Annotated in this window: 52 protein-coding genes (1 of these 52 running past the window's edge); 22 read left to right on the top strand and 30 right to left on the bottom strand. The window is 72.3% G+C overall.

What is annotated here, in order from left to right:
* Positions 1–767, top strand: partial view of an FAD-dependent oxidoreductase gene (locus AB4880_RS11425; protein ID WP_367919362.1) — the 3' portion only. It extends 757 nt beyond the left edge of the window; only the last 767 of its 1524 coding nucleotides appear in the window; the start codon falls outside the window, past its left edge; it ends in the stop codon at positions 765–767.
* Positions 768–776: 9 nt separating this feature from the next.
* Here AB4880_RS11425 and AB4880_RS11420 read toward each other — a convergent pair whose 3' ends face one another.
* On the bottom strand, positions 777–1244 hold the full coding sequence (locus tag AB4880_RS11420; protein WP_367919361.1) for a MarR family winged helix-turn-helix transcriptional regulator: 468 nt from the start codon (positions 1242–1244) through the stop codon (positions 777–779).
* 59 nt (positions 1245–1303) lie between these two features.
* Between AB4880_RS11420 and AB4880_RS11415 the strand changes: the two genes are divergently transcribed.
* Positions 1304–1801 (top strand): VOC family protein, encoded by a 498-nt coding sequence (locus AB4880_RS11415; RefSeq protein ID WP_367919360.1) that lies wholly within the window; start codon positions 1304–1306, stop codon positions 1799–1801.
* A gap of 82 nt (positions 1802–1883) precedes the next feature.
* Here AB4880_RS11415 and corA read toward each other — a convergent pair whose 3' ends face one another.
* Entirely contained in the window at positions 1884–3032 is a 1149-nt protein-coding gene (corA, locus tag AB4880_RS11410) for a magnesium/cobalt transporter CorA (RefSeq protein WP_367919359.1), read from the bottom strand.
* Positions 3033–3346: 314 nt separating this feature from the next.
* Between corA and AB4880_RS11405 the strand changes: the two genes are divergently transcribed.
* From AB4880_RS11405 to AB4880_RS11390, 4 genes are all read left to right on the top strand, one after another.
* On the top strand, positions 3347–4786 hold the full coding sequence (locus AB4880_RS11405; protein WP_367919358.1) for a glyceraldehyde-3-phosphate dehydrogenase: 1440 nt from the start codon (positions 3347–3349) through the stop codon (positions 4784–4786).
* A 162-nt stretch (positions 4787–4948) separates the two neighbouring features.
* Positions 4949–5638 carry a hypothetical protein gene (locus AB4880_RS11400; RefSeq protein ID WP_367919357.1) on the top strand — a complete coding sequence of 230 codons (690 nt, stop codon included), beginning with the start codon at positions 4949–4951 and terminating at the stop codon, positions 5636–5638.
* A gap of 326 nt (positions 5639–5964) precedes the next feature.
* On the top strand, positions 5965–6489 hold the full coding sequence (locus AB4880_RS11395; RefSeq protein WP_367919356.1) for a C40 family peptidase: 525 nt from the start codon (positions 5965–5967) through the stop codon (positions 6487–6489).
* 91 nt (positions 6490–6580) lie between these two features.
* Positions 6581–6877, top strand: a complete 297-nt coding sequence (locus AB4880_RS11390; RefSeq protein ID WP_367919355.1) for a DUF4031 domain-containing protein — start codon at positions 6581–6583, stop codon at positions 6875–6877.
* 16 nt (positions 6878–6893) lie between these two features.
* On the opposite strand, the gene AB4880_RS11385 is transcribed toward AB4880_RS11390, so the two are convergent.
* The gene (locus tag AB4880_RS11385) at positions 6894–7709 is read right to left on the bottom strand and encodes a crotonase/enoyl-CoA hydratase family protein (RefSeq protein WP_367919354.1); all 816 of its coding nucleotides are present in this window, start codon (positions 7707–7709) and stop codon (positions 6894–6896) included.
* Positions 7706–8761: an LLM class F420-dependent oxidoreductase gene (locus AB4880_RS11380; RefSeq protein WP_367919353.1), complete on the bottom strand. Its 1056-nt coding sequence runs from the start codon at positions 8759–8761 to the stop codon at positions 7706–7708. Before AB4880_RS11380 ends, AB4880_RS11385 begins: the two co-directional genes overlap by 4 nt.
* 91 nt (positions 8762–8852) lie before the next feature.
* Between AB4880_RS11380 and AB4880_RS11375 the strand changes: the two genes are divergently transcribed.
* A complete protein-coding gene (locus tag AB4880_RS11375) occupies positions 8853–11681 on the top strand; it encodes an FAD-binding and (Fe-S)-binding domain-containing protein (RefSeq protein ID WP_367919352.1) in 2829 nt (942 codons plus the stop codon).
* Here AB4880_RS11375 and AB4880_RS11370 read toward each other — a convergent pair.
* The 3 genes from AB4880_RS11370 to AB4880_RS11360 all read right to left on the bottom strand — a co-directional run bounded on the left by AB4880_RS11370 (position 11668) and on the right by AB4880_RS11360 (position 14319).
* On the bottom strand, positions 11668–12465 hold the full coding sequence (locus tag AB4880_RS11370; protein WP_367919351.1) for an SDR family NAD(P)-dependent oxidoreductase: 798 nt from the start codon (positions 12463–12465) through the stop codon (positions 11668–11670). The two genes, AB4880_RS11375 and AB4880_RS11370, sit on opposite strands and share 14 nt — an antisense overlap.
* Positions 12462–13193 (bottom strand): SDR family NAD(P)-dependent oxidoreductase, encoded by a 732-nt coding sequence (locus AB4880_RS11365; protein WP_367919350.1) that lies wholly within the window; start codon positions 13191–13193, stop codon positions 12462–12464. Before AB4880_RS11365 ends, AB4880_RS11370 begins: the two co-directional genes overlap by 4 nt.
* A gap of 334 nt (positions 13194–13527) precedes the next feature.
* Complete coding sequence (locus AB4880_RS11360; RefSeq protein WP_367919349.1) at positions 13528–14319, bottom strand: hypothetical protein; 792 nt, start codon at positions 14317–14319, stop codon at positions 13528–13530.
* A gap of 88 nt (positions 14320–14407) precedes the next feature.
* On the opposite strand from AB4880_RS11360, the gene AB4880_RS11355 reads away from it, so the two are divergent.
* On the top strand, positions 14408–15262 hold the full coding sequence (locus AB4880_RS11355; RefSeq protein ID WP_367919348.1) for an LLM class F420-dependent oxidoreductase: 855 nt from the start codon (positions 14408–14410) through the stop codon (positions 15260–15262).
* Here the strand turns inward: AB4880_RS11355 and AB4880_RS11350 are convergent.
* A complete protein-coding gene (locus AB4880_RS11350) occupies positions 15246–16424 on the bottom strand; it encodes a DUF5005 domain-containing protein (protein ID WP_367919347.1) in 1179 nt (392 codons plus the stop codon). The genes AB4880_RS11355 and AB4880_RS11350 overlap by 17 nt on opposite strands.
* Before the next feature lie 42 nt (positions 16425–16466).
* On the opposite strand from AB4880_RS11350, the gene AB4880_RS11345 reads away from it, so the two are divergent.
* Both AB4880_RS11345 and AB4880_RS11340 read left to right on the top strand, forming a co-directional pair.
* Positions 16467–16766 carry a hypothetical protein gene (locus tag AB4880_RS11345; RefSeq protein ID WP_367919346.1) on the top strand — a complete coding sequence of 100 codons (300 nt, stop codon included), beginning with the start codon at positions 16467–16469 and terminating at the stop codon, positions 16764–16766.
* Positions 16763–16909, top strand: coding sequence for a hypothetical protein (locus tag AB4880_RS11340; protein WP_367919345.1), 147 nt, complete (start codon positions 16763–16765; stop codon positions 16907–16909). The genes AB4880_RS11345 and AB4880_RS11340 overlap by 4 nt, the downstream gene beginning before the upstream one ends.
* Positions 16910–17019: 110 nt before the next feature.
* Here AB4880_RS11340 and AB4880_RS11335 read toward each other — a convergent pair whose 3' ends face one another.
* Both AB4880_RS11335 and AB4880_RS11330 read right to left on the bottom strand, forming a co-directional pair.
* The gene (locus AB4880_RS11335; RefSeq protein ID WP_367919344.1) at positions 17020–17637 is read right to left on the bottom strand and encodes a GTP pyrophosphokinase; all 618 of its coding nucleotides are present in this window, start codon (positions 17635–17637) and stop codon (positions 17020–17022) included.
* 78 nt (positions 17638–17715) lie between these two features.
* Positions 17716–19248, bottom strand: coding sequence for a S8 family peptidase (locus tag AB4880_RS11330; RefSeq protein WP_367919343.1), 1533 nt, complete (start codon positions 19246–19248; stop codon positions 17716–17718).
* A 242-nt stretch (positions 19249–19490) separates the two neighbouring features.
* Between AB4880_RS11330 and AB4880_RS11325 the strand changes: the two genes are divergently transcribed.
* The 5 genes from AB4880_RS11325 to AB4880_RS11305 all read left to right on the top strand — a co-directional run bounded on the left by AB4880_RS11325 (position 19491) and on the right by AB4880_RS11305 (position 26168).
* A complete protein-coding gene (locus AB4880_RS11325; RefSeq protein WP_367919342.1) occupies positions 19491–20033 on the top strand; it encodes a gamma carbonic anhydrase family protein in 543 nt (180 codons plus the stop codon).
* A 65-nt stretch (positions 20034–20098) separates the two neighbouring features.
* Entirely contained in the window at positions 20099–20761 is a 663-nt protein-coding gene (locus tag AB4880_RS11320) for a type 1 glutamine amidotransferase family protein (protein WP_367919341.1), read from the top strand.
* Between the two features lie 50 nt (positions 20762–20811).
* The gene (gene lysX, locus AB4880_RS11315) at positions 20812–24096 is read left to right on the top strand and encodes a bifunctional lysylphosphatidylglycerol synthetase/lysine--tRNA ligase LysX (protein WP_367919340.1); all 3285 of its coding nucleotides are present in this window, start codon (positions 20812–20814) and stop codon (positions 24094–24096) included.
* Positions 24093–24839, top strand: coding sequence for a DUF998 domain-containing protein (locus tag AB4880_RS11310; RefSeq protein ID WP_367919339.1), 747 nt, complete (start codon positions 24093–24095; stop codon positions 24837–24839). Before lysX ends, AB4880_RS11310 begins: the two co-directional genes overlap by 4 nt.
* 54 nt (positions 24840–24893) lie before the next feature.
* Positions 24894–26168 carry an NAD(P)/FAD-dependent oxidoreductase gene (locus tag AB4880_RS11305; RefSeq protein WP_367919338.1) on the top strand — a complete coding sequence of 425 codons (1275 nt, stop codon included), beginning with the start codon at positions 24894–24896 and terminating at the stop codon, positions 26166–26168.
* Between the two features lie 267 nt (positions 26169–26435).
* Here the strand turns inward: AB4880_RS11305 and AB4880_RS11300 are convergent, their stop codons facing one another.
* The 15 genes from AB4880_RS11300 to AB4880_RS11230 all read right to left on the bottom strand — a co-directional run bounded on the left by AB4880_RS11300 (position 26436) and on the right by AB4880_RS11230 (position 43704).
* Entirely contained in the window at positions 26436–27983 is a 1548-nt protein-coding gene (locus tag AB4880_RS11300) for a PucR family transcriptional regulator (protein ID WP_367919337.1), read from the bottom strand.
* Positions 27980–28765 carry a crotonase/enoyl-CoA hydratase family protein gene (locus tag AB4880_RS11295; RefSeq protein ID WP_367919336.1) on the bottom strand — a complete coding sequence of 262 codons (786 nt, stop codon included), beginning with the start codon at positions 28763–28765 and terminating at the stop codon, positions 27980–27982. The genes AB4880_RS11300 and AB4880_RS11295 overlap by 4 nt, the downstream gene beginning before the upstream one ends.
* A gap of 40 nt (positions 28766–28805) precedes the next feature.
* Entirely contained in the window at positions 28806–30014 is a 1209-nt protein-coding gene (locus AB4880_RS11290) for an acyl-CoA dehydrogenase family protein (RefSeq protein ID WP_367919335.1), read from the bottom strand.
* Positions 30015–30034: 20 nt separating this feature from the next.
* Positions 30035–30625, bottom strand: a complete 591-nt coding sequence (locus AB4880_RS11285) for a flavin reductase family protein (RefSeq protein WP_367919334.1) — start codon at positions 30623–30625, stop codon at positions 30035–30037.
* 67 nt (positions 30626–30692) lie between these two features.
* Positions 30693–32294 (bottom strand): DHA2 family efflux MFS transporter permease subunit, encoded by a 1602-nt coding sequence (locus AB4880_RS11280; RefSeq protein ID WP_367919333.1) that lies wholly within the window; start codon positions 32292–32294, stop codon positions 30693–30695.
* Between the two features lie 158 nt (positions 32295–32452).
* On the bottom strand, positions 32453–34018 hold the full coding sequence (locus AB4880_RS11275; protein ID WP_367919332.1) for an ABC transporter substrate-binding protein: 1566 nt from the start codon (positions 34016–34018) through the stop codon (positions 32453–32455).
* Between the two features lie 33 nt (positions 34019–34051).
* Positions 34052–35290, bottom strand: coding sequence for an amidohydrolase (locus tag AB4880_RS11270; protein WP_367919331.1), 1239 nt, complete (start codon positions 35288–35290; stop codon positions 34052–34054).
* Positions 35290–36510, bottom strand: a complete 1221-nt coding sequence (locus AB4880_RS11265; RefSeq protein WP_367919330.1) for a M24 family metallopeptidase — start codon at positions 36508–36510, stop codon at positions 35290–35292. The genes AB4880_RS11270 and AB4880_RS11265 overlap by 1 nt, the downstream gene beginning before the upstream one ends.
* Positions 36507–37580: a sugar phosphate isomerase/epimerase family protein gene (locus AB4880_RS11260; RefSeq protein WP_367919329.1), complete on the bottom strand. Its 1074-nt coding sequence runs from the start codon at positions 37578–37580 to the stop codon at positions 36507–36509. The genes AB4880_RS11265 and AB4880_RS11260 overlap by 4 nt, the downstream gene beginning before the upstream one ends.
* A gap of 5 nt (positions 37581–37585) precedes the next feature.
* Positions 37586–39028, bottom strand: coding sequence for an FAD-binding oxidoreductase (locus AB4880_RS11255; RefSeq protein WP_367919328.1), 1443 nt, complete (start codon positions 39026–39028; stop codon positions 37586–37588).
* A gap of 7 nt (positions 39029–39035) precedes the next feature.
* Positions 39036–40103: a TIM barrel protein gene (locus AB4880_RS11250; protein WP_367919327.1), complete on the bottom strand. Its 1068-nt coding sequence runs from the start codon at positions 40101–40103 to the stop codon at positions 39036–39038.
* Complete coding sequence (locus AB4880_RS11245; RefSeq protein WP_367919326.1) at positions 40100–40918, bottom strand: ATP-binding cassette domain-containing protein; 819 nt, start codon at positions 40916–40918, stop codon at positions 40100–40102. Before AB4880_RS11245 ends, AB4880_RS11250 begins: the two co-directional genes overlap by 4 nt.
* A complete protein-coding gene (locus AB4880_RS11240; RefSeq protein WP_367919325.1) occupies positions 40911–41786 on the bottom strand; it encodes an ATP-binding cassette domain-containing protein in 876 nt (291 codons plus the stop codon). Before AB4880_RS11240 ends, AB4880_RS11245 begins: the two co-directional genes overlap by 8 nt.
* The gene (locus AB4880_RS11235) at positions 41786–42688 is read right to left on the bottom strand and encodes an ABC transporter permease (RefSeq protein ID WP_367919324.1); all 903 of its coding nucleotides are present in this window, start codon (positions 42686–42688) and stop codon (positions 41786–41788) included. Before AB4880_RS11235 ends, AB4880_RS11240 begins: the two co-directional genes overlap by 1 nt.
* On the bottom strand, positions 42685–43704 hold the full coding sequence (locus tag AB4880_RS11230; protein WP_367919323.1) for an ABC transporter permease: 1020 nt from the start codon (positions 43702–43704) through the stop codon (positions 42685–42687). Before AB4880_RS11230 ends, AB4880_RS11235 begins: the two co-directional genes overlap by 4 nt.
* A gap of 206 nt (positions 43705–43910) precedes the next feature.
* Between AB4880_RS11230 and AB4880_RS11225 the strand changes: the two genes are divergently transcribed.
* The 3 genes from AB4880_RS11225 (at position 43911) to AB4880_RS11215 (ending at position 46695) form a co-directional block, all read left to right on the top strand.
* Complete coding sequence (locus AB4880_RS11225; RefSeq protein WP_367919322.1) at positions 43911–45119, top strand: PucR family transcriptional regulator; 1209 nt, start codon at positions 43911–43913, stop codon at positions 45117–45119.
* A gap of 116 nt (positions 45120–45235) precedes the next feature.
* Positions 45236–46408: a 3-ketosteroid-9-alpha-monooxygenase, oxygenase component gene (locus tag AB4880_RS11220; protein WP_367919321.1), complete on the top strand. Its 1173-nt coding sequence runs from the start codon at positions 45236–45238 to the stop codon at positions 46406–46408.
* Positions 46405–46695 carry a ferredoxin gene (locus AB4880_RS11215; RefSeq protein ID WP_367919320.1) on the top strand — a complete coding sequence of 97 codons (291 nt, stop codon included), beginning with the start codon at positions 46405–46407 and terminating at the stop codon, positions 46693–46695. The genes AB4880_RS11220 and AB4880_RS11215 overlap by 4 nt, the downstream gene beginning before the upstream one ends.
* Positions 46696–46906: 211 nt before the next feature.
* On the opposite strand, the gene AB4880_RS11210 is transcribed toward AB4880_RS11215, so the two are convergent.
* Entirely contained in the window at positions 46907–47941 is a 1035-nt protein-coding gene (locus AB4880_RS11210) for a 2Fe-2S iron-sulfur cluster-binding protein (protein WP_367919319.1), read from the bottom strand.
* A complete protein-coding gene (locus AB4880_RS11205; RefSeq protein ID WP_367919318.1) occupies positions 47938–48816 on the bottom strand; it encodes an alpha/beta fold hydrolase in 879 nt (292 codons plus the stop codon). The genes AB4880_RS11210 and AB4880_RS11205 overlap by 4 nt, the downstream gene beginning before the upstream one ends.
* Before the next feature lie 127 nt (positions 48817–48943).
* On the opposite strand from AB4880_RS11205, the gene AB4880_RS11200 reads away from it, so the two are divergent.
* Entirely contained in the window at positions 48944–49492 is a 549-nt protein-coding gene (locus AB4880_RS11200) for a flavin reductase family protein (RefSeq protein WP_367919317.1), read from the top strand.
* 121 nt (positions 49493–49613) lie between these two features.
* Here the strand turns inward: AB4880_RS11200 and AB4880_RS11195 are convergent, their stop codons facing one another.
* Both AB4880_RS11195 and AB4880_RS11190 read right to left on the bottom strand, forming a co-directional pair.
* A complete protein-coding gene (locus tag AB4880_RS11195; RefSeq protein WP_367919316.1) occupies positions 49614–50543 on the bottom strand; it encodes a VOC family protein in 930 nt (309 codons plus the stop codon).
* A gap of 18 nt (positions 50544–50561) precedes the next feature.
* Complete coding sequence (locus AB4880_RS11190) at positions 50562–51746, bottom strand: acyl-CoA dehydrogenase family protein (RefSeq protein WP_367919315.1); 1185 nt, start codon at positions 51744–51746, stop codon at positions 50562–50564.
* A gap of 173 nt (positions 51747–51919) precedes the next feature.
* Between AB4880_RS11190 and AB4880_RS11185 the strand changes: the two genes are divergently transcribed.
* The 3 genes from AB4880_RS11185 (at position 51920) to AB4880_RS11175 (ending at position 55527) form a co-directional block, all read left to right on the top strand.
* Positions 51920–52933, top strand: a complete 1014-nt coding sequence (locus AB4880_RS11185) for a MarR family transcriptional regulator (protein WP_367919314.1) — start codon at positions 51920–51922, stop codon at positions 52931–52933.
* Between the two features lie 168 nt (positions 52934–53101).
* Entirely contained in the window at positions 53102–53899 is a 798-nt protein-coding gene (locus AB4880_RS11180; protein WP_367919313.1) for an IclR family transcriptional regulator, read from the top strand.
* 89 nt (positions 53900–53988) lie between these two features.
* Positions 53989–55527: an FAD-binding protein gene (locus AB4880_RS11175; protein ID WP_367919312.1), complete on the top strand. Its 1539-nt coding sequence runs from the start codon at positions 53989–53991 to the stop codon at positions 55525–55527.
* Positions 55528–55552: 25 nt separating this feature from the next.
* Here the strand turns inward: AB4880_RS11175 and AB4880_RS11170 are convergent, their stop codons facing one another.
* Positions 55553–56467, bottom strand: a complete 915-nt coding sequence (locus AB4880_RS11170) for a helix-turn-helix domain-containing protein (protein WP_367919311.1) — start codon at positions 56465–56467, stop codon at positions 55553–55555.
* Positions 56468–56587 lie beyond the last annotated feature (120 nt).

Genomic DNA, 56587 nt, shown 5'->3' with positions numbered 1-56587 from the left:
TGGCGCCCCGCGGCACCAACACCGGCGAGGTCATCGACGCCGCCGCGGCGATCGGCGCGGCGACGGACTTCTCCGGCGAGGGCTGGTTCTGCCCCGGCCTGCTGCAGCCCGACGGCAGCGGTGCGTTCACCCTCGGCTTCCGCGGCGGACTGGTCGTCGACCAGGCCGCACGGCGCTACGGCAACGAGTGCCTGCCCTACGACCGGTTCGGCCGGGTGATGGCCGAGGCGGCCGACCGGACGCCGTCCTGGTTCGTGTTCGACGCGCGCGAGGAGGGCCGGCTGCCCGCGATCGCGATGCCCGAGGGCGACCGCGCCGAGCACCTCGCCGCCGGCACCTGGGTCGAGGCCGACACGATCGAGAAGCTCGCCGCGAAGGCGGGCCTCGACCCGGCCGCGCTGCGCGCGAGCGTCGACCGCTTCAACGAGCTCGCGGTCAACGGCAAGGACGAGGACTTCGGTCGCGGCGAGGACGAGTACGACACCTTCTTCGCCTCCGCCGGCGACCCCAACAAGGCCCTGGTCCCGGTCGACCGGGCGCCGTACACGGCGGCGCAGCTGGTGCTCTCCGACCTCGGCACCAAGGGCGGGCTGGTCACCGATGCCGCGGCGCGCGTCCTCGACGCCGCCGGTACGCCGATCCCCGGGCTCTACGCGTCGAGCAACTCGACGGCGTCTGTGTTCGGCTCGGCGTACCCGGGACCGGGCGCGCCACTCGGCGCCGCGATGACCTTCGCCTCGCTCGCGATCGAGGACCTGCTCGGCTAGGGGACGCCCCTAGGAGCCGTCGGCGAGGCGGGCGAGCACCCCGGTGGCGAACTTCCCGAGGCTGCGGACCTGCTCGCCGTCGAGACCCTCGAAGAACAGCTCGCGCACCAGCGCGACATGGCTGGGCGCCGCGGCGTCGATGGCGGCCTGGCCGGCCTCGGTCAGGTCGACGAAGGCGCCACGGCGGTCGTCGGCGCAGTGTCGGCGCTCGAGCAGGCCGCGGGCCTCCATGCGCGAGACCTGCTTGGAGACCCGGCTCTTCTCCCACTGGAGGCGCTCGCCGAGCTCGAACATGCGCAGCGAGTGGTCGGGGACGTCGTCGTCGGTGAGCGCCACGAGGATCTCGTAGTCGGACAGCGACAGTCCGCTGGCCGCCTGCAGCTCGCGGTTGAGCCGGGCGGACAGCTGCGCGTTGAGGTCGACCCAGGCCCGCCAGGCCAGGGCTTCCTCGGCATCGAGCCAGCGTGTCGTGGTCATCGCGGCCATTCTAGCGGAGAATGTTGACATATCCACGATCTCGGAGGAGAGTAGTTGACATGGCAACCATCGACCTCGACGCGATCACCAAGGACCGCGAGCGCATCAAGAAGCAGTACCTCGCTCCCGAGGGCGAGCGGCCGGAGAGCAGCGCCCGCGGCATCCATCACGCCGCCCTGCTCTCCTCCGACGTCCGCCGGACGATCGACTTCTACCAGGGGCTTCTGGAGTTCCCGCTGACCGAGATCTTCGAGAACCGCGACTACGCCGGCTCCGACCACTTCTTCTTCGACGTGGGCGCCGGCAACCTGCTCGCCTTCTTCACCCTGCCCGGCCTCGACCTCGGTCCGTACGCCGAGGTGCTCGGCGGCCACCACCACATCGCGATCTCGGTGACCCGCGAGAAGTGGGACTACCTGCGCGCCAAGCTCGACGACGCCGGCGTGGCCTACCACCTCGAGTCGAAGGTCTCGATCTACTTCCCCGGCCCCGACGGCGAGCGCCTGGAGCTGCTCGCCGACCCGCTCGGCGAGATGTACGGCACGAAGGTCCTCTGAGTCGTTCGGACCGAGCGCGTCTTCGGCGCAGAGGGGGCAGCACGCTGCCAGACGACGCCTCCCGCCCCGCTGCCGGGCGTCTTTAGATCCACCCGCGGCGGCGGAACACGGCGTACAGCCCGACGCTCACCATCGCCATCAGCACCACCGCGAACGGATAGCCGAGCTGCCAGTGCAGCTCGGGCATGTGATCGAAGTTCATGCCGTAGACGGTGCCGATCAGCGTCGGCGCGAACAGGATGGCCGCCCACGCGGAGATCCGCTTGACCTCCTCGTTCTGGTCGAGGCTGGCCTCGGTGAGCGCCTTCATCTCCTCGTTCTGCTGCTGCGCGACGAGGGTGGCGTTGACGGTGAGGATGTCGCGCAGCAGCTGCCGGAAGCCGTCGACCTGCTCGATCACCTGGGTGAGGTGGTCGTCGACGTCGCGCAGATAACGCTGCAGCTCGTCGTCGGTGCCGTACTTGGCGAAGCCCAGGGTCAGCTGCCGCAGCACCAGCGCGAGCGGCCGGGTCGCGCGCTGGAACTCGATCACCTCGCGGGTCAGCTCGTAGATGCGCCGCGACACCGCCGGGTCGCCGCGGAAGACCTCGGTCTCGATCTCGTCGATGTCGTTCTCGAGGCCCGCGACGACGGGCAGGTAGCCGTCGACCACCCGGTCGAGGATCGCGTAGAGGATCGCCTCGGGCCCGAGCCGGAGCAGGTCGGGGTTGCTCTCGAGGCGACGACGTACGGCGGCGATGTCGGGCGCCTCGGCATGGCGCAGGGTGACCACGAAGTCGGGACCGACGAAGAGGTGCACCTCGCCGAACTCCACCTGCTCCTCGTCGTCGACGTAGCGCGCGGCGCGCAGCACGACGAACAGCGTGTCGTCGTAGCGCTCCAGCTTGGGGCGCTGGTGCGCGACGATCGCGTCCTCGACGGCGAGCTCGTGCAGGCCGAACTCGTCGGCCAGCGAGGCCAGGTCGTGCTGGTCGGGGCGGTAGAGGCCGATCCACGCGACCGCACGGTCGTTGTCGCGCAGCGCGCGGTAGCTGTCGGCCAGCGTGGTGGGCGAGTCGACCCGGTCACCGTCGACGTAGACGGCGCTGTCGACCAGGCTGGCGCGGGACGCGCGCTCGGCCGGCCGCTCGGGCGGGGTGGCGGCGGGAGCCGCGGGCGGGAGGCGTCGTACCCGTCCGGTCAGGGTGCGGATGGGCGTGCGAATGACCTTGTTGGACCGGTTGTCGGACATGCGTGATCCTTGGCGGTGAGGGCGGGAACGGGACTGGGAGGTTGGCCTTCCATCGCCGATCACCTCCTCGCGCTCAGCACTCCTGCGGACCGCGCCGAGCATAGGCCGGTACGACGCGCGGCCGGTAGCCGCCGCAGCCCGCCCGACCAGCCGCTCGACCAGCCGCTCGACCAGCCGCTCAACCAGCCGCTCAACCAAGCGCACGACCGGGTGTGACCGACGGCACCCGTCCCACCGGACGGCCCGATTAGCCCCCGCCCTGGGCGGGGGGCCTACGATCAAGCGGCTTTTGTCTACTGCTAATAGGGGAAGCGTTGAGCACCACCGAAGACAAGTTCACTCGCTGGAAGCATCACGAAGAGATCGCCGAGTCGATGATCCCGATCGTCGGCAAGCTCCACCGCGAGAAGGATGTGACGATCCTTCTGCACAGCCGCTCGCTGGTGAACAAGTCGGTCATCGACATCCTCAAGACCCACCGCTACGCGCGCCAGATCGATGGCGTCGAGCTGTCGGTGCGCGACACGCTCCCCTTCCTCGAGGCGATCGCCGCGCTCGACCTGGGTGCCGCGAAGGTCGACCTCGCCCTGCTGATCCGGGCCTACCGCGCCTCCGGCGACGGCCGGTCGATCCCCGACTTCACCGCCGCCGCGCTCGCCGGCGCCACCGGTGACAACAAGCTTCCGGCGCCGTCCGCGCAGGACGTCGTCCTCTACGGCTTCGGCCGCATCGGCCGCCTGGTCGCGCGCCTGCTCGTCGAGAAGTCCGGCTCCGGCAACGGCCTGCGGCTGCGCGCCGTCGTCGTCCGCAAGGGCAAGGGCGACGACCTCAAGAAGCGCGCCTCGCTGCTGCGTCGCGACTCGATCCACGGTGCCTTCAACGGGTCGATCACCGTCGACGAGGAGAAGAACCAGATCATCGCCAACGGGAACGTGATCCAGGTGATCTACTCGAACTCGCCCGACGAGATCGACTACACCGACTACGGCATCTCCGACGCCATCCTGATCGACAACACCGGCATCTGGCGCGACCGCGAGGGCCTGTCGACCCACCTGCGCCCCGGCATCGCCAAGGTGCTGCTGACCGCGCCGGGCAAGGGCGACGTCCCGAATATCGTCCACGGCGTCAACCACCTCGACGTCGACCTCGACGAGAAGGTGCTGTCGTGCGCGTCCTGCACGACCAACGCGATCGTGCCGCCGCTGAAGGCGATGGAGGACGAGTTCGGCATCGTCCGCGGTCACGTCGAGACGGTGCACTCGTTCACCAACGACCAGAACCTGCTCGACAACTACCACAAGGCCGACCGCCGCGGCCGTTCCGCTCCGCTCAACCTGGTCATCACCGAGACCGGCGCCGCGTCGGCCGTCGCGAAGGTCCTGCCCGACCTCGACGCCCGGATCACCGGCAACTCGATCCGCGTCCCCACGCCCGACGTCTCGATCGCGATCCTCTCGCTGCAGCTCAAGCGCGAGACCACCCGCGACGAGGTCAACGACCACCTGCGCAAGGCGTCGCTGACCGGCCCGCTGGCCCGCAACCTCGACTACACGACCGCCTCGGACGCCGTGTCCACCGACTTCATCGGCGCCCGCGCGGCCTCGATCGTCGACGGCGGCGCCTCGATCGTCGACGGCGACTCGGCCATCCTCTACGTCTGGTACGACAACGAGTTCGGCTACTCCTGCCAGGTGCTGCGCACGGTGCAGTACATCTCCGGCGTCGAGTACGCGACCTTCCCGCAGGCCTGACACGTCTCACCCGGCACATCTGTCGCATTTCCGCAGGAATCCCGACAGAAGTGCCGGGTGACACCGGTGCGCCGGTCCCGCCCTTGTTCGAGGGTCGGGACCGGCGCACACTGGCTTTTGAGGGGGCCCGTCGCTCGGAGGGCTGCTGAAGGGACCAGAACCATGAACGATCGCCGTATCGGCGCCGACACCCTGGTCGACACCGTCACCCAGACCCACGCGGTCCTCTACGCGCGGATGCGCAGCGCGGCAGCCTGCCGGCCGACCCGCGAGAGCCCCCGGGCCCGCTACACCGCCACCGACCCGTTCCTGGCGAGCACCAGCCGGCACCTCGGGGCGGCCAACGCCGTCCTCTCGCCGGCCGCGAAGCGCTACCTCGACGGCGGCCCGCAGCGCGCGCAGGAGTTCGCCCAGCAGTGCAAGCGGCTCGAGATCGCGCTGAGCCAGGTCAAGGCCAAGCTCTACGGCTCGACGTTCGTCGTACGCCGACCCTGGAACTCGATCTGGGAGGAGGTCGACCGCGAGCTGTCGGAGACCCGGCGCCTCGAGGACGGCCTGGTGGCCGATCTGGGCGCCGCCCAGCCCGACGACTGCGAGGAGCTCGCCGAGCGGCTCTACCGGACCGAGCGACGGGTCCCCACCCGCCCGCACCCCTACCTCCCTCACCTGGGCCTCCCCGGGCGGGTGGCGCGGCGGGTGGCGGTCCAGGTCGACCGCTTCTGGGACACCGCCGAGGGCCGGATGATCCCCGAGCCCGTGCACCCGCACCGCAGCCGCGACGGACGTCTCGCGATGTACCTGCTGGCCGACCCCCACGTGACCGACGAGGACGCCGCGGAGGGCCTCTCCTGAGGGCTCGAGAGGCCGCGTTACACCATATTGGAGTGAGCAGCGACACGCCCGTTACGTGATCTTGGCCACAGCGCTAGCGGCAGCTAGCAGGGTGCAATCGATGGCCGAGTCCTCCTCGATCCCCGAGGAGGCCGCCCATCTCGCGCCGAGGCCCGCGCTCGACGATGGGGAGCCATCGACACCGATGAAGGAAGCGCGGGCACGGGAGACCCGAGCAGTACGCCGGACCGCGGTCCGGCTCGGGGCGAAGGAACAGTGGTTCCTGGGCACCAGCAGCCCAAGCCCGACAGGTCATCTCTCGCAGGCGCCGCTGAGGAAAGACCTCCATGTCCAGCACCCTGTCGCGCGCTGCCGCGCGCCTGCTCGTCGTCCCCGTGGCCGCGTCGGCCTTCCTGCTCCCGTCGCAGGCGCACGCCGCGCCCACGGCGCCGATCTCGACGCAGACCGCCACCGCCGCCGAGCACGTCACCGCCACCAGCACCCCCACCACCACGCGCCGCGTCCTCCCGCGGGGCGAGCGGGTCATCCGCAAGGCGCGCTCGCGCGCCGGCGACCCCTACCGGTACGGCGCCGCCGGCCCCAACGCCTTCGACTGCTCCGGCCTGGTGCAGTGGGTCTACCGCCAGATCGGCAAGCGTCTGCCGCGCACCTCGTCGTCCCAGGCCGGCGCCACCCGCCGGATCCGGTACCCGCACCGCGGCGACCTGGTGTTCTTCACCAGCGGCGGACACGTCTACCACGTCGGCATCTACGCCGGCGACCACATGATCTGGCACGCCTCGCGCCCCGGCCAGCCGGTCAAGCGCGAGCGGATCTGGACCCGGTCGGTCTTCTACGGCCACGTCCGCTGACGCCCCTGCGGGGTCGTGTGCCAGAGAACCCGTCCAGGCGGGTTCTCAGGCACACGACTCCCCGCGAAGCGGGTGCGGGTAGCGTCCACCCGTGACCATCTACATCGACGACATGCGCCGACCCGCCGTGGTCGGCCCGGTCGACGGCGTCTGGTCGCACCTGCTCTCCGACCTCCCCGGCGCCGCGGGCCAGCGCGAGCTGCTGGCGTTCGCCGAGCGGCTCGGCATCGAGGCCCGCTGGATCCAGAACGCCGGCACCGCCACCGAGCACTTCGACGTCACCGAGCCCACCCGACAGCGCGCGCTGGCGCTGGGCGCGGTGCCGATCCGCTACGGGCGGGCGGTCGCGGCCATCACCATGGCCAAGCGCGAGGCCGCGGCCGGCTGACCCGGCTGACCCGCGGTCAGCGTCCGGTGAAGTCGGGCCGACGACGCTCCACGAACGCCGTCATCGCCTCGTCCAGGTCGTCGCTGAGCAGGAACGCCGAGTTCCACACCGCCGTGTAGCGCAGCCCGGCCTCCACGCGCGGAGCCCGCTCGGCGTCGAGGACGTCCTTGATGCCGCGCAGCACCAGCGGCGAGTTGGCCGCCATCCGCGCGGCGAGCGTGGCGGCGGCCTCCCGGGCCTCGTCCGGCGAGGGCAGCATGTGGTTGACCAGACCGATCGCGGCGGCCCGGTCGGCGTCGATGTCGTCGCCGGTCAGCGCCAGCTCGCGGAGGTGGCCGTCGCCGATGACGCCGACCAGGCGCTGGAGGCTGCCGAGGTCGGCGACGATCCCGACCTTGGCCTCGCGGACGCTGAAGGTGGCGTCGGCCGACGCGATCCGGACGTCACACGCGACGGCGAGGTCGACGCCGCCGCCGATGCACCAGCCGGTCACCGCGGCGACGGTCGGCTTGCGCAGGCTCGCGACGACGTCCAGCGTCCCCTGCCAGCGGCGGATCAGCGCGAGCAGCTCCTGGCGCGCGCCGGCATGGGTCGCCGCACGCAGCGGCGCGAAGGTCTGCGCGGCCGCGGCCAGGTCGAGGCCGAAGGAGAAGTGCGGTCCGGCGCCGGCGACGACGACCGCGCGGACGGCGTCGTCGGCGTCGAGCTCGGTGAAGGTCGCGGCGAGCTCGGCGAAGAAGGCGTCGTCCATGACCGCCTTGCCGCCCGGCCCGGCCAGGCCGACGGTGGCGACCGCGCCGTCGCGGGTGACGGTGAAGCGCGGCTCGCTCACGCGGTCACCTCCGTGACGATCTCCGACAGCCGGCGGACCTGCGCGACCCGGTCCTCGTCGGTGGCGGCGAGCGGGTTGAGCAGGAAGGTCCGGACGCCGGCGGCGTGGAACTCGGCCACCTGCCGGCGGATCGCGTCCTCGTCGCCGAGCAGGGTCACCGCCTCCACCAGGTCGTCCGGTACGGCGGCCGCGGCCTCCGCCTTCCGACCCGACAGGTAGAGGTCCTGGATCTCCTTGGCCTCCGCCTCGTAGCCGTAGCGGCAGGCCAGCTGGTTGTAGAAGTTCTTGTCGCGCGCGCCCATGCCGCCGACGTACAGCGCGAGCTGGTTGCGGATCGCCTGCAGCGCCTCCGGCGAGGGCTCGCCGAGGTGGAACGCGATCTGGAGCTGGATGTCGAGCTCGCCGAGCGCGGCGTCGCGCTTCGCGAAGCCCTCCTCCAGCGGCGCGCCCCAGGCGCGGTCGACCTTGCCGGGGTGGAAGAACAGCGGCTGCCAGCCGTCGGCCAGCTCGGCGACGAGGGCGACGTTCTTGGGGCCGAGTGCGGCGACCGAGATCGGGATCTCGGAGCGGACCGGGTGGTTGATGATCTTGAGCGGCTTGCCGAGGCCCGAGCCGCCCTTGTCCTTGGTGAGCGGGACGTCGTAGTACCGGCCCTCGAACTCGACCGGCTGGCGCTTCCACACCTGCCGGCAGATCTCGATCACCTCGCGGGTGCGGCCGAGCGGGGCGTCGTACTTGACGCCGTGGAAGCCCTCGATCACCTGCGGGCCGCTCGCGCCGAGGCCGAGGGTGAACCGGCCGTCGGAGACGAAGTCGAGGCCGGCGGCGGTCATCGCGGTCAGCGACGGGGTGCGCGTGTAGATCTGGAAGATCGCCGACATCAGCTCGAGCCGCTCGGTCTTCGCCGCGATGTAGCCGAGCTGGCTGACCGCGTCGAAGGAGTACGCCTCGGGCATGGCCACCAGGTCGAGGCCGTTGCGCTCGTACTCCTGCAGCAGCTCCACGGTCTCGGCGAAGCCGCCGGAGTAGTCGATGATCATGCCGAGTCGCATGGCGCCTCCTGGGCTGTCGCGGGCTGTCGTGTGGTCCTCGTGACCTGGGACGGGAGCGTAGCCGCCACTCGTGACCGACTAGATTGCGCACGTGTCCGGCATCGCTCAGCAGCTCCAGCGCCACGGAGCGGGCGACGTCACCGATGACGCCGCCTTCCTCGGCGCCTACTCCTCCGACGCCTCCCTCTACCGAGTCCCGCCCGCCGCCGTCGCCTTCCCGCGCTCGAGCGACGAGGTGCGCGCCCTGCTGCTCGGGGCGCGCGAGCTGGGGCTGACGGTGACCGCGCGCGGCGCCGGTACGTCGGTCGCGGGCAATGCGATCGGGCCGGGCGTCGTCGTCGACTTCAGCCGGCACCTCAACCAGATCGTCTCGGTGGACGCCGAGGCCGAGACGGCCGTCGTCCAGCCGGGCGTGGTGCAGGCGCAGCTGCAGAAGGCGGTCGCTCCGCACGGACTGAAGTTCGGGCCGGACCCGTCGACGAGCACCCGCTGCACCATCGGCGGCATGATCGGCAACGACGCCTGCGGCGCGCGCTCGCTGGCCTACGGCCGCACCGCCCACAACGTCCGCGGCGTCCGTGCGCTGCTGGCCGACGGCACCGAGCTCGTGACCGGCTACGACGCCTCGGGCGCGCCGGTCGCGACGGCCACCGGCTCCGACGTCCTCGACCGGGTGCGCGGCGTGATCGCCGGCGACCTGGCCACCGCGCGCACCGAGTTCGGCACCTTCGGCCGGCATGTCTCCGGCATCGCGCTCGACCAGCTGGTCCCCGAGCGCGGCTTCGACCTGACCCGTGCGCTGGTGGGCTCCGAGGGCACGCTCGCGGTGCTCACCGAGGCCACGGTGCGCCTGGTCCGCGCGCCGAAGGCGGCGCTGATGGTGGTGCTCGGCTTCCCCGACTTCCCGACCGCGGGCCACGCGACCACGGACGTGCTCGCCTTCGAGCCGTCGGCCTGCGAGGGCCTCGACCGGCGGATCGTCGACGTCATCCGCGAGCGCCGCGGGCCGGACGCCGTACCGGCACTGCCGGCGGGCGACGCCTGGATGTTCGTCGAGCTCTCCGGCGACGACCCCGACGACGTACGGCGGCGCGCGGAGCTGCTCGCCGCGGCCGGCCTGGGCGTCTCCGCGCTGGTCGTCGACGACCCGCGGACAGCCGACCGGCTCTGGAAGATCCGCGCCGACGGCGCCGGGCTGGCCGGGCGGGCGCCGTCCGGGAAGCCGGCGTGGGCGGGCTGGGAGGACTCGGCCGTTCCGCCGGAGCGGCTCGGCGAGTACCTCACCGCGTTCGAGGGCCTGCTCGCCACGCACGAGCTGACCGCGATGCCGTTCGGGCACTTCGGCGAGGGCTGCCTGCACGTGCGGATGGACTTCCCGTTCGCGCGCCCTGACGGCGCCGACCGGTTCCGGGCCTTCCTCGAGGAGGCCGCCGACCTGGTGACCTCGCTCGGCGGCTCGCTGTCCGGCGAGCACGGCGACGGCCGGGCGCGCAGCGACCTGCTGCCGCGGATGTACTCCCCCGCCGCGCTGTCGCTGATGGCGTCGGTGAAGCGGGCCTTCGACCCGACCGGACTGCTCAACCCGGGCGTCCTGGTCGAGCCGGCGTCGAGCACCGCCGACCTGCGCTACTCCTCGACCGCGCGGCTGACGAAGGGCCTCGCGTTCGCCTACGCCGACGACGGCGGCGACTTCGGCCAGGCCGTGCACCGCTGCACCGGCGTCGGCAAGTGCCGCGCCGACAACAGCGGCTCGGGCGGCGTGATGTGCCCGTCGTACCAGGCGACCAAGGAGGAGATCCACTCCACCCGCGGCCGCGCGCGACTGCTGCAGGAGATCGTCAACGGCGACAGCGCCGTGTCGTGGGACTCCCCCGCCGTGCACGACGCGCTCGACCTGTGCCTGGCGTGCAAGGGCTGCGCGTCGGACTGCCCGACGGGCACCGACATGGCGTCCTACAAGGCCGAGGTGCTGCACCAGACCTACCAGGGCAGACTGCGGCCGCGCTCGCACTACTCGGTCGGCTGGCTGCCGCGGTGGGCGAAGGTCGGCTCGGCGATGCCGCGGTTCGCGAACCGGTCGATGGACGTCGGGCCGCTGCGCAAGGTCGCGCTGAAGGCGGCGGGCGTCGACACCCGGCGGCGGATGCCGTCGTTCGCGCGGCGTACCTTCCGGCGTACCTTCGGGGGCTCTGCCGGCACGGGGACGCCGGTGGTGCTCTTCGTCGACTCGTTCACCAACCATTTCGCGCCGCAGGTCGCCGACGCGGCGGTGGAGGTGCTGCGGGCGGCGGGCTACGACCCGCGGATCACCCGGCAGCAGGAGTGCTGCGGCCTGCCGTGGATCAGCACCGGCCAGCTCGACGGCGCGGCGAAGCGGCTGCGCGGGATGGTCGACGCGCTGGCGGACGACGCGAAGGCGGGCGTGCCGATCGTGGGCATCGAGCCGTCGTGCACCGCCGTCCTGCGGCACGAGCTGCGCGAGCTGGTGCCGGGCGCCGATGCCGCGGCCGTCGCGGCCGCCACGCTGACCCTCGCCGAGGCGCTGGCGCTGCGGCCCGAGTGGACGCCGCCCGATCTGATCGGCGTCCGCGTCGTCGCCCAGCCGCACTGCCACCACCACGCGGTGATGGGCTGGTCGGCCGACCAGGCGCTGCTGGAGAAGGCGGGCGCGAGCGTCGAGCCGGTGGCCGGATGCTGCGGCATGGCGGGCAACTTCGGCGTCGAGCAGGGGCACTACGAGGTGTCCCTCGCGGTGGCCGAGCAGAACCTGCTGCCCGCGCTGCGCGCCTCGGCCGGCGAGGCCCGGCGCGTGGTGCTGGCCGACGGCTTCTCCTGCCGGACGCAGCTCGCCGAGCTCGCCGAGGACGAGACGCCGCTGCACCTCGCCCAGCTGCTCGCCCAGGGCGTCAGCGCGCGCTGAGCCACTCCTCGGTCGCCTGCAGCAGCGCGCTGCGGGCGGTCAGGTCCGCGGCGGCCGGCGCCGGCTCGGTGGGGCGGCTCTTGCGGTAGTAGCCCGACCCGGCGTCGGGGTCGGTCGCGATCTGCACCAGGTGGCGCGCCGAGTCGGCGGGCGTCATCAGGCTGCGCCGCTCGAGGGGCAGCGCCAGGTTGCGCAGCCGCCGCAGCACGGGCCGGGTCTCGAGGCCGCGGTTGGCGATATTGGTCGACACCGCGCCGGGATGGACGGCCAGCGCGCGGAGCCCGCGGTCGCCGTACTGCTGGGCGAGGTGGGCCGCGTGATGGACCAGCCCGAGCTTGGACGTGCCGTACGCCGCCCACGAGTCGTAGGGCGTCGGGCGCCCCAGGAGCGCGTCGGTGGTGCCGCGCTCGTGGAGCTGGGAGACGACGTGGAGGACTGTCGGCGAGGGCGCGTTGAGGAGCGCGGGGAGCAGCGCCGTGGTGAGGTCGACGGTGCCGAGGTAGTTGGTCCGCCAGTGCACCTCGTGGCCGTCGACGAGCTGCGGCTCCTTCCACCGCGACCCGAGGTCGAGGTGGATGCCGGCACTGTTGACGAGCAGGTCGAGGCGCTCCGAACGGGCGGCGTAGCGCTCGGCGAAGGCCGCGACCGACCTCCGGTCGGTGAGGTCGAGGGTCGCGCGGGTCGTCGTGACGACGTCCCAGCCCCGGGCCGTGAGCAGGTCCGCGACCGCACGCCCGATCGACGACGGCCCGGCGCCGGTGACGACCGCTCGTCGTACGGTCACCAGACGACGCCGCGGTCGACGACGAGGTTGGCGCCGGTGACGGACGCGGCCTGGTCGGAGGCGAGGTAGAGCAGGGCCTCGGCGACGTCGCTCGGCGGCATGAAGCCGGGGATGACGGACGTGCTGCGCGCGATCAGGTCCCAGTTGGCGTCGGCCGGCAGCCCCGCGGCCGCGGACTCGACCATCGGCGTCGCGATGCCGCCCGGCGACACGCAGTTGACCCGCACGCCCTTCAGCGCCAGCTCGACGCCGAGCGAACGCATGCCGAGCAGCAGCGCGGCCTTCGAGGAGTTGTACGGCGCGTTGTACGGCTGCGCCATCTGCGCCGAGATGGACGCCACCGTGACGACATTCCCCTGGCTCTCGACGAGCGCCTCGGCGAACGCCTGGGTGAGCATGATCGGGGCGAGCGCGTTGACGTCGAAGTGCTTGCGCAGCAGGTCGGCCGTGAGCGTGCTCATCTCGGCGAACTTCTGGATCCCGGCGACATTGCACAGCACGTCCAGCCCACCCAGCTCGGCGAGCGCATCCTTGACGAAGACGTCGCGCGCGCCGTCGTCCGCGAGGTCGCAGGTGACGACGCCGTCGGTCGCGACGACGTCCGTGGCCACCACCCGCGCCCCCTCCGCCCGGAACAGCTCGGCCACCACCTTGCCGAGACCACCGGCCGCACCGGTGACGACCACGCGGCGGTCGGTGAAGCGCTGGGCGCGGGGCTGCTCGGTCATGCGGTTCCTCCTGGGCTCGGTACGCCGCGCGGCGGGTGGCGGCGGCCGGGCCAGAATAGAACGTGTTCTAGATCGGGGGGAAGGACCTGGCCGGCGGGGACTGGCGGGGACTGGCGGGGCCGGCGGGCGCGGGTGGGCTGCGGGGGCCTGCTTGGCGCGGATCCGGTGAACCTGGTTGATGCGATCCGCGCCGATGATCGACCCGGCAGAAGTTTCCGCCGGGTCGGCGCATTTCGCTAGCCAGTTTCCGCCGGGTCGGCGCATTTCGCGGGCCAGTTTGTGCCGGGTCGGCGCATTTCGCGGGCCAGTTTGTGCCGGGTCGGCTAAGCGAGGCTCACCAGTCCTGCCACGGCACGATCGTGCGCAGCGGCGTGCTCAGCAGCACCTCCTCCGACGCCGCCGCCTCCGGCGACAGCCCCACCTCGCGGTCGCCCGCCAGCTCGGCGGTCCGCTTGAGGATCGCCGCGGAGACGTCCAGCGGCTCGTCCTCCAGGTAGACCAGCCGGATCCGCAGCGACTCCGCCGCGTCCGGCGTCTCGGTCGCCAGCGGCAGCGACGGGTGCGACTGGTGGTAGGCGAACGAGAACGTCCACGCCCCCGCGACCCCGTCGAGGTCGAGGAGGCCGGGGATGAGGGTCCGGTCCTGCCACGCGTAGTGCTCGTGGGTCGCGCCGGAGTGCGGCTCGGCGTGGCGGGAGAGGGTGAGGTGCAGGCCGCGGTTGGGGCGGTAGGGGAGGACGTCGGGCGAGACCAGGGCGGACGGCGCGGCGTACCCCTTGACCGGACGGAAGAACGACAGCAGCTTGCGCTGGACGCCGGGGATGAGCGGCCCGCGGCCCCACTGGAAGGAGTCGGAGCCGAGGTCCGACCATTCGCGCAGCGACTGCTCGATCGGGTCCTTGAACCAGTACATCGCGACATAGTCCGTCGCGGCGTGCTCCGCGGAGGCGACGCCGTCGCGGTAGTCGGCGGGGCGCGCCCAGCGGTCGCCCCAGAGGACGCCGGGGAGGGCGAGGTTCTCCGGGCGGTGGTCGAGCTGGTGCCACTCGTTGTAGGCGCGGTGCTCCGCGGGGCCGGCGCCCTCGAGGGTCACGAACGAGAAGAACACGAGCGGTGGGACGGTCAACGCTGCCTCCGGGGGATTCGGGCTAGGCTTCTTCTTACCAAGCAAGCACTTGGTCTATCAGAGTGCTGCGACCGAGGGAAGAGGCAACATGAAGATCGGGATCAACAGCCCCGTCGTGGTCCAGCTGCCGGGAGCGTTCTCCCCCTGGGAGGCCGACGCCGGCATCGCCGAGCTCGGCACCATCGCCGAGGCCGCCGACACCCTCGGCTTCGACTTCCTCACCTGCAGCGAGCACGTCATGGTCCCCACCGAGATCGCGAAGCAGCGCGGCGGCACCTACTGGGACCCGCTGGCCACCTTCGGCTACCTCGCCGCCCGAACGACGCGCATCCGCCTCGCCACGCAGGTCCTGGTCCTCGGCTACCACCACCCGCTCGCCATCGCGAAGCGCTACGGCACCCTCGACCTGGTCAGCGGCGGCCGACTCGTCCTCGGCCTCGGCGTGGGCTCGCTCGAGGAGGAGTTCGCGCTCCTCGGCGCGCAGTTCGAGGGCCGCGGCGCCATCGCCGACGACGCGCTCAAGGCGCTGCGGGCCGCGCTGTCCCAGTCCGAGCCCGAGTACGACGGCCCGCACTTCTCCTTCCGCGACGTGATGGTCGAGCCGCACGCCGTCCAGGACCAGGTCCCGCTCTGGATGGGCGGACGCACCCTGCGCTCGCTGCGCCGGGCGGTCGAGCTCGCCGACGGCTGGGTGCCGTTCGGGCTGTCGCCGGCCGAGCTGAAGGACATGATCGACCGCGCCGGCGTCCCCGACGGCTTCGAGGTCGTCCTCGCCCCCGCCACCGCCCTCGACCCAGCCGGTGCGCCCGACACCGCCCGCGAGCAGCTCGGCACCCTCGAACAGGTCGGCGCGACGTCGGCGTCGGTGCGGATCGCGGCCGACTCGCCCAGCCACTACGTCGAGCAGCTGCACGCGCTCGCGGAGATCAGCGCGGGAGCCTGATCCGCAGGAAGCGCGGCCGGTAGCGACGCGGGTCCTCGCGGACCTGCTGAAAGTCGGTGTTGTTCTCGCTGTAGCTGACCACGACCGTGCCCGGCACGGGCAGCAGGTCGGGATGGGCCAGCGGGAGGTAGCGCAGCGTGCCGGTGGCGGCGTCGGACGGGATGTGGGCGGCCGGCGGCAGGGCGACGTACGGGCCGGTGATCCGGGGCGCGCGCCACAGCGTGAGGTCGCTGCCGAGCACTTCGTCGCGCTTGCTCAGGGCGTACCAGCTACCGCCGCTGCGGAAGACACTCAGCGTCTGCGAGACGCCCCCGCGCGACGGGACCAGGACGGCGGCCGTGCGCTCGCGCCGCGACCACCGGGCGCCGTCCCAGAACCGCCAGTCGGCGCGGTGCGCCAGCGACGCCGGCCGCACCCGCGCGACGCGCAGCGAGAAGCCCTCGATCCGCGCGTCGCGGCGGCGGGCCGTGCCGAAGAGATAGACCCACCCGCCCCGGACGACGGCCGCCGCACCCCACATCGGCTGCTCCGGGTCGACGTGGTCGGGGCCGAGGTCGCGGACCGTCACCAGCTGCGGCACCCCGCCGCGCGGCACCCGGAAGAGCGCCATCGACGGCCCGAGGATCTCGAAGTCGAAGACCCCCTTGCCGCGCGCCCGGACCCGCTGGACGCCGACGCCGACCAGGTCGACGCCGTAGCGCTCGATCCGGGCGATGGACATCGGCCAGTAGCCGACGCCGTCCGGGCGGTCGGGGATCACCGCGCCGCCGTCGGCCGCCGGCAGCACCACCCGGCTGCAGCCGGGCGCGAAGACGAGCATCGAGTTCCGCACGAACTGCTGGCCCTGGTAGGTGGGCGCACGCAGGGTGTCGCCGAAGACGAACAGCCGCCGTCCGTCCTGCAGCTGCACGCTGGCGCCCACGTCGCCGCCGGCGAAGGCGCCGCCGCCGCGGACCCCGGTCACGAAGCGGTTGATCCCGGCGACGGTGTCGAGGCTGCCGGTGGCGAGGCAGTCGGTGGTGACGTCGCTCGCCGTCGAGGGGCCGGGCTCGGCGCCCGGGTGCGGCGCACCGGCCCGCGGACCGGCGTCGCAGCCCGCGAGCAGCACGAGCCCGACGACCGCGCCCGCCACTGATCTGGCGAGGCTTCTCCGCAACGGCATGATCGAACCCACTCCCCAGCCCCTTCTCGAGGAGGGACCCCTGTGTCTCGACATGCTCGCATCACCCTGACGCTCGGGCTCGGCCTGCTGCTCGTCGTACCGACGGCGACGGTGAGCAGCGCCACCCCCGCGCGCGCCGTACCGCTCGAGGCCGGGACGTACGCCGGCCGGCTGATCTCCGACGGCACCGCGCAGGAGAAGGCCACCATGAAGGTGACCCGCGACCGGAAGCTGGCCGCCTTCAAGGTCAACCTGACCGTCTACTGCTGGAACCTCGACCACATCGAGGTACGGGTGCACCCGCTGGCGTTCCCCCGGACCAGGACGCGAAGGGCAGGGTGAGCCGCACCTGGAAGCCGAACGCGAGCTCGACGATCACGCTCAAGGCGCAGTTCACGCGGACCGGCCGGGCCAAGGCGGGCGCACTCGACTACCGGGTCGGGAGCTGCTCACGCACCGCCGGCTGGACGGCGAAACGCCGCTGACGTCCGCCGGCGAGTGACGCTTCGGCTGGCCGCGCGGCAGGCCGGTGGTGCCGGACGGCGACCTCGAGCTCTTCCAGGAGATGACGGCGACCCGGCTCTGACCCGGTCGCTCAGCCGTGGACCGTGCGGTGCAGCTCGGCCATCCGCGCGTCGAGCTCGTGGGCGACCCGGGCCGCGGCGGACAGCTCGTCGATGAGCTCACCCGGCACCGCCTTGTCGTACTTGTAGTAGATCTTGTGCTCGACGCTCGCCCAGAAGTCCTGGGCGACGGTGCGGATCTGCAGCTCGACCGGCACGGTGCGCGCGGTGTCGGAGAGGAAGACCGGGATCTCGACGATCGCGTGCAGGCTCCGGTAGCCGTTGGGCTTGGGGTTGGCGATGTAGTCCTTGATCGTGCGGACCGTGACGTCCGGCTGCGTCGTCAGCATGTCGAGGACGTGGTAGGCGTCGGAGATGAAGCTGCAGACGATCCGGATGCCGGCGATGTCGGTGATCGCCGCGGCGATCGCCTCGGTCTCGAGCGGCACACCGTGCCGGAGCGCCTTCGCCTGGAGGCTGTCGAGGGACTTGAGCCGCGAGCTGACGTGCTCGATCGGGCTGCCGGTGCCGCGGAACGCGAGCTCCTCCCGCAGGATGTTGATCTTGGTCAGCATCTCGTCGAGGCCGAACTTGTAGTGCAGCAGGAACTGACCGATCTCCTGGTCGGTTCGGGCGTCGGCAGCAGTCACGCATCGAGTGTGCCCGGTGACCGGTGACCGCGCGAGGGCGGCCACCGGTCGACCGGGCACGAGGTGGTCGGCCGAGCGCTACTGCACCGCGTCGAGCGCGTCGACGACGCCCTCGCCGTAGTAGCTGTTGTCGGCGTCGGTGCCGACGCACGGCGCGCCCGCGGTGGCGACCACGCACGGGTGGTCGTCGGCCTGGGCGCGCAGCTTGGCGACCATCTGGGCCGGGGTCCAGTCCGGGTGGACCGACTTCATCAGCGCGAGGACGCCGGCGACGTGCGGCGACGCCATCGACGTACCGGACTTCAGGCCGTAGCCGTTGCCGGCGACGATGGTCGACAGGATCCGCGAGCCCGGGGCGGCGACGTCGATGACGCCGAGGCCGCGGTTGCTGAAGCTCGACAGCCGGTTCTCGAGGCTGGTGGTCGGGAACCGCTCCAGCGACGAGACGGTCACCACGCCCGGCAGCTCGGTCGGGATGTCCTGGCAGCCGTTGTTGAGCGTGCGCGGGACGGCGGTGCCGTCGTCGGGGCTGCCCTCGTCGGTCGTCTTGTTGGCCAGGTCGTACGCCGAGTTGCCGGCCGCCGCGGCGTGCACGACGCCCTGGTCGGTCGACCAGGCGACCGCACGACGGACGGCCTCCTTGGCGGCGTACTGGTCGGGCTGGTCCTCGCAGTAGAACTCGAACGGGTCGACGTAGTAGCTGTTGTTGGTCACGTCCATGCCGTGGCTGCCCGCCCAGATGAAGCCGCAGACGGCGTACTCGGGGTAGATGAACCCGTCGTCGTTGACGACCTTGACCGACGCCATCCGGACGTTGGGCGCGACGCCGACGATGCCGACGCCGTTGCGCGCGGCGCCGATGGTGCCGGCGACGTGGGTGCCGTGGTCGCTGGTGGTCGGGTACCAGCCGGTCGGGGAGGTGTCGGGGCGGCCGCCGTCGGTGCAGTTGACCGAGTCGGCGAGGTCGATGTTGGCGGCGAGGTCCGGGTGGTCGGGGTCGATGCCGCTGTCGAGGATGCCGACGACGACATTGCGGGAGCCGTCGGTGATCGCGTGCGCCTGGTCGGCCTTGATCATCTTCATGTCCCACTGCTCCGACTCGCGCGGGTCGGAGGCGGTGACGGTGCTCTCGGTGTCGTCACGCTGCGGGGACTGCCGGGACTTGCGGATCTGGCCCTTGCCGGGGCCCCACGGCGCCGGGACGCCGTCCGGGGTGCCCTCGGTGACGGGGACGGTGCGGGTCGCGCCGACGGACTCCACCGCATTGCCACCGAGACGACGGACGTCGTCGCGGAACGAGGCGCGGTCGCTGTGCGCGATCACGACGCCGATCTGGGGCCAGGACTGGACGACGACGCCACCGGACGCGCGAACGGCGCGCTCGAGGAGACGGGTCTGGCCGGGGTTGGCCTGCTTGGCGTTGACGACATACGCCGACACGACGCCGTCGGGGGTGCTGATCGGGACCGGTGTCGACGGTGGCCCGTCGGCGGCGGCTCCCGCGGGCGCCGCGGTGGCCCCCGAGGTGGTCGCGGCGAGTCCGGCGAGGGTGACGCCGGCGGCGACCGAGAGAGCGGCGGCGCGCAAGCGCCGGGTGGTGCGCAAGGACATGTGTGTTCCTTTCCGAGAGGAGCGCGGGTGTGCGCCCCGGCATCCTGGCATCGCGACGTGTCCTGCGTCACCCCACACGGGGGCTCCGCCCCCGTGGACCCCCGAAACCCCCCACACGGGGGCTCCGCCCCCGTGGACCCCCGAAACCCCCCACACGGGGGAGCTGACGTCATAGGTTTCCGTGGGTGAGAGCCCACGGGGCGAATGACGCTCTGTCGACACGATCCCCCTACCGTGGGGTCGTGTTCTGCTACGAGTTCGAAGGCCGCCGTCCGCAGGTCCACCCGGAGGCGTTCGTCGCCCCGACGGCCACGCTGATCGGCGACGTGCGCGTCGAGAAGGGCGCCAGCGTCTGGTACGGCGCCGTCCTGCGCGCCGACATCTGCACGATCATCGTGCGCGAGGGCTCGAACATCCAGGACAACTCCGTCGTCCACGGCGGCCCCGACGTCACCGTCGAGATCGGCCCCCACGCCACGGTCGCGCACTCCTGCGTCTTCCACGGCGACGCGATCGGCGAGAAGTCGCTGCTCGGCAACATGAGCACCGTCCTCGACGGCGCCAGGATCGGCGCCGGGACGCTGGTCGCCGCTGGCGCGCTGGTCACGCCCGGCACCGAGATCCCGGACGGCGTCCTGGCCGCGGGCGCGCCGGCGGAGACGAAGAAGCCGATCGAGGGCACCGGCGCGCAGTTCTGGGTCGAGACCAATGCGCCCTACTACGCCGAGCTGGCCAAGCGGCACCGCGAGGGCGTCGAGCCGGTCGGGGGCGACCTTTCCCGCTGAAGACCCGGCGCGACGAGCCGGGACGCGCCATCCTCTACCAGCAACCTGATCGTGAAGAGGAGTAGATGGTGACCCTGAGCGTGCTCATCGGCGGAGGACGTGAGGAGGAGCAGGTACGACGCCTGCTCGCCCCCTTCGTCGAGGCGACCGGCGGCGGCGAGGTCGCCTGCGTGGTCGTCGACGACGGCGAGGGCGTCGACCTCGAGCGCTGGCGCGGCGTGCTGGCCGACGCGGCCTCGGTGCACGACGTCGTCCTGAAGGAGGGGCGTCCGCTGACGGCCGAGGACGTGGCGGGCGCGGCGGGCGTCTTCGTGGCCGGCGGGCTCACCCCGCTCTACGCCGAGCTGGTCGCCCCGCAGCGCGCCGCGCTGGCCGGGCTCCCCTATGCCGGCTTCTCCGCGGGCGCCGCGATCGCCGCCGAGCGCGCCGTCGTCGGCGGCTGGCAGCTCGACGGCACGGCGATCTGCCCCGAGGACGCCGGCGAGGACCTCGACGAGCTGACCGTGGTCGACGGCCTCGGCCGGGTCGGGTTCGCGGTCGACGTCCACGCGTCCCAGTGGGGGACGACGTCGCGCGCGCTGCAGGCGGTCCGCGCCGGGCTGGTCGCCGAGGCGTACGCCGTCGACGAGCACACCGCGGTCGTCGTCCGCGACGGCGCGGTCGAGGTCGCCGGGGCGGGCGCCGCGCTGCGGTTCCGCCCGGCCGCCGACGGCGTGCTCGTCGGCTGACGTGCACCGACCTGCATCGCGCGTGAGTGACGCCCCGTTACAGTTCTGAGGTGTCTCGTGTTGCCCGCTCCGCGACCCTCGGTGATCGCTTCCGATCGCTCACCGAGGTCCTCCAGCAGCGGTTCCCGTCGATCAGCGCGACGATCCTCGCGATCTGGGCGGGCTTCTCCGCGATCACCGCGCTGATCCCGCCGCTGCGCCCGCTGCTGCGCCCGGCCGGGATGGCGATCAGCGAGAACACCATCCTGCTGCTCCCCAACCTGGCCTACGCGACCTTCCTGGCCCTGCTCGCCGCCGCGCTCAGCACCCGCAAGCGCGCCGGCTGGCGGGTGCTCATGGTGTTCTTGCTGGTCAACCTGGCCGACGCGACCGGCGAGTTCGCGTCGCGGCACCGCAGCACCTTCGCGGTCGTCTTCGCTATCGTCGCCCTGGCCCTCGCGGCGCTGGCCCGGCTCGGCTTCACGACCCGGGTGCGGTCGCGGTCGCTGCTCAAGGCCGGCATCGTGTTCGCGATGTGCCTGGCGGTCAGCGTCGGCATCGGCTTCGTGCTGGTCGAGCTCTTCCCCGGCACCCTGCCCGGCAGCGAGCGGCTGCTGTGGTCGATCAACCGCGCGACCGGTGGCTACATCGGGTTCCGCGCCTTCGCCGGAACCCCCGACGACTGGGTCGGCGACGTCCTCGGCTTCCTGGGCTCGCTGTCGCTGCTCAGCGCCTTCGCGGTGGTCTTCCAGTCGCAGGCGCTGCAGGCCTTCCTGCGCGAGCCGGAGGAGCGCGCGATCCGGGCGCTCCTCGACGAGTACGGCCGCGCCGACTCGCTCGGCTACTTCGCCACCCGCCGCGACAAGGCCGCGATCTTCTCCGACGACGGCCGCGCCGCCGTCCTCTACCGGGTCGAGATCGGCGTCTGCCTCGCCAGCGGCGACCCGATCGGCGACCCCGCCTCCTGGGGGTCGGCGATCGCGCGGTGGCAGCAGTACGCCGACGCGCACGGCTGGTCGCAGGCCGTCCTCGGCACCAGCGAGCGCGCCGCCCACGTCTACGAGCGGGCCGGCCTGAGCGCGCTGCAGCTGGGCGACGAGGCGATCATCGACGTCAACGTCTTCAACCAGACGCGCAGCCGGCTCGGCCCGATCCGGCGCGCCGTACGACGCATCGAGCGGCAGGGCATCACCGCCCGGGTCCGTCGCCACCACCAGGTCCCGCCGGAGGACATGGAGCAGGTCCGCGACCTCGCCGAGCGCTGGCGCGGCGACGAGCCGGAGCGCGGCTTCTCGATGGCGCTGGGCCGGCTCGGCGACCCGGCCGACGGCGACTGCCTGCTGGTCGAGGCGCTCGCGCCCGACGGCACGATCCTGGCGCTGCTGTCGTTCGTCCCGTGGGGGACGTCGGGCATCTCGCTCGACCTGATGCGCCGCAACCCCGACGCCCCCAACGGCGTCATCGAGTACCTGGTCAGCAACCTCGCCGAGCACGGCTCCGAGCACCGGGTCTCCCAGATCTCGCTCAACTTCGCGGTGCTGCGCTCGGCCTTCGAGGAGGGCGCGCGGATCGGCGCCGGCCCGATCCTGCGCGCCTGGCGCAAGGTCCTGCTGGTGCTCTCGAAGTACTGGCAGCTCGAGGCGCTCTACCGCTCGAACGTGAAGTTCGAGCCGACCTGGGTGCCGCGCTTCCTCTGCTACGACGACGCCCGGATGCTGGTGCGGATCGGCATCGCGTCCGGCATCGCCGAGGGCTTCGTCAACGTCCCCGAGTGGACCCACACCCGCCGCCGGCTCACCCCCGACGCGCTGCCCGAGGCGCGCGCCGACGAGATCGTCGCGGCGATGCGCGAGGAACACGAGCTGCGTGCCCGCGGCCATCGCCCGCCGGAGCAGGTCCGGGTCCGGATGGCGCGGCTCGCCGAGATGGCCGCGGCGGGCGTCGACGCCTACCCCGCCTCACACGGCCGACCGTCGTCCGTCGTGACCGCGCTCGACGCCGCCGACGGCACCGCGGTCACCGTGGCCGGCCGGGTGGTCGGGCTGCGCAACCACGGCGGCATCCTGTTCGCCGAGGTGCGCGACTGGACCGGCACCGTCCAGTGCGTCATCGAGAGCGGCACCGACGTCCAGCCGTCCCTGCAGACCTTCGACGCCCGCTGCGACCGCGGCGACCTGGTCGAGCTGGCCGGTGTCCTCGGCCACACCAAGACCGGCGAGCGCTCGGTCTTCGTCAGCTCGTGGCGGATGCTCGCCAAGTGCCTCCACCCGCTGCCCGGGCGGGTCAACGGCACGCTGGCCCCCGAGCTGCGGGTGCGGCAGCGGCACGTCGACCTGGCGCTCAACGACGAGGCGCGGGTGCTGCTGCGCCGGCGCGCGACCGTCATCCGCCAGCTGCGCGAGTGCCTGCACGACCAGGGCTACCTCGAGGTCGAGACGCCGATCCTTCACACCGTCCACGGTGGTGCGAACGCGCGGCCGTTCGCGACGTACAGCAATGCCTACGACCTGCCGCTCTCGTTGCGGATCGCGCCCGAGCTCTACCTCAAGCGGCTCTGCGTCGGCGGCGTCGACAAGGTCTACGAGCTGGGCCGGGTCTTCCGCAACGAGGGCGCCGACCGCACCCACAACCCCGAGTTCACCGCGCTCGAGGCCTACGACGCGTTCGGCGACTACACCACGATGCGGCACCTGTGCCGCGAGCTCATCATCGCCGCCGCGATCGCGGCCCACGGCGAGCCCGTGCTGGTGGGCAACGCCGACGGCGGGTCGTCCGAGCGCTACGACATCGGCGGCGAGTGGCCGGTCGTCACCGTCCACGAGGCGGTCTCGGCCGCGGTCGGCGTCGAGGTCACCTGGGAGACCCCGCTCGAGCAGTGGCAGGAGATCGCCTGCCGCCACGGCATCGCCGTCGCCGAGGACCGGACCGCCGACCAGCTCGTGCTCGAGCTCTACGAGACCCTGGTCGAGCCGAACACGATGCACCCGACCTTCTTCGCCGACTTCCCGACGTCCGTCTGCCCGCTGACCCGCTCCCGCGACGACATCCCGCAGCTGGCGGAGCGGTGGGACCTGGTCGCCTTCGGCATGGAGATCGCGACGGCGTACAGCGAGCTGAACGACCCGGTCGAGCAGCGCCGCCGGCTCGAGCAGCAGTCGCTGCTGGCGGCCGGCGGCGACCCCGAGGCGATGGTCGTCGACGAGCAGTTCCTGCAGGCGATGGAGTTCGGCATGCCCCCGACCGGCGGCATCGGCATCGGCGTCGACCGGCTGCTCATGCTGCTCTCGGGGCAGTCGATCCGCACCACGCTGGCGTTCCCCCTCGTGCGCCCCGGGACGGCGACGGACGGGTCATGAAGCGTCTCCACCGGCTGCTGCAGCACCGGCTGGCGATGATCCTGCTCCTCGCCGGCGGGATCATCTACGGCTCCTGGGTGCTCGAGCTGATCCTGCCGATCGACCTCGACCCGGTCACCAGCTTCATCAGCGAGCTGTCCGCCGTCGGCCAGCCCTTCCGCCGCGTCTTCCGGACCCTCGACGTGATCGGTGGGCTGCTGCTCCTCGGTGGCGGCGCGGCGGCGTGGTGGCAGAGCCGCCGGTGGCCGTCGGTCTGGGGGCCGCTCGTCGTCCTCGGCGCGTGCATCGTCCTCGAGGCCCTGCTGCCGCTGGAGGCGTCGTTCACCGACGACCTGCCGGCCGCCGGCACCAGCTCGTGGTGGGCGCGGGTGACCGAGCCGCACGGCGTCATCAGCTTCATCGAGACCAACGCCTTCCTCGTGCTGCTGGTGACCTGCTCGATCGCGCTACGCCGGGTCGAGGCCCCGGTCGTCCGCCGCCGGATCCTCGCCACCATCGGCCTGCTCGCCGCCCTCAGCGGCGTCGTCGACGCGGTGATGACCGCCGCGCTGCTGGTCAACGGCGACACCGGCGCGCTGGGCCTGGTCCAGCGTCTCGGCGTCTCGCTGACCGCGACCTGGCTGGCGCTCGCCCCCGCCTGGCTGCTGTGGGTGACCCTGCACCGGCGCCGGCAGGCGTCGGCGCGCCGCCCGGGCAACGGCCACGGCTCGTCGACTGTGGGCCGGCCACAAAGCAGCACCTGACAGCTGTGGCCGCACGGCAACGACAGGCGCGTGCGGCTCGGTGACGATGGCCACATGAGCCCCCAGCACCGCACCGCCCAGCACCGCACCGCCCAGCACCGCACCGCCCCGCAGCGCGTCGCCGTCCTCGGCGCCGGCCTGGTCGGACTGTCCACCGCCTGGTACCTCCAGGAGCACGGCGCCGACGTCACCGTCTTCGACCGCGACGACGTCGCGGCCGGATCGAGCTGGGGCAACGCCGGCTGGCTGACGCCGAGCATCGCCGTCCCGCTGCCCGAGCCGTCGGTCCTCAAGTACGGCGTCGGCGCGATGCTCCGGCCCTCCTCGCCGGTCTACATCCCCCCGACCGCCGACCCGCGGCTGATCCGGTTCCTGCTGCAGTTCGCGCGCAACTGCACGCCGTCGCGGTGGCAGAAGGCGATGCAGGCGCTGATCCCGCTCAACAACGGTGCGCTCGCGGCCTTCGCCGAGATGGAGGAGGGCGGCGTCGCCGCCCGCACCCAGGAGGCCGCGCCGTTCACCGCCGCCTTCCGCTCGGTGGCCGACAGCCGGGCGCTGCTCGAGGAGTTCGAGCACATCGAGGCGTGCGGCCAGCACGTCGACTTCGAGGTCGTCGACGGCGACACCGCCCGCGCGGCCGAGCCGGCGCTGTCGGGCGAGATCGCGACCGCCGTACGGATCAAGGGCGAGCGCTTCCTCAACCCCTCCGCCTACGTCCACGCGGTCGCGGACTCCGTCGTCGCCCGCGGCGGCGTGATCCGGCCCGAGGCCGACATCACCGACGTCGTACCGGTGGGCGGCGGCGTCGAGATCGCCGGCGAGCGCTACGACGCCGTGGTCATCGCCACCGGCGCCCGGCTCAACGCGCTAGCCAAGCGCTTCGGCGTACGGCGGCTGGTGCAGGCCGGACGCGGCTACTCGTTCACGATCAAGGTCGACCAGCTGCCGCGCGGCCCCGTCTACTTCCCGACCCAGCGGGTCGCATGCACGCCGGTCGGCGACCGGCTGCGGATCGCGGGGATGATGGAGTTCCGCGACGTCGCCGCCCCGCTCGACCCGCGCCGGATCCAGGCCCTGGTCGACGAGGCGCAGCACCTCCTCGTCGGCGCCCACCTCGACCAGCGCGAGGACGAGTGGGTCGGCGCCCGCCCCTGCACCGTCGACGGCCTGCCACTGATCGGCGCCACCCGCGACCCGTCGGTCTATGTCGCCGGCGGTCACGGGATGTGGGGGATCACGCTCGGCCCGCGCACGGGCAAGCTGCTCGCGGAGCAGATCATGACCGGCGTCCGGCCGGACGCGCTGCGCGCCGTCGACCCGCTGCGCTAAGCCCCGGCGGGCCGACCCGGCAGAAGCTAGCGCCGGACTCGCGCCGACCCGGCAGAAGTGAGCGCCGGAGTCGCGCCGACCCGGCAGAAGTTGGCGCCGGACTCGCGCCGACCCGGCAGAAGTTGGCGCCGGAGTCGCGTCGACCCGGCAGAAGTTGGCGCCGGACTCGGGCCGACCCGCAGAAGTTGGCGCCGGGTCGGCGTCTTTTGCGAGCCAGTTTGTGCCGGGTCGGCGTCTTTCGCGAGCCAGTTTGTGCCGGGTCGCGCATCAACCCCGCAGGAGCGCGATCTCCAGGCGCACCGCCAGCCGCACCGCCGGATCCTGGAGGTCCAGCGCACACACCTCACCCAGCCGCGCCAGCCGATAGCGCACCGTGTTGGGATGCACGCCGAGCGCCCGCGCGGCCCGCTGCGGCTCGCCCCAGGCGTCGATGACCGCCTCGACGGTGTCGATCAGCGCGCCGGAGTGTTCCCGGTCGTGGGCCGCCAGGACGGCGACGGGCGAGAGCAGCGGGCGCGTGCGCAGCCCGGCCACAGCCCGGGCCAGGACCATCGCGGGCCAGGAGTCCTCGACCGACCGCACCGAGCCGGCGTCCCCGGCGCCGTCGAGGAGGGTCAGCTCGTCGGCCAACGCGCGCGAGTGGGCCAGCTCGCCGGCGACGGCGACCGCGGGGCCGGCGACGAGGGCGGTGGCGGCGAGGCCGCGGGCGCCGCCGCGGACCAGGCCGTCGAGCCACGCCCAGCCACCGGGCGCCGTACCGTCGGCCTGGACGATCGCGTAGACGGCGCCGTCGAGCTCGCCGACGAGCGGGACTGCCCAGCCGTGCCGGCGCGACAGGGCCAGCCACATCTCGCACCGCGCCTCGGCGGCGAGGTCCGGGCTCGGGCCGAAGAGGACGACGACCCGCCACGGGCCGGCGTCGAGCCAAGCCGCGGCGCCGGCGGTCTCGCCGCGCAGCGCGCCGCGGAGCTGGTCGCGGCGGACCTGGCGGTGCAGCTCGCCCTGCGCGCGGATCCGCAGCAGGCACAGCGCGATCGCCTCGACGGCCGCGTCGAGCTCCTCGTCGCGGCCCTCGGGTACGGCGGGCAGCGGCTCGGCCACCACCGCCCACACCGAGCCGAGCCACTCCCCCGCGGCCCGCACCGGCAGCACGTAGCGGGGCTTGGCCGCGCGGCCGCCGGCGGGCACGAAGTACGGCTCGTCGGAGCGGGCGAGGTGACGGAAGACGCCGAGCGAGCGGAAGTGCTGGCGGACCTCGGCCGGCACCTGGCGGCCGATGATCGTCGACATCCGCAGGTCGTCGGCCGACTCCTGGCCGGTCGAGTAGGCGAGCACCCGCGAGCCGGCGTCCTCGATGGTGACCGGGCCACCGATCATCGCGCTCACTCGGTCGGCGAGGTCGAAGAGGTCGGCGTAGACGAGGTCGAGGGACGCCGGGCCGCCGCCCGACGCCGCGCTGTCGAGGACGACGCGCAGCCCGTCGATCACCTGCGACCACGCGGTCGCGTCGGCCACCGACACCAGGGTCAGTCGCGCGCCGCGGCAGGCCTCACGGACCGCGTCGTCCTGCGCCCAGCGCTGCCGCAGCACCAGCCCGGACGCGCCGGCGTCGGCGGTGAGGTCGTCGACGAGCGCCAGGACGTCGTCGACCGCGCGGACGCCGACCGCCACCGCGAGGTCGGCCGGCGCCAGCTCCGCCGGGGAGCCCGCCTCCACCAGCTGGATCGACGCGACCGGCCGCGCGGCGCCCGCCTCGACCACCGTGACCGGCGGCAGGCCGAGCCCGTCGACGAGGTCGACCGCCGTGACGGTCATCGGTCCAGCCAGGCCCGAACGCGGTCGCGGTGCTCGTCCTCCTGGTGCGCGATGGCCTGCAGTGCGGCGCTCATCTCGAGGACGCGACCGAGGTCCGCCGTCCGGGAGGCGCGGAGCAGCTGCTTGGCCATCCGGACCGCGTGGGACGGGTTCTTCGCGACCCGCGCGGCCAGCTCGAGCGCCCGGTCGAGCAGCTCGTCGGGAGCGCAGACCTGCGACACCATGCCCCAGTCGAGCGCCTTGGCGGCGTCGACCCGGTCGCCGGTGAGCGCCATCTCGGCCGCCTTCGCCGGCCCGATCGCCTGCGTCAGGAACCAGGCGCCGCCGTCACCGGGGATGATGCCGAGCTGTACGAAGGACTCCGCGAACCACGCCCGCTCCGAGGCGATCCGCAGGTCGCACATCATCGCCAGGTCGCAGCCGGCGCCGACCGCGGGGCCGTTGACCGCCGCGATGAAGGGCACCTCGCTGTGGTGGATCGCCAGCGGGATCTGCTGGATGCCGTGGCGATAGCTGTTGCGCTGCTCGAACGGCGTGCCGCCGAACATGCCCTTGCCCTCGGCCATGTCGCGGACGTTGCCGCCGCTGGAGAACGCCTTGCCCGCACCGGTCAGGACCACCGCGCGGACGGTGGTGTCCTCGTCGATGCGCCGGACGTTGTCGACGAGGGCGGCGATCATCTCCGGGCTCGAGATCGCGTTGCGCGTCTCGGGGTCGTCGATCGTCCAGACCTCGACGTTGGCGACGCTGTCGGGGCGCTCGACGCGCAGGCCGTTGGTCATGCTTCCTCCGTGGGGTGGGGGCGTTCGCCGGTGGGTCGGCTCAGCGGAAGGCGGCGTGGCCGGTCATGGCCTGGCCGACGACGAGGGTGTGCATCTCGACGGTGCCCTCGTAGGTCAGCACCGACTCGAGGTTGTTCATGTGCCGGATCACCGGATACTCCAGCGAGATCCCGTTGGCGCCGAGGATCGTGCGCGCCGTCCGGCAGATCTCCAGCGCCTCACGGACGTTGTTGAGCTTGCCCAGCGAGACCTGCTCGGGGCGCAGGGTGCCGGCGTCCTTGCGACGACCGAGGTGCAGCGCGAGCAGCACGCCCTTGGTGTACTCCAGGTTCATGTCGACGAGCTTCTGCTGGGTCAGCTGGTACGACGAGATCGGCTTGCCGAACTGGATCCGCTGGTTGGCGTAGTCGAGCGCCGCCTGCAGCGACGAGCGCGCCGCGCCCATCGCGCCCCAGACGATGCCGTAGCGCGCCTCGTTGAGGCACGACAGCGGACCCTTCAGCCCGCGCACCTCCGGGAACGCTGCCGACGCGGGCAGCCGGACGCCGTCGAGCACGATCTCACCGGTCACCGACGCACGCAGCGACTGCTTGTGCTTGATCTCCGGCGCGCTGAACCCGGGCGTCGACGTCGGGACCACGAAGCCGCGGATCCCCTCGTCGGTCTGCGCCCACACCACCGCGACATCGGCGACCGAGGAGCTGGTGATCCACATCTTGCGGCCGTCGAGGACCCAGTCGGAGCCCTCTCCAGCGACCCGACGAGCGCGGGTGCGCATGCTGCCCGGGTCGGAGCCGCTGTCGGGCTCGGTCAGGCCGAAGCAGCCGATCGCCTCGCCCGCGGCCATCCGCGGCAGCCACTCGGTCTTCTGCTCCTCCGAGCCCCACCGCCAGATCGCGAACATCGCCAGCGACCCCTGCACCGACACCAGCGAGCGGATCCCGGAGTCACTGGCCTCGAGCTCGAGGCAGGCCAGGCCGTAGTCGGTGGCCGACATCCCGGCGCAGCCGTAGCCCTCGAGGTGCATCCCGAGCAGACCCAGCGAGCCGAGCTCCTTGGCCAGGCCGCGGACGTCGGGAAGGGCGCCCTGCTCGAACCACTCCGCGACGTAGGGGTCGACCCGCTCGGCGCACAGCTGGCGGACCGAGGCGCGGACCGCCTTCTCGTCGTCCGACAGCAGGTCGTCGATGCCTGCCGGGTCGAGGGGGACGAAGGGCGGCAGGGAGGACGAGGAGGACGTTGCGGACATGACGAGAGGCTATCGGCCGCTCACCGCGGCCGGGCGACGGTGACCACCTCGCCCGGCAGTCCCCATTCGTCGCCGCCGAGCCGGGCCAGCGGGGCGAGCCGGTCGAACGCGGGCCGGCCGTCGACCATCGCGGCCGGGTCGACGGTCACCGCGACCACCTCGCCGAACACCAGCGTCGAGTCGCCGACCGGCAGCGTGTCGTGGAGCCGGCACTCCAGCGAGGCCGGGGACGCGGCCACGCGGGGCGTCCGGACCACCGCGCTCGGGGCCATCACGATGCCGAGCTCGCGGGCCTCGTCGACCGTCGCGTCGTACGTCGCGCTGGACCCGTTGACGTCGTCGAGCAGCGGCTCGCTGGCCAGGCTGATCGTGAACTCGCGGGTGGCGAGGATGTTGTGGAGCGTGTCCTTGGCGCCGACCGAGGTGAACTGCACGATCGGCGGCTTGGCGCTCGCGACCGTGAAGAAGGAGTGCGGCGCGAGGTTGCCGACGCCGTCGGCCGACACGCTCGACACCCAGGCGATGGGGCGCGGCACGACCAGGGCGGTCAGCAGCCGGTAGCCGTTGACGCCCGGGTCGCCCGGACGGAGGACGAGATGGTCGAGACCCATGCCTCGATCATCCCGCGCCACGCACGCGCGGCCCACCGGGGCCGCGCGTGGTGCGCCGGGCCGGGCGTCAGTGCATCATGACCGGCCGCTCGCCGGGCCCCTCCTCGTCGAGCAGGTGGGACTCCTCGCGCTTGCGCGGCATCATCGCCACCGGGATCAGGGTGAGGGTGAGCGCGATCGCGGCGACGGCGTACGGGAGCCGGAACGAGTCGGCGAGGTCGCCGATCGCGATGCCGGGGAAGCGGTCGCCGAGGCGCTGCGCGGTCTCGAGCGCCCAGCCGGGCGCCGTGGTGTGCTTGACCGCGGCCTCGCCGATCGCCTGGAACGCCTGGAGCGCGTCGGAGCCCTTCTGCTGGTTGGTGAGCAGCACCGACATCACCGCGATGCCGGCCGACGCCGCCACCTGCTGCAGGACGTTGATCAGCGTCGAGCCGCGGGCCACCTGGTGCTCGCGCAGCGTCTTCAGCGCCGAGGTGAACGTCGGCATCATCGTGGCGCCCATGCCGAGGCCCATGATGAACAGGAACGCGATGATCTGCCCGTACGACGTGTCGGGGTCGGTGCTGATCGCGAGTCCGCCGACGCCGACGATGATGCCGATGAAGCCGAACGGGACGATCCGGCCCACCGGCAGCTTGTCGGCGAGCGTGCCGGCCAGCGGCATGGTCACCATCGCGCCGAGACCCTGGGGTGCGACGAGCAGGCCGGCCTTGAGCACGCTCTCGCCGCGCACCTGCTGGAAGTAGGTCGGCACCAGCAGCAGCGCCCCGAAGAAGGACGCCGCGAACAGGAACATGACCAGCGTCGAGATGGTCAGGTTGCGGTCCTTGAACAGTCGCAGGTCGAGCAGCGGGTGCTCGGGGCGGAACGCCCAGACCACGAAGGTGACCATCAGGGCCAGTCCGATCAGGCCGGGGACGAGCACCTTGGTGGCGGCGACGGTGCCCTCGCCGGGGATCGACGAGACGCCGTAGAGGAAGAGCGCGAGACCGGGCGACATCAGCGCCATGCCGACGAAGTCGAAGGTCTCGCTGGGCACCGGGGCGTCGGCGGGCAGCGCGAGCAGCGCGTAGACGATCGCGGCGATGCCGAGCGGCAGGTTGATGAGGAAGATCCAGTGCCAGCTCGCGGAGTCGATCAGCCAGCCGCCGATGATCGGGCCCAGGATCGGGCCGAGCAGCATCGGGATGCCGAGGATCGCCATCAGCCGGCCGATCCGGTGGGGGCCGGCGGCCTTGGTCATGATCGTCATGCCGAGCGGCATCAGCATGCCGCCGCCGAGGCCCTGCAGGACCCGGAACAGGATCAGCGTCTCGATGCTCCACGCGGTCGCGCACAGCACGGAGCCGAGCGTGAACAGGGTGAGCGCGCCGATGTAGAGGCGTTTGGTGCCGAACCGGTCGGCCGCCCATCCGGTCGCCGGGATCACCGCGGCCAGGGCCAGCGTGTAGCCGGTGATGGTCCACGCGACCGTCGAGTAGGAGCTGACGTCGAACTCGGTGATGAAGGTCGGCAGCGCGACGTTGACGACGGTGGTGTCGAGGATCGCCATGATCGAGCCGAGCACCACCACGCCGGCGACCTTGAGGATCGCGGGGGTGATCCGGTCGTCGTCGGGGTCTCCGAAGGACGCGCCGGGTTCGCCGGCGGGCTTGGCCGGAGCTGACATGAGAGAGCCTCCCAAGGGGTCGAAGGGCAGGACTTCAGGAAAGCACGACCCACCGACAATGGGCATCGCCGATGACGTGCCTGTGGAGAGATGCGCCTGACCCGCGGCGGGCCGGTCGGGCCCACCGCGGGTCGAGGGCGGGTGCTCGCGGTGCGGACTCACTTAGCCATGCGGAGCAGGCCCACGTTGAAGTCCTGCTGAGTCGGCGAGAACGGGATCTCGCCCACCCGGCCGTCGCTGATCACGTTGATCGACGGGTCGGCGATGTAGAGCAGCGCGTGGTCGGCGAGGACCTGGTTCTGCACCTTGGTGAAGTAGTCGCACGCCTTGGCGGTGTCGGTCTCGGCCAGCCCCTCCTCCAGCCACTGGTCGACCTGCGGGTTGGCGTACCAGGTGAAGTTGGTCGAGCCGGCGTTCTTCGAGCCGTACTCGCGGGCGAGCTGCGGCCCCGCCTCCGGGTACGACGAGAAGTCCCACGCGAGCGCGATGTCGGGCATCGACGACTGCTTCGAGACACGGTCGGCGTACTGCGGGAAGGTGACCGCCTGCAGCTCGCCCTGGAGGCCGATCTTCTTCAGCGAGTCCTGGAGCAGCGTGCCGGCGACGTTGAACTCGTCGACCGTCGGCTGGTAGGCGATCGAGACCGACCGGCCGGAGACGCCGGCCTCGTCGATGAGCTGCTTGGCGCGCTCCAGGTCCTGCTTCGGCTCACCGGCGTCGACGGCGCAGCCGATGCCCGGCGGCAGGATCGTGGTCGCGATCTTGCCCTCGCCGCCCATCGCGCTGGACTGGTGGCCGGCGTAGTCGTAGGCCAGCTGGATCGCCTCGCGGACCTTCGGGTCCTTGGTGATGCCGCCCCGGGTGTTGAGCCAGGCGTAGGTCTCGCGCGGGATCGGCAGCGCCTGCACGGTGAACCGGTCGTCCTTCTTGACCGTCGCCAGGTCGGGGCCGGAGAGGTCCATGGCCAGGTCGATGCCGCCGGAGAGCAGCTCGTCGCGACTGGCGCTGTGGTCCTTCAGCATGCGGAGGACGAGCTCCTTGGGGCGGCCCTCGTCGAAGTCCCAGTAATCGGCGTACCGCTCGAGCTGGAGCTCCTGCTTGGCCGAGTAGCCCTTGATCGTGAACGGGCCGGAGCCGGCGTCGTGGGTCGCGATCCAGCCCTGCGCGTCGTCGTCGCCCTCGTTGGCCTTCACCAGCGTGGAGTCGACGATGTAGATCGGGCTGAGCGCGCCGAGGAAGGTGGTGTCGGTGCCGGTCAGCGTGATCTTGACCGTGTGGGCGTCGACGGCCTCGGCGGACTTGTAGTCGCCGAGGAAGGCGGCGACGCCGGCGCCGATCCGCTTGTCGCGGTCGAGCGTGTAGACGACGTCGGCGGCGGTGAACGGGTTGCCCGAGTGGAACTTCACGTCGTCGCGCAGGGTCAGGGTCAGCTCGGTGGCGCTGGGGTTGAACGACCACGTCGTCGCGAGCTGCGGGATCATCTTGCCGTCGGAGTCGTAGTTGACCAGGCGGTCGTAGACGCCCGCGACGTTGAAGTCGTTGTGCGCGTCCGCGGCCTGCACCGGGTCGAGGGTCTCGGCGATATTGGTGGACCCGATCACCAGCGGGCCCGCACCGCCCTTGCCGGAGTCGCCCCCCGCCTGCATGCCGCATGCGGAGAGCGCGAGGACACCGGTGAGCGCGAGCGCACCGGCCTTGAAGGCTCGTGAGAGCTGCCGTTCCATGGAGATGCCTTTCATCTTCATCGGGGGTGTCGATCAGGCGCCGGCCTGGGCGAGGTCGCCCAGGTCCGGTGCGTCCGGCAGGCGTGACCACGTCTCGACGCGGCGCGTGCTGAGCCAGGAGCCGGCTCGCATCACGTCTCGACCTGCGGGTGGGCTGGCCAGTGCCTCGGCCGCGGATGCGGCATCGAGGACGACGAGGTCGGCAGGCCCACCCTCGTACAGCTCTCGCTCCCCGAGCCCGAGCGCGGTGGCGGCCCGGCCGCCGACCAGCTCGAGGGCGAGCTCCAGGTCCTCGTCGACCCGGAAGTTCGATTGATAGGCCACATCCCGAGCGGTGGCCAGCGGATCGCCGGTGCCGAAGGGCCACCAGGCGTCGCGCACGTTGTCGGTGCCCGCGAACAGCTCGACCCCGAGGTCGACCAGCGCACGGACGGCGGGCATCGGCCCCGCCGGGCCGTTGGTCATCACGGCGACGCCCGCCTCCGCCAACAGCTCCGGTACGGCGTCCCGGTCGCGCCCCTCGAGCGTCCCCAGGCCGTAGCCGTGGCTGATCGCGACCCGACCCGCGAGCCCGAGCGCCGTGGTCCGCTCGGCGATCGCGCGCAGCTCCGCGGCGGCGGGCGCGCCGGTCGTGTGCAGGTGCACGTCGACCCGTACGGCGTGCCGGTCGGCGAGGCCGAAGACGACGTCGAGGTGGCCGTCGAGGTCCTCGTCGAGACTCAGCGGGTCGAGCCCGCCGATCACGTCGACGCCCTGCGCCAGCGCCTCGTCGAGGAGCTTGGCGACGGCCGGCCCGCCGCGGACGATGCCGCTCTGCGGGAAGGCCGCGATCTGGACGTCGAGCAGCCCGGTGAGGATGGCGCGCAGGCGCAGCGCGTCCTCCACACCGGTCAGCCCGAGGTCCTCGTCGACGTCGACGTGGGCGCGGACCGCGCCGGTGCCGAACTCGATCATCCGCTGCGCGAGCAGCAGCTGCCGGTCGAAGGACGTCGCCTCCAGGCCGGCGCGCTGCCGCTTCTCCGACTCGATCCGCTCGACGAGGCTGCCCCCGGGCAGGTGCGGTTGCCAGGGCGCGCCGACGAACGTCTTGTCGAAGTGGGCGTGGCCGTTGACGAAGAGCGGGAGGACGAGCCGTCCCCCGAGGTCGGTCTCCGTGACGGCGAGCCGCCCGGACGCAGCGGGACGGATGGTCCGGATCCGACCGTCCTCGAGGACGAGGTCGACCAGCCGGCCGTCCCGGCCGCGCCCGTTGCGCAGCGTGGTGCGCACCATCAGACGACGTTCAGGCGGTTGGGGATGTCGTTGAGCTCCTCGACCCCGGCGGCCGACAGCAGCACGGTGCCGCCGATGCAGACCCGCTGGCCGTCGCGCAGCGCGTTCGGCTCGAACGCGAAGGCATGGCCCTCCTGGATCACGAAGTCGCCGTCGATCGCGTGACCCGACGGGAGATGCGGGAGGTTCGCGAGGCCCGGGTCGACGCCCGGGTCGATCCGGGTCGCGCTGTTGTAGATCGGCGAGACGGTCTGCACCATCGGGCCGGTGTTCCAGGTGCCGGAGGCGGCCAGCGGCTCCTCCATGATCGCGGCCAGCTCGGAGAAGCGCAGGCCCGGGCGGAGCGCGGCGATACCGGCCCGGTAAGACGCCAGGCAGACCTCCTCGAGCTCGCGGCGCAGCGCGCTCGGCTCGCCGATGGAGACGTCGATCTGCTGCTGCGACTCCTGGCCGGCGTAGAAGGCGAAGATCTCCGCGGCGATGGTGTCGCCCGGCTGCAGGATCCGCGGGGCGCCCCCCATCTCGAACCACTCGGGGATCGACCAGGCGGCCATGCTCGCGCCGGCCCGCTCCAGCATGAACGGCCAGCGCACCCAGCCGCCGCCGGCGATGATCGCCTGGAAGGACGCCGCCGCGACCTCGTGCTCGTTGCCGCCGGCGCGGGCGGTGTCGACGAACGCCCGGCACGCCGCCTCGCCGAGCGAGGCGGCCTTGCGCAGGAGCACCTGCTCCTCGGGGCTCTTGATGATCATCAGCGACTCGTACGGCGTCGCGACGTCGACCCACTCCACGTCGGGCAGCAGCCCCAGCATCCGCTGCCACGTGGTCCAGGCGATGGAGCCGTCGCCCTCGCCGACGAAGCGGCCGGTGAGGCCGACGATGCCGACCCGGGCCCGGTCGAGACCGCGCTCGCGCAGCGCCTCGGCGAGGTTGGCGAGGGTGTCGCCGTGCTTCCACGCCGGCGCCCAGCGCTCCCAGCGCGAGCCCTGCGCGTCGTACCAGTCGAGCGGGACGTCGCCCATGAAGACGAGCGGGTCGTCCTGCGGGGTGATGAGGACGGTGTCGCTGCCCTCGTTGGTCAGGTACGCGTCCGCGCGGTCGCGGCCGGTGCCGAACACGACGAGCCCGTCGACCTCCTGCTCCTTCATCAGCCCGCGCACGGCCGCCCAGCGGCGGTCGCGCTCGGCGAGGCTGAGGGTGGGGTAGGCGTTGTCGGTCATGCGGTGACGCTCCTGTCGGGGTGGTGGGGATGCCCGGCCGCGGCGAGGACGTCGCGGAGGTGCCGGGCACTGCGGTCGATGAAGTCGAGCGACTCGGCTTCGCCGACCGGGGAGTGCAGGTCGGCCCAGCCGGCCGCCTCGCCGCGCGCGACCCGCTCGGCGTACGACGTCGTGAGCCGGACGACCTCGAACGCCTCGGCGAGGGTGAGGTCGGGGTGCCCGGCGAGCCAGGCCGGGTCGTGGATCTGGAGGTCCATCTCGGCCCGCTCGGGGTCGACGATGCCCTCGATGGAGAGCATCAGGTCGCGGTCGGCGAGCGGCGCGAGCAGCCGTTCCCAGTCCAGGACGCCCTCCCCCACGGGGGCGAGCACCCGGGTGATGCCGGTGGGCCGGAAGAAGAGCGCGGCGTCGCGGACGTGCGTGGCCCGCACGTACGGCGCGATCCGGTCGACCGCCGCGTTCGGGTCCTCGCACCGCATCAGCACGTTGGCCGTGTCGAAGGTGATGCCGAGGACGTCGGGGCCGACGGCCTCGACCAGCCGGGCCAGCTCGAAGGTGGTGATCTCCTCGTGGGTCTCGAGGTTGAGGTGGACGCCGTGGTCGCGCAGCACCGGCGCCAGCTTGCGCAGGAAGCGCTCGGTGGCGGCGAGCTGCTCGTCCCACGTGACGTCGGTGCGGAACCGGTCGTAGGCGTGCCGGTTGGTCAGCCGGAACTGGTAGTTGGCGGTCGCCGACCACAGCTCGCGGATGCCCGCCGCGGCCGACACCTCGATCATCCGCCGCAGGGCGGCCAGGTAGTCGCCCCCGCCGAGCGCCCGGATCGCGGGCGCCTCGGGGGTGGCGTACGGGTTGACCTTGCCGACGCCGGCCTCGACGCGCAGCCCGAGGTCGTCGGCCGTGCGCATCGCCTCGCGCGCCTCACCCAGGTCGAGGGTGGGGCTGAGCTCGAGGATCGAGCGGAAGTAGACGCCCTGCAGCCCGCGCGCCGCCGCCCGCTCGACGACCGAGCTCGCCGGGCGGGAGTGCGGGAGCCCGAACTTCGAGCTGTCGACGCCGATCCGGAAGGTCACGGCGCTCAGGCCTCCGCGAGGTCGCCGGTGGCCGCGGCGAGGTCGAGCTCGACCAGGCCGTGGTCGAAGATGTTCTCGGGGTCGTACATCGCCTTCGCCTTGGCCAGCCGCTCGAACTTGTCGCCGTAGATCTCACGGCTGCGGTCGGCGTCACTGCGCTCGGAGGTGAAGTTGATGTAGGTGCCGTGCTCCCACTCGCTGACCGCGGCACTGAAGGCCTTGACCCACGCGACCAGGTCGGCGCGCTCGTCGTCGTACTCCCAGTCGGCGCCGATGTTGCCGGCCCACCGCGAGTGGATGTCGGTCGTGGAGTCGTTGCTGTGGTCGCGCGGCTCGAGCTTGCCGGCGATCAGCTCGAACGGGCACATCACCTGGTGCGAGATGTACGCGCTGGAGTTGAGCGAGCGGCCCGGGTAGGCGTCGGCGTGCTCGATCGCGATGTCGATCAGCTCGTCGGGCATCTCCGCGAACGCGACGTGGCGCCAGTAGTGGCGGATGCCGTAGCGGAACTCGTCGTCGGTGGAGTGCTGCAGCGTCACGTGCGGCACCGACCAGGTGCGCGCGTAGACCGGCGTGAAGCCCTCGAACATCGGGGCGCTCAGGGCCGGCTCGTCGGCCGGGTCGCCGTAGCTGACCGTCGCGACGGAGATGATCGGCTTGCCGCGGTGCTGACGAGGGAGCTGCGACCAGTACTCGGGCGCCTTGTAGAGCCGCACGTACGCCGTGACGTTGTCGGGCATCGCCGGGCCGAGGTCGCGGAAGCGCTTCAGCAGCGCCTTGCGGTCGTCGGCCGCGAACAGCGCGAGCCGCACCGTGGCGAGACCCGGCAGGTCGACGTAGTCGAAGACGAACTCGGTCGCGATGCCGAAGTTGTGGCCCGCGCCCTTGAGCGCCCAGAACAGGTCGGGCTCGTTGTCGGCGTTGACCCGGCGGATCGTGCCGTCGGCGGTGATCAGCTCGACCTCGCGCAGGAAGTCGACGGTGGATCCGTGCATGCGGGACAGGTAGCCCGCGCCGCCGCCGAGGGTCAGCCCGGCGACGCCCGTGTGGGAGACGACGCCGGCGGGCAGCGCGACGTCGTACGGCTCGGCGGCGCGGTCGACGTCGCCCCAGCGGCAGCCGGCTCCCACGGTCAGGGTGCGGGCCTCGGTGTCGACGGTGACCTGGCGCATCAGGCCGAGGTCGATGAGGACGGCGCCGTCGGCGACACTGGTGCCGGCGAGGTTGTGGCCGCCGCCGCGGACCGTCAGCGACTGGTCGTGGGCGAGGCACCAGCGCAGGGCGGCCGCGGCGTGCTCGGCCGTCGTGCAGCGGACGATGGCCGCGGGACGCTGGTCGATGTCGGCGTTCCAGACCCGACGCAGCGTCTCGTAGCCGGGCGCACCGGGCAGGACGACGTCGCAGTCGACCGCCGCGACGAGGCCCGTCAGCTCGGGCTTGTTCTCCATTGCTCTCTTACTCCTGTTCGGGGGATGCGGATCGGCGCTGCACCGCGGCCATCAGCGCGGTGCGGGAATCGGTGAGGAACTGCCGGTAGTCGGCGTCGACGGGCGGCGAGGCGCGCAGCGCGTCGAGGTCCGGGGCGCGGCCGGTGGCGACCAGGCCGCCGTACGCCGCCGCCTGGGCGCGCAGCGCGGCCGCGTCGGCGTCCGTCATGTCGGGGTGGGCGGCCCGCCAGCGCGGATCGTCGAGCTGGAGCAGCATCTCGGCGCGGGAGCCGCCGATGCCCTCGATGACGAGGTCGAGCTCCGGTGCCGCGGCGAGCACCCGGCCCAGCAGGTCGGGCCAGTCGATGAGGCCCTGGCCGACCGGGGCGAGGAACCGGGACAGCCCCTCGTCGGTCTCGACGAGCACGGCGTCGCGCAGGTGGGTCATGTGGACGTGGCGGGCGACCCGTCGTACGGCGTCGGTGACGAGCTCGCCGCGCACCGGCAGGTTCGCGGGGTCGAGGCAGACGCCCAGGACGTCGTCGCCGACCTCCTCGATCAGCCGCAGGATCTCGAAGGTCGTGATCTCCTCGTGGGTCTCGAGGTTGATCCGCACCCCGTGGGCGCGCAGCGACGGCGCGAGCAGCCGGAGGAAGCGGCCGGTCGAGGCGAGCTGGTCGGCCCAGTCGACGTCGGTGCGGAACCGGTCGAAGCAGTGCGGCGCCGGCAGCTCGTGCTTGAAGCCGCCGGTCGCGCTCCACGCCTCGGTCCAGCCCTGCTCGGCGCAGATCGCGATCATCCGCTCCATGCCGGCGAGATAGCTGCCGTCGCCGAGGTCGCGGACGCGCGGCAGCTCGGCCGTCATGAAGGGGTTGACCTTGCCGACGCCGGCCTGGACGAACATCCCGCGGGCGCGGGCCTCCGCGGCGAACTCCGCGATGGCGCCGGGATCGAGCGTCGGGAAGGCCTCGTCGAGGGTGCGCACCAGGATGCCCTCGAAGCCGAGGTCCGCGAGCGCCACGAGCGTCTTGACCGGGTCGTCACCGAGCCGCGACCCGCCGTCCTCGAACTTCACGTCGGCGCCGATGCGGGTCATCGGGCAGCCTCCAGTCGACGGGCGCGGCGAGCACGCTCGAGCACGGGGTCGGGCACGGGTACGGCCTCCATCAGCGCGCGGGTGTAGGGATCCTGGGGTGCGTCGTAGATCGCGGGGACGTCGCCGGTCTCGGCGATGACGCCCTTGTCGAGGACGACGAGCCGGGTGCAGAGGTACTTCACGACGGCGAGGTCGTGGGACACGAAGAGCACGGTCAGGTCGAGCCGGCGCTGCATGTCCTTGATCAGGTTGAGCACCTGCGCCTGCACGGACACGTCGAGCGCCGACACCGGCTCGTCGCACAGCAGCACGCGTGGGTCGACGACGAGCGAGCGGACGATCGCGATGCGCTGGCGCTGGCCGCCGGAGAAGTGCCGCGGGTGGCGGGTCAGGTGCTCGGGCAGCAGGCCGACCATGTCGATCAGCTCGTGGATGCGGGCCCTGCGGTCGGCGGGCGAGAAGCCGCCGATGACGAGCATCGGCTCCTCGAGGATCTCCTGGACGGTCATCCGCGGGTCGAGGCTGGAGTAGGGGTCCTGGAAGACCATCTGGACCTCGCGCCGGTAGCGGCGCAGATCGGCCTTGGACGCCGAGACGGGGTCGATGCCGTCGTACGAGATCGTGCCGGCGTCCTCCTTCTCGAGGCCCACCAGGCAGCGGATGATCGTGGACTTGCCGGAGCCCGACTCCCCCACCAGGCCGACGATCTCGCCCTGCCCGACCTCGAAGGAGACGTCGGTCAGCGCCTGGTAGGCGTTCTTGCCGCGACCGAACCGCTTCTGCAGCCCGTCGACCTTGAGCAGCGGCTCAGGCATGGGTGGTCGCTCCTTCGGTGCTCATGTAGTCGGCGACCGTCTTGAGGCGGACGTCGGGATCGGCGTCGAGCCGCGGCACGGAGCCGATCAGGCCGCGCGTGTAGGGGTGTTCGGGGCAGGTGAACAGGTCGTCGACCGTGCGCTCCTCGACGAGGCAGCCGCGCAGCATCACCGCGACGCGATGGGCCAGGCCGGCGACGATGCCGAGGTCGTGGGTGATGAAGAGGACGGCGAGGTTCATCTCGCGCGACTGCTCCTCGAGCAGGTCGAGCACCTGCTCCTGAACCCGGACGTCGAGCGCCGTGGTCGGCTCGTCGGCGATCAGCAGGTCGGGCTGGGCGACCAGCGCCGCGGCCATCACCACGCGCTGGCGCATGCCGCCCGAGAACTGGCCCGGGTAGGCGCGCATCCGCTCCTTGGCCTTCGGCACGCCCAGCCGGTCGAGCATCTCGACGGCCTTGGCGTGCGCCTTGCGCTTCGGCATGCCGCGCACGGTGAGGGGCTCGGCGACCTGCTCGCCGATGGTGAGCACCGGGTTGAGCGCGGTCATCGGGTCCTGGAAGATCATCGAGATCTCGCGGCCCCGGACCCTGCGCAGCCGGCGCTCCGGCGCGCCGACCAGCTCCTGGTCCTTCCACCGGATCGAGCCGGCCAGCCGCAGGTGCGGGTCGAGCCGCAGGATGGAGCGCGCGGTCATCGACTTGCCGGAGCCGGACTCGCCGACGAGCGCGACGCGCTCGCCCGGCCGGATCTGTAGGGAGAGCTCCTCGACGAGGGTCAGGTCGCCGACGCCGCCGCCGATCCGCTCCCTCTCCGGCACCGACACCGAGAGCCGGTCGAGGGTCAGCAGGGGGGTCGTGGTGTCCATCAGGACCTCCTCGAGCTGGGGTCGACCGAGCTGCGGATCGCGTCGCCGGCCAGACCGAAGGCGATGGCGGCGACGGTGATCGCGAGCCCGGGGAAGAGGGCGATCCACCAGGCGGTGGTGATGTAGTCCTGGCCGGCCGCGATCAGCGAGCCCCAGTCGGGGCTGGGCGGCGGGGCGCCGACACCGAGGAAGGCGAGGCCGGAGATCATCACGATGGTGCCGGCGATCTCCATGCTGGCCTGGACGTAGATCGCGTCGAGCGAGTTCGGCAGCACGTGGTGGCGCATCAGGCGGATCCGCGACATGCCGAGAATGCGCGCCGACTCGACGTACGAGCTGGTCATCGTCTCGCGCAGGATGTTGCGCATCAGGCGGGCCGTGGCCGGCCACGAGGTCGCGATCATGGCGAGCACGATCGAGGTCATCGAGGGGCCGAGCGCGGCGGCGAGGCCGAGGGCGAGCACCAGGCTGGGCAGGGACATCAGGATGTCGCAGACCCGCATGATCGTCTCGTCGAGCCAGCGCGGCGCCAGGGCGGCGAGGCTCGCGACGGCCACGCCGATCGCGGTCGAGGCGATCACGATCCCGACCGCGACGAGCAGCGTCCGTCCGGCGCCGGCGAGCATCCGGGAGAGGACGTCGCGGCCCACGTCGTCGGTGCCGAACAGGTGGCCCGCGCCCGGGGGCAGCAGGGCCTGCTTGGTGTCGACGCCGAACGGGTCGTGCGGGGTGACGACGAGGCCGACGATCGCGACGACGACCAGCAGGGCCACCAGCGCGAACGCGAGCTTGTCGACGATCCCGACCCGTCGTCCGCCGAGGAGGCGGCGCGCGCCGGTGCCGAGGGCGCGGCCGATGCCGGCCGCCGAGGCGTGCGCGGTCGCGGTGTTGACGTCGGTCATGCCGTGCCTCCCTGGGCGTGGCGCACCCGCGGGTCGAAGACGAGCTGGAGCAGGTCGGCGAGGAGTGCCGTGACGATGAAGACCGAGCCGATGACGAAGACCGCGGCCAGCAGCGCGAAGGTGTCCTGGCTGGTGATGGAGTCGTAGAGGTAGCTGCCGATGCCGGGCAGCGAGAACACCGCCTCGACCAGCACCGCGGCGCTGATCATCCAGCCGAACTGCATGCCGAAGATGGTCAGCACGGCGCCGAGCGACGACCGGAACGCGTGCCGCCACACGATCCGGCGCCGCGGGACGCCCTTGGACGTCGCGAAGGTGATGTAGTCGGACTTGAGCGCGGTCATCATGTTCGAGCGGATGATCCGGGCGAGCGTCGTGATGAACGGCATGCTCAGCGCGATCGCGGGCAGCACCAGGTGCGCCAGCGAGTCGAGCAGGTTGCCCATGTCGCCGAAGAGAGCTGAGTCGATGACGTTGAAGCCCGTGACCCGCGGCGGCGCCATGCCGACGCCGTTGGTGCCCGAGATCGGGAACCAGCCCAGCCGCAGGCCGAGCGACCAGCGCAGCATGATCGCCAGCCAGAACATCGGGACGCCGCCGGAGAGGACGAGGATGATCCGGGCGGCGACGTCGGCCGCACGGCCCTCGTTGACCGCCGCGACGATGCCCAGCGGCGCCGCGACCAGGACGACGATCAGCATCGTCAGGACCACCAGCTGGATCGTCGTCGGCAGCACGGTGAGCAGGTCGTGCGACACCCGCTGGTGGGTGACGATCGACTGACCGAAGTCGCCGTGGAGCAGCCGGCCGAGGAAGCGCAGGTACTGCGCGAGGACCGGGTCGTCCAGGTTCAGCCGCTCCCGCATCGCCGCGACCTGGTCCTGGGTGGCGAGCCGCCCGGCCGCGACGCGGGCCACGTCGCCGGGGATCAGCTTCGACATGAAGAAGACGATCGTGGCGACGCCCCACAGCGAGAGCAGCGCCAGCCCGAGCCGGCGCAGGATGAACCGGCTCATCGCTCGTACGACATCTGTCGAGGGCACACCAGACGACGTCGGGCGACCCGACCGTCGTACGGCGTGGTGGTGCTCTGGTCCATCGGATGTCCTCCGCCTGCGGCTCGTCCGGCGTACGCGATGTGACGCCGGTCTCAACAAGCGACCATGCTGGTCGCCAGTGCGGGCGGTTGTCGTCAGGCGGGTATCTGAACTAGTTTCGACATATGTCGAAGCCTGGAACCGGGATGACGCCGCTGAGCGAGATCCAGCAGATCGTCAACGGGCTCTCCGACCGGTTGCAGCGCTCGGTCGCGGTCGACGACCAGCACCTCGAGCTGGTCTGCGCGAGCGCCCAGCACGGCCCGATCGACAAGTGGCGGGTCGACGCGATCATCACCCGCACGGTGCCGCAGGCCACCGTGCCGTGGCTCGACCAGCACGCCATCCAGACCTCCCGCAAGCCGGTCCGGCTGCCCTACAACGACGAGCTCGAGATGCTCGCGCGGGTCTGCTTCCCGATCCGCCGCGAGAACGCGCTGCTCGGCTACCTGTGGCTCTTCGACGAGCCGCCGGTCACCGACGAGGAGATGGCGACGACCGCCGACGCCGTCGACCGGCTGGTGCCCCTGTTCGGGTCCGACGACCAGGTGGTGCGCGGCCGGGTCGAGGACCTGCAGCGGCTGCTGTCGCGGGCGACCCAGGCGGCGACGTCCATCGAGGCCGTGCAGGAGGCGGTCGAGCTCGGCTATCTCGACGGCCGGGCCGGCTTCCACGTCCACGTGATGACGTTGCGCCAGCCCAAGCAGCGCAGCCGGATCACCGCCACCGACAGCAAGGGCCTGCAGTTCGAGCTCGCCCGCCGCCAGCTCGGCCTGGCCTTCCTCACCCACGTCGAGGGCAACGTGCTGGTCACCGTCACCAACCACGTCTCGGCCCGCGACAGCCGCGACTTCGAGGCCACCCTGCTGCGTGCGGCCGAGGCGGTCGGCCTCGAGCTGGCCTCCGGCGGCTCCGCGACGGCCGGCGCACCCACCGAGCTCGAGGACGCCCTCGGCCGGGCCCGCTTCGCGGCCGAGCTCGCCTCGCTGCGCAGCGGCAAGGCCACCACCCACGCCTGGGAGGACCTGGGCTCCTGGCGCCTGCTCTACGGCCGCCCGCTCTCGCCCCAGACGGTCGTCGAGATCAGCCCCGAGGCCGAGACCCTGCTCTCCCAGGGCACGCCCCAGCACTGGCAGACCGCGCTCGCCTACCTCGACGCCGGACGTCGGGTGCCGATCGCCTGCGAACAGCTGCTCATCCACCGGGCGACGCTCTACTACCGCCTCGACCGGGTGCGCGAGCTCATCGGCGCCGACGCCCTCGACGACGGCTGGCGGGCCAGCTCGCTGCACGTCGCCCTCAAGCTCCACGAGGCCCTCATCCAGGTCCGCTGACTCCCGGCCGGAGCTTTCGCGCGCGGTGCCGGAGAACGGGAGGACGGCGGCGCGACGTACCTCACCCTTCCTACGGTCGGGGCCTCCGCCCCCGCGACCCAGGAAGGACTGCCGTCATGACGACTGCGCCCGACATCCCCCGCAAGATCGAGTCCGACCCGATCGCCCAGCGCTTCGCCCGTGGCTGGCACTGCCTCGGCCTTTCCAAGGACTTCCGTGACGGCAAGCCGCACCAGATCAACGCCTTCGGCCAGAAGCTCGTCGTCTGGGAGGACGCCGAGGGCGACCTCAAGGTGCTCGACGCCTACTGCCGCCACATGGGCGGCGACCTGAGCCAGGGCACCATCAAGGACGGCAATATCGCCTGCCCGTTCCACGACTGGCGTTGGGGCGGCGACGGCCGCTGCAAGCAGATCCCGTACTCGCGCCGCGTCCCGCTGCGCGCCCGGACGTCGTCCTGGCCGACGCTCGACCAGGACGGCATGCTCTTCGTCTGGAACGACCCGGAGGGCAACCCGCCGATCCCCGAGCAGGCGATCCCGGTGATCCCCGGCGCGACCAGCGACGAGTGGACCGACTGGCACTGGTACAGCGTCAAGATCGACGGCTCCAACTGCCGCGAGATCGTCGACAACGTCGTGGACATGGCGCACTTCTTCTACGTGCACTTCTCGATGCCGACGTTCTTCAAGAACGTCTTCGAGGGCCACGTCGCCACCCAGTTCATGGACGGCACCGACCGCGCCGACATCGCGGTGCCCAGCGAGGACGGCGCCGAGCTGCTCGGCATGCGCTCGGTCGCGTCGTACTTCGGGCCGTCGTTCATGATCGACGACCTCACCTACGAGTACGACACCGGCGACTTCAAGTCGGTGCTCATCAACTGCCACTACCCGGTCGACACCGACTCGTTCGTGCTGCAGTACGGCATCATCGTGAAGAAGCCCGAGGGCGTCTCCGACGAGTACGCGCTCGCGTCGGCCGTCAACATGGGCGACTTCATCAAGGCCGGCTTCGAGCAGGACGTCGAGATCTGGAAGAACAAGGCCCGCATCGACAACCCCCTCCTCTGCGAGGAGGACGGCCCGGTCTACCAGCTGCGCCGGTGGTACCAGCAGTTCTACACCGACATCGCGGACGTCAAGGACGAGATGACCGAGCGCTTCGAGTTCGAGCTCGACATGACCCGCCCGGCCGAAGCGTGGGCGCAGGAGGTGGCCGACAACGTCGCCGCCCGCGACGCCGCCGAGGCCGCCTCCGCCGCGGCCGAGGCCGAGTCGGTCCGATGACCAGCCAGGTCGTCGTCCGCCCGGACGTCCGGCTCGAGAACGCCCCCATGTCGCCGGTCTCCTGCGACACGTGCGGCGCCCGGGTCGAGGCGCGCAAGAGCAGCTGGGAGCAGACGAGCATCCAGTGGCACGCCGCCGACACCGAGCGCTGCCTCGAGCGCCGCGCCGCCATGCCGCCACGCATCGCGGGCACGCCGTTCGGTGGCTGCGCGTCGCTGCGTACGGCGCTCAGCCGGGCGGTCGACCGCGGCGAGCTGCCGGTGCTGACCGAGGCGGACGCGGACTGACGCGGACTGACGCGGACTGACGCGGACTGACGCGCTGCAGCACGAAGAATCCCCCGGCCGGAGACGGCCGGGGGATTCTTGCGTTGCGGGGGGCAGGGATCGGCGCGGATCCGATGAACCTGGTTCACGCAATCCACGCCGATGCGCCGACCCGGCAGAAGTTTCCGCCGGGTCAGTGCATTTCGCGAGCCGGTTTGTGCCGGGTCGGCGTTCAGGCGTCGTAGCTGACCCGCACCCGATCACTCGCCGGCACCGCCTGACACCCCAACACGATCCCGTCGGCGAGGTCGTCGTCATCGAGCACCTGGTTGACCGCCATGCTCACCTCACCCTCGCGCACCACGCACGCACACGCGCTGCACGCGCCCTCCCGGCACGAGTACGGCGCGTCGAGCCCCGCCGCCAGCAGCACATCGAGCAGCGAGCGGCTGCGCGACCAGGGCAGGGTCCGGGTCTCCCCGTCGAGCTCCACCTCGAGCTCGGCCGCATCCGCGTCGTCGTCCTCGACGATCGCTGCGGGCGCGGCGAACGGGTCGCCGGTGAGCGACACGAACTCCTCGCGGTGCACCCGCTGAGCGGGCGCGCCGAGCAGGTCGACGAGCGCCTTCTCGGCGGCCGCCATGAACGGCACCGGGCCGCAGAGATAGGCCTCGCGGTCGGCGTACGGTGCGAGCCGAGCCGCGAGCGAGGCGACATCCGGCAGGCCCTGCAGCGACTCGAGCCAGTGGACGACGACGAGCCGCTCGGGGTGGGCGCGCTCGAGGTCCGCGAGGGCCTGGGCGAAGATCACCGAGGACTCGTCGCGGTTGGCGTACAGCAGCGTGATCCGGCCGGTGCCGGCCTCCAGCGCGGAGCGGAGGATCGACAGCACGGGCGTGACGCCGCTGCCCGCGGCGGCGAGCAGCAGGTCCTGATCGAGGTCGCCGGGCGTGAAGACGCCGGCGGGGCGCAGCGCGTCGACGACGTCCCCGGCCTGCAGGCTGTCGCACATCCACGCCGAGCCGCGGCCGCCGGCGACCTTCTTCACCGTCACCACAAGGCGGTCGGGGTCGGTGTGGGGCGAGCTGCTCAGCGAGTAGCAGCGCGCCAGGTCCGGCTCGCCGTCCGCGCCGGGCACGCGCAGCGTCAGGAACTGCCCGGCGCGGTAGCGGACCGGGGCGCCGTCGTCGGCCACGAAGACCACCGACCGGGCGTCGGAGGTCTCCGCGATCGTCTCGACGACGCGCAGCCGCAGCGGGGCGCTCATGGCGTGTCCGGGCGGGTGAGGAACTCGAGGACGACGCGCTCCCACGCTTCCTTCTGCTCGATCATGGCCCAGTGCCCGCAGTTCGGGAACACGTGCAGCTCGACGTCCGGGATCGACCGCATCGGCAGGATCGCCATGTCGACGGGGCTGACCCGGTCGTCGCGGCCCCACGTGATGAGGGTCTTGGCGCGCAGCTTGTGCAGCATCGCCCAGTACGGCGGCTCGTCCGAGCCGGCCATGATCGCGGCGGTCCGCGCGAACGCCTCGCGTCCGTACATCCCGCGCGCGCTGGCGAGTGTGTCGGGGTCGGTGGCCTGGACCCAGCGGTCCTCGATCATCTGCTCGGTGACGATGGAGCGGTCGTAGACCATCGAGTGCAGCCAGGCGACGAGCCGCTCGCGGGTCGGGTTGTCGGTGAAGTCCATCAGCAGGTTGATGCCCTCACCCGGCGCGGGCGAGAACAGGTTGCGGCCGAGACCGCCGACCGTGACCAGGCGCCGTACCCGCTCGGGCTGGGCCATCGCGAGGATGGCGCCGGAGATGCCGCCCATCGAGTTGCCGACCACGTCGACCTGGTCGAGCCCGAGACCCTCGATGAGGCGGGACGCGGCGGCCACGGAGGCCGGGAGCAGCGGCTGGTCGGTCGGGTCGCTGACGCCGAAGCCGGGCAGCTCGAGGACCAGGCAGCGGAAGTGCGGGGCGAACACCGGCAGGTTGCCGGCGAAGTTGCGCCAGCCGGTCACGCCCGGGCCGGAGCCGTGCAGCATCAGCAGCGGCGGGCCGTCGCCGACCTCGTGGTAGCGCAGCACGCCGGCGTCGGTCGGGAGCTCGCGCAGCGTCGTGGCGGGGTCGAGCGTCGTCATCGTGTCCGTCATGAGGCCCGACGCTAGGTCGCCGGAGGTCGCCTCGCCGCCGTCGTCCCGCTCTCCGGGAGAAGCGCCCGGAGGCCGTCCGGAGCCGCCGTACCGTCGCCGGGTTCGAGCAGCAACAGGAGGAGTCGACATGCCCGAGAGCACCCTCGCGGTCCACGAGCCGAGCCCGCAGGAGATGCGGCGCGCGATGAGCAGCTTCGCGAGCGGCGTGACCATCGTGACCGGGCAGGACGACGACGGCCCGACCGGCTTCGCCTGCCAGTCGTTCGCGTCGGTCTCGCTGACGCCGCCGCTCGTCCTGTTCTGCGCCGACCACCGCGGCCGCGCGTGGCCCCGGATCCGCATGTCCGGGCGGTTCACCGTCAACGTCCTCGCCGAGGACCAGACCGACCTCTGCGCGCGCTTCGGCTCGTCCACCGGCCTCAAGTTCGACGGCCTCGACTGGACCGCCTCCGCCCTCGGTACGCCGTCCCTCCCGGACGTGCTCTGCCGCGTCCACGCCGAGGTCCACGCCGTCCACACCGAGGGCGACCACGACGTCGTCATCGGCCGCGTCGTCGCCCTGGAGACGCCCCGCACCGGCGCCCCGCTGATCTTCTACAAGGGCCGCTTCGGCACCGAGGGGCACACCGTCTTCGCTCCGCCGAACCTCTTCGGGTGGGACGACGCCTGGTCCTGACCGTCGTACCGGACGTTTCGGTCGCATTCTCGGCCCTTTCGCGACCAGAACGTCCGGTACGACGAGACACTGAGGCCCCGACCAGCTGATGCTGATCGGGGCCTCGGCGTTGGTCAGTGGCTCACTGCTGCGGCGGCACGAACGCGGCGAGCGGCTCCGCGCCCGACCAGTCGTGACCCCAGTAGGAGTCGGCGGTGATCTCCTCGGCCGTGTAGTGCGACTCGTCGACCCGCATGCCCTCGTAGCCGTACTCGACGTCCCAGCCACCGGGCGCGCGCACGTAGAACGACACCATCTTGTCGTTGGTGTGCCGGCCCAGCGTCGACGAGATCGAGAAGCCGCGCTGGTTGACCTGGTCGAGCGCGCGACCGACGGCGTCGAGGCTGTCGACCTCCACCATGAAGTGGATCAGGCCGGGGGCCTCGCCGTGCGGGGCGCCGATGAGGGCGAGACTGTGGTGGCGCTCGTTGACGCCGAGGAAGCGCACCCGCGGCTGGTAGCCGTCGATCGGCGGGCCGGCCTTCATCGCGCCGCGCGGCAGGAAGCCGAGCACCTCGGTGTAGAAGGCGTAGGTCTCCTCGGGGACCGTCGACGGGATGACGACGTGGCCGAGGCCCTGCTGCCCGGTGACGAACTTCTGCGCGAAGCCGGTGCGGACCGGGCTGTGGTCGAGCTCGGGCGCGAAGAAGATCTCGGTGTCGATGCCGCCCGGGTCGGTGAAGGCGATGCCGTCCTCGACGCGACGGTCGGCCTTCTCCTCGTCGGTGAACGGCTTCACGGCGACTCCGGCGGCCTCGAGGTCGCGGCCGACCGCGGCGAGCGCGATGTGGTCACGGACCTCCCAGCCGATGCTCAGCACGCGGTCCGGGCCGCCCGGCAGGACGACGAGCCGCGCGGGGCGCTCGTCCATCCGCAGGTAGAGGCCGTCGGCGACCGGGCCGGCGACCTCCTGGAAGCCGAGGGTGTCGACGGCGAGCTCGCGCCAGCGCGGGATGTCCTGGCTCTGCATCCGCAGGTAGCCGAGGGACTTGATGTGACGGGTGTTGGTCATGCTTCTTGCCTTCCTGGGTCAGATCATCGAGTGCAGCGGGCCCGGCGGCGGGACGATGCCCATCTCGCCGAGCGCGGAGGCGTGCAGCACCGGGCCGGGCACGTTGATCGCGTGCGCCAGGCCCATGTGCCCGTCGCGCCAGAAGCGCTGCAGGGGGCTGTCCATGCGCAGGCCGTTGCCGCCCGAGCGGGCGACGATCTCGTCCATCGCCCGCACCGCGCGCCACGACGCGGCGACCTGGATCTGGCGGTTCTTCGAGCGCTCCTCGAACGTCAGCTCGTGGCCGGCCGCGGCCAGGTCGTAGCTGCGGTTGAGGCTGTCGAGCAGCGCCACCTTGGCGGCGTGGATCTCGGCCGCTGCGGCGCCGATGGCCGACAGCACGTACGGATCCTCGCGCACCGCGGTGCCGGTGACCTGCATGCGGTTGCGCTGGGCGGCGAGGTGGTGGGCGAGCGCGCCCTCGCAGATGCCCAGCACGGCGGAGGTGATGCCGCTGGGGAAGACCGTCGTGAACGGCATCAGGTACGACGGGTCGTCCAGGCCGGCCTCGCGCGCGGCGGTGCCGTCGATCACGCGGTCGTACGCCTTGACGCGGTAGTCGGGGATGAAGGCGCCGTCGACGATGACGTCCTTGGAGCCGGTGCCGCGCAGGCCCACGACGTCCCAGGAGTCCTCGACGATCGTGTAGTCGGCGCGCGGGAGGACCACGTGGTACATGCCGGCGGCGAAGTCGGGCTGACCGTCCGGGCCGGCCATGGTGGCGCCCAGGAAGATCCACTCGCAGTGGTCGGTGCCCGAGGAGAACTGCCAGCGGCCCGAGAAGGTGTAGCCGCCGTCGGCAGGGGTGAGCATGCCCATCGGGGCGTAGGGCGACGCGATCCACACGTCGGGGTTCGTACCCCAGACCTCCTCCTGGAGGCGGGCGTCCATCATCGCCATCTCCCACGGGTGGAGGCCGACGATGCCGGCGACCCAGCCGGTCGCGCCGTCCGCGGCGCCGACCTTCATGACCGCCTCGGCGAACTCCGCGGGCGTGGTCTGCAGGCCGCCGTACTTGGCCGGCTGGAGCATCCGCATGATGCCGGTCTCGCGCAGCAGGGCGACCGCGCGGTCGTCCAGCTTGCCGAGCTTCTCGTTGGACGCACCGGTCGCGCCGATCTGCTCGGCGCGCTCCTCGATGGCCTTCAGGACCTCGTTGCCCATCTCTCTCCTCCTTCGGACTGCTCGGGCAGTCGCCCGCACCGTCGCAAGAGCGGCGGCGTGCGGGCCGGCGTCCTCCCACCAGGCGGGAGCGGGCCGTCGTACGGCGTGCGGTGCTCCCGCTGTACGGCACGAGGGACCACCCAGTGACAATGTCGGCAGGAGACAGTGCTCGGGTGAGCGCGATCGTGAGCTGGGAAGGGAGGCCGTACGTGACCTCGTCGGACGCCGACCCTGCGCTCGAGGCCGCCGCGCTGGTCGTCCTGGACTGGTCGGCGCGGATGGGCGACTCGCGCGAGCACGCGCGGGTGTTCGAGGAGGTCGTCGGCGACGCGCTGCCGGCCGCCGAGGTGCGGATGCTGGAGTACCTCAACGGCCGCGAGCCGGTGCCGACCAGCGCCGCCGCGAGCGCGCTCGGCATCGACCTGTCCCAGGCCAGCCGGCAGGCGCGCCGGCTCGAGCAGGCCGGCTACGTCGCCCGGGTGCCCGATCCCGACGACGGACGCCGCACGCTGCTCCACATCGCGCCGGCGTCGCAGCCGATCATGGACCGCTGGCTGGTGAGCTGGGCCGAGCAGCACCTGGCCGTCGCGGCCGGCTGGAGCACCGCCGACCTCACCGAGATGACCGCCTGGCTCTGCCACATGCACCGCGGGCTGAACGAGCTGCTGCCGGGCCACCCCGAGTCCGCGGCGCCGCCGCGCTGGCGCAAGCTGGCCGACGACGGCTCGTTCACCGCCGAGCAGCTCGACTTCGGCGAGATGGCCACCCGGTTCTACGCCTGGGCCGCCCACGCCGGCTGGTTCGAGCACGTCATCGAGCGCGAGGCGCCGGCCCTCACCCCCCTGCTCTACGTCACGCTGCGCATCGTCGACCGGCACGGGCCACTCTCGGTCGCCGAGCTGGCCGAGCGGACCTGGGTCGACCACACCCAGGCCAGCAAGCGGGTCACCAAGCTGGTCGAGCTCGGGCTCGTCGACCGGGCCCCGGGCGCCTTCGACCGGCGCAGCAGCCTGGTGCGCTCCTCGCGACGCGGGTCGGCCCTCGTCGCCCGGATCGTCGCGAGCCAGCTGGCCGCTCTCCGCGACGCCATCGGCCCCCTCCCGGAGGCGGTCCGCACCCGGCGTACGGAGCTCATGGAGCGCTACGTCGGCGCCCTCCTCGACCACGATGCGGTCTTCAACTGGTGAGTAACCCGTGCAATCGGTCCATTAATTTTCGAGGGCTGCGGAAGCCGGTTTCAGGCGTAAATGAGCGTGATTCGGGCCCGTAACAACCCCGTAACGGTCGGTAGCATCAAAAATACGTGCCATCGATCCACTTGATTTCCAGCAGTGTGAGTCCGCACACTCTGGGGCATGAGCGTCGCCGCCGTCCTTCCCCTCCCGCAGACCACCTCAGGCCGTCGCACGCCGCTGGGCGTGGTCGGCCGGGTGACCCGGATCCTCGACGCCTTCAGCGAGGCCCCCGACCTGCTCATGCTCGAGGACGTGATGGCGCTGACCGGTCTCCCCCGGTCGACCGCCTTCCGGATCCTCGGCCAGCTCGTCGACGAGGGCTGGATCGAGCACCACACCCGCGGCTACCGGCTCGGCCCGGAGGCACCCACCCTGACCGGCCGCCCCGGCGAGCACCAGGACGTCCGCGTCGCCGCCGCCGAGAGCCTCAACGAGCTGCACGCCGCCACCGGCGCGGTCGCGCACCTCTCGGTCCTCGAGGGCGACCGGGTCCACTACCTCGACAAGATCGGCGGCTCCGCGGCCCGCTCGGTGCCCTCGCGCGTCGGCGCCCGGATCCTCGCCTCCGACACCGTGAGCGGCCGCGCGCTGCTCGCCTGTCAGCCCCCGGAGTACGTCGACCGGGTGCTCCGCAGCCGGCTCTCGCCCGGCGCGATCATCGACCTGCACCGCGACCTCGCCGGCGCCCGCCAGCGCCGCGGCATCGTGCACATCCCGGCCGCCGCCACGCCCAGCACCATCTCCTCGATCGCCGTACCGATCGCCGGCCCGGCCGGCGCCGTCGCCGCGCTGTCGCTGGCCACCCCCGGCGAGCTCTCGCCGGCGCGCGTGATCCCGCTGCTGCTCGGCCAGTCCCAGCGGGTCACGACCGCACTCTTCCCCGGACGCCGCACCCTGCGCCGTACCGGCTCCCGCTGAACGGGAGGGTTCGCGGATCCGCGTCCGGCGCGGATTAGCGTCCCGCGCAGCCCGCGGTCGCGGGACCACCAGCAAGCAGAGGAGTCGGCATGGACTGGGCCGAGGAGTACGACGTACTGGTCGCGGGATCGGGCGCCGGAGGCGTGATCGGCGCCTACACCGCCGCGCGGGAGGGACTCAGCGTCCTGCTGGTCGAGGCCAGCGACAAGTTCGGCGGCACGACGGCCTACTCCGGTGGCGGCGGCGCCTGGTTCCCCGCCAACCCGGTGCTCCAGCGCGCCGGCACCGACGACACCGTCGAGGACGCCCTCACCTACTACCGGGCCGTCGTCGGCGACCGGACGCCGTCGGAGCTGCAGGAGACCTACATCCGCGGCGGCGCGGGCCTGATCGAGTACCTCGAGCAGGACGACCACTTCTCGTTCGAGCCGTTCCCGTGGCCGGACTACTTCGGCAAGGCGCCCAAGGCCCGCAACGACGGCCAGCGGCACATCATCCCGACGCCGCTGCCGGTCGCCTCCGCACCCGAGCTGCGCGAGCTGGTCCGCGGGCCGCTCGACAACGACCGCTGGGGCACGCCCCAGCCCGACGACGTCTTCATCGGCGGCCGCGCGCTCGTCGCCCGCGCGCTGACCGCGCTCGCGCCGTACGAGAAGGCGGCGACGGTGCTCGACACCGCGCTCGTCGAGCTGGTCCTCGAGGACGGCGTCGTGGTCGGCGCGATCGTCGAGCACGACGGCGTACGCCGGGCGATCCGGGCCCGCCGCGGCGTGCTGATGGCCGCCGGCGGCTTCGAGGCCAACGACGAGCTCCGCCAGAAGTACGGCGTCCCCGGCGTCGCCCGCGACACGATGGGCCCGCCCACCAACGTCGGCCACGCCCACCAGGCCGGCATCGCCGTCGGTGGCGACACCGACCTGATGGGCGAGGCGTGGTGGTCGCCCGGCCTGACCCACCCCGACGGCCGCTCGGCCTTCGCGCTGTGGTTCACCGGCGGCATCTTCGTCGACCAGGACGGCGAGCGCTTCGTCAACGAGTCGGCGCCCTACGACCGCCTGGGGCGCGACGTGATCGCGCGGCTCGACGCCGGCGAGATGACGCTGCCGTTCTGGATGGTCTACGACGACAAGGAGGGCGCCGTCCCGCCGGTGAAGGCGTCGAACGTGACCATGGCCGCCACCGAGGAGTACGTCGCCGCCGGGCTCTGGCACACCGCCGACACCCTCGAGGAGCTCGCCGCCAAGATCGGCGTACCGGCCGAGCGCCTGGTCGCGACGGTCGCCCGCTTCAACGAGCAGGCGGCGAACGGCGTCGACACCGACTTCGACCGCGGCGGCGAGGCCTACGACCGCTTCTTCTTCGGCGGTGGGTCGCCGCTGGTGAGCATCGAGCAGGGCCCCTTCCATGCGGCCGCCTTCGGCATCTCCGACCTCGGCACCAAGGGCGGTCTGCGGACCGACACCGCGGCCCGGGTCCTCGACTCCGACGACCGCCCGATCGCCGGGCTCTACGCGGCCGGCAACACCATGGCCGCCCCGAGCGGCACGGTCTACCCGGGCGGCGGCAACCCGATCGGCACCAGCATGCTGTTCAGCCACCTCGCCGTACGGGACATGCTCGCCCGCTGACGGCTCCCTGCGGATCCGCCGCGGCTCAGGCGCCGGCGGAGCGGTCGACGCGTCCCGCCGTCCGCTCGCGCAGCACCACCGAGGCGCGGTGGATCCGCACCAGCGTCGTGGCCGACGGCATCGCGGCGCCGGTCACATAGCTCGACAGCCGGGACGGCGACGTCCCGATGTGGGCGGCGAGCTCGCGCTGCGAGACGCCGCTGCGGGCGACACAGTCCTTGACCGCCTTCGCGACGACGGCCCGCTCCTGGGCGGTCCGTCGCTCGCGGCAGCGCCGGACGGCGTCCTCGACCAGGTGCTGCACCTGGGAGCGCCGGCTGCGACGGGCGAGTCGGACCACCTCGGCGGCGTACGGGCCCCAGGGGCTGGCGGCGACCAGGCCCAGGTGCGCGCGCCAGTCGTCGAAGGAGCCGTGGCTGACCACGGCGAGCAGCTCGGCGACCGAGCGCACGCCGGTCACGGGCGGGGCGCTCTCGACGTCGTCGAGGACCAGCGCCCATCCCGCGTCGGCGCCTGGCTTCGCGAGCCCGGGGTCGGCCCACCGCCGGCACGCGGCGGCCATGAGCTCGCCCGCGCCGTCCTCACCGGCGAGCAGGACGGCGGCCCGGCGCTGCAGCCGGACCAGCTGCCCCTCGCCGAGGGCCGTGGCGAGGCGCGCGGTCACCGCGTGGTCGCCGGCGTCGTCGAGGAGGACGACGGCCGCGAGGTTGGCCAGGACAGCGCAGAGCCGGGCCGAGCGCCGGTCGCCCCGCCGCTCGTCGAGCAGCGCGACCAGCCGGTGCCAGGCGGCACGGTCGGCCGGTGCCACCCAGTCCGCGCGCGCCAGGACGGCCCCGACGACGTCGTGGTTCGACGTCAGCGGGATCGGCTGCGAGCGGATCGGCTGCGAGCGGATCGGCTGCGAGCGGATCGGCTGCGAGCGGCGGGACGGTGGGGTCATCTCTCACAGGATGGGTGATGCGGCCGACCGTCACACGGCGATGTCCAACTTTTACCTTCCCCCCGGGTGCGCCGACCCGTCACAAACTGCCCCCCAAATCACGCCGACCCGGCAGAAAGT

The organism is Nocardioides ginsengisoli, assembly GCF_039537225.1.
GTDB classification, from domain to species: Bacteria; Actinomycetota; Actinomycetes; order Propionibacteriales; family Nocardioidaceae; genus Nocardioides; species Nocardioides ginsengisoli.
Note: the sequence above shows the minus strand (reverse complement) of the source record. Positions and strands in the feature narration are given on the sequence as shown.

Coding starts and splice junctions, on each gene's coding strand:
- AB4880_RS11420 (WP_367919361.1), bottom strand. CDS start 1,244: ATGACCACGACACGCTGGCTCGATGCCGAGGAAGCCCTGGCCTGGCGG.
- AB4880_RS11415 (WP_367919360.1), top strand. CDS start 1,304: ATGGCAACCATCGACCTCGACGCGATCACCAAGGACCGCGAGCGCATC.
- corA (WP_367919359.1), bottom strand. CDS start 3,032: ATGTCCGACAACCGGTCCAACAAGGTCATTCGCACGCCCATCCGCACC.
- AB4880_RS11400 (WP_367919357.1), top strand. CDS start 4,949: ATGAACGATCGCCGTATCGGCGCCGACACCCTGGTCGACACCGTCACC.
- AB4880_RS11395 (WP_367919356.1), top strand. CDS start 5,965: ATGTCCAGCACCCTGTCGCGCGCTGCCGCGCGCCTGCTCGTCGTCCCC.
- AB4880_RS11380 (WP_367919353.1), bottom strand. CDS start 8,761: ATGCGACTCGGCATGATCATCGACTACTCCGGCGGCTTCGCCGAGACC.
- AB4880_RS11365 (WP_367919350.1), bottom strand. CDS start 13,193: ATGACCGAGCAGCCCCGCGCCCAGCGCTTCACCGACCGCCGCGTGGTC.
- AB4880_RS11355 (WP_367919348.1), top strand. CDS start 14,408: ATGAAGATCGGGATCAACAGCCCCGTCGTGGTCCAGCTGCCGGGAGCG.
- AB4880_RS11350 (WP_367919347.1), bottom strand. CDS start 16,424: ATGCCGTTGCGGAGAAGCCTCGCCAGATCAGTGGCGGGCGCGGTCGTC.
- AB4880_RS11330 (WP_367919343.1), bottom strand. CDS start 19,248: ATGTCCTTGCGCACCACCCGGCGCTTGCGCGCCGCCGCTCTCTCGGTC.
- AB4880_RS11320 (WP_367919341.1), top strand. CDS start 20,099: ATGGTGACCCTGAGCGTGCTCATCGGCGGAGGACGTGAGGAGGAGCAG.
- AB4880_RS11310 (WP_367919339.1), top strand. CDS start 24,093: ATGAAGCGTCTCCACCGGCTGCTGCAGCACCGGCTGGCGATGATCCTG.
- AB4880_RS11305 (WP_367919338.1), top strand. CDS start 24,894: ATGAGCCCCCAGCACCGCACCGCCCAGCACCGCACCGCCCAGCACCGC.
- AB4880_RS11300 (WP_367919337.1), bottom strand. CDS start 27,983: ATGACCGTCACGGCGGTCGACCTCGTCGACGGGCTCGGCCTGCCGCCG.
- AB4880_RS11295 (WP_367919336.1), bottom strand. CDS start 28,765: ATGACCAACGGCCTGCGCGTCGAGCGCCCCGACAGCGTCGCCAACGTC.
- AB4880_RS11290 (WP_367919335.1), bottom strand. CDS start 30,014: ATGTCCGCAACGTCCTCCTCGTCCTCCCTGCCGCCCTTCGTCCCCCTC.
- AB4880_RS11285 (WP_367919334.1), bottom strand. CDS start 30,625: ATGGGTCTCGACCATCTCGTCCTCCGTCCGGGCGACCCGGGCGTCAAC.
- AB4880_RS11280 (WP_367919333.1), bottom strand. CDS start 32,294: ATGTCAGCTCCGGCCAAGCCCGCCGGCGAACCCGGCGCGTCCTTCGGA.
- AB4880_RS11275 (WP_367919332.1), bottom strand. CDS start 34,018: ATGGAACGGCAGCTCTCACGAGCCTTCAAGGCCGGTGCGCTCGCGCTC.
- AB4880_RS11270 (WP_367919331.1), bottom strand. CDS start 35,290: ATGGTGCGCACCACGCTGCGCAACGGGCGCGGCCGGGACGGCCGGCTG.
- AB4880_RS11265 (WP_367919330.1), bottom strand. CDS start 36,510: ATGACCGACAACGCCTACCCCACCCTCAGCCTCGCCGAGCGCGACCGC.
- AB4880_RS11255 (WP_367919328.1), bottom strand. CDS start 39,028: ATGGAGAACAAGCCCGAGCTGACGGGCCTCGTCGCGGCGGTCGACTGC.
- AB4880_RS11250 (WP_367919327.1), bottom strand. CDS start 40,103: ATGACCCGCATCGGCGCCGACGTGAAGTTCGAGGACGGCGGGTCGCGG.
- AB4880_RS11245 (WP_367919326.1), bottom strand. CDS start 40,918: ATGCCTGAGCCGCTGCTCAAGGTCGACGGGCTGCAGAAGCGGTTCGGT.
- AB4880_RS11240 (WP_367919325.1), bottom strand. CDS start 41,786: ATGGACACCACGACCCCCCTGCTGACCCTCGACCGGCTCTCGGTGTCG.
- AB4880_RS11235 (WP_367919324.1), bottom strand. CDS start 42,688: ATGACCGACGTCAACACCGCGACCGCGCACGCCTCGGCGGCCGGCATC.
- AB4880_RS11230 (WP_367919323.1), bottom strand. CDS start 43,704: ATGAGCCGGTTCATCCTGCGCCGGCTCGGGCTGGCGCTGCTCTCGCTG.
- AB4880_RS11225 (WP_367919322.1), top strand. CDS start 43,911: ATGTCGAAGCCTGGAACCGGGATGACGCCGCTGAGCGAGATCCAGCAG.
- AB4880_RS11220 (WP_367919321.1), top strand. CDS start 45,236: ATGACGACTGCGCCCGACATCCCCCGCAAGATCGAGTCCGACCCGATC.
- AB4880_RS11215 (WP_367919320.1), top strand. CDS start 46,405: ATGACCAGCCAGGTCGTCGTCCGCCCGGACGTCCGGCTCGAGAACGCC.
- AB4880_RS11210 (WP_367919319.1), bottom strand. CDS start 47,941: ATGAGCGCCCCGCTGCGGCTGCGCGTCGTCGAGACGATCGCGGAGACC.
- AB4880_RS11205 (WP_367919318.1), bottom strand. CDS start 48,816: ATGACGGACACGATGACGACGCTCGACCCCGCCACGACGCTGCGCGAG.
- AB4880_RS11200 (WP_367919317.1), top strand. CDS start 48,944: ATGCCCGAGAGCACCCTCGCGGTCCACGAGCCGAGCCCGCAGGAGATG.
- AB4880_RS11195 (WP_367919316.1), bottom strand. CDS start 50,543: ATGACCAACACCCGTCACATCAAGTCCCTCGGCTACCTGCGGATGCAG.
- AB4880_RS11190 (WP_367919315.1), bottom strand. CDS start 51,746: ATGGGCAACGAGGTCCTGAAGGCCATCGAGGAGCGCGCCGAGCAGATC.
- AB4880_RS11180 (WP_367919313.1), top strand. CDS start 53,102: ATGAGCGTCGCCGCCGTCCTTCCCCTCCCGCAGACCACCTCAGGCCGT.
- AB4880_RS11175 (WP_367919312.1), top strand. CDS start 53,989: ATGGACTGGGCCGAGGAGTACGACGTACTGGTCGCGGGATCGGGCGCC.
- AB4880_RS11170 (WP_367919311.1), bottom strand. CDS start 56,467: ATGACCCCACCGTCCCGCCGCTCGCAGCCGATCCGCTCGCAGCCGATC.